Source organism: Streptomyces mayteni, assembly GCF_054783955.1.
Genome location: NZ_BAAGPR010000012.1, coordinates 55,931 through 110,459 on the forward strand (window position 1 = coordinate 55,931; position 54,529 = coordinate 110,459).

Annotated in this window: 58 protein-coding genes and 1 pseudogene (2 of these 59 cut by a window edge); 24 read left to right on the plus strand and 35 right to left on the minus strand. The window is 73.1% G+C overall.

Annotated features, from left to right (window positions below; all coding sequences use genetic code 11):
* On the minus strand, positions 1–207 hold the beginning of the coding sequence (locus ACYVPE_RS08335; protein WP_461032852.1) for a hypothetical protein. 219 nt of this gene lie to the left of the window's left edge; only the first 207 of its 426 coding nucleotides appear in the window; the start codon lies at positions 205–207; its stop codon lies off the left edge, out of view.
* 110 nt (positions 208–317) lie between these two features.
* Here ACYVPE_RS08335 and ACYVPE_RS08340 point away from each other — a divergent pair, with 110 nt between their 5' ends.
* The 5 genes from ACYVPE_RS08340 to ACYVPE_RS08360 all read left to right on the plus strand — a co-directional run bounded on the left by ACYVPE_RS08340 (position 318) and on the right by ACYVPE_RS08360 (position 6,497).
* Positions 318–1,706 (plus strand): hypothetical protein, encoded by a 1,389-nt coding sequence (locus tag ACYVPE_RS08340; protein WP_461032789.1) that lies wholly within the window; start codon positions 318–320, stop codon positions 1,704–1,706.
* Positions 1,706–2,932, plus strand: a complete 1,227-nt coding sequence (locus ACYVPE_RS08345; RefSeq protein WP_461032790.1) for a hypothetical protein — start codon at positions 1,706–1,708, stop codon at positions 2,930–2,932. Before ACYVPE_RS08340 ends, ACYVPE_RS08345 begins: the two co-directional genes overlap by 1 nt.
* A 555-nt stretch (positions 2,933–3,487) precedes the next feature.
* Positions 3,488–4,726: a sensor histidine kinase gene (locus ACYVPE_RS08350; RefSeq protein ID WP_461032791.1), complete on the plus strand. Its 1,239-nt coding sequence runs from the start codon at positions 3,488–3,490 to the stop codon at positions 4,724–4,726.
* Entirely contained in the window at positions 4,723–5,877 is a 1,155-nt protein-coding gene (locus ACYVPE_RS08355) for a hypothetical protein (protein ID WP_461032792.1), read from the plus strand. The genes ACYVPE_RS08350 and ACYVPE_RS08355 overlap by 4 nt, the downstream gene beginning before the upstream one ends.
* A complete protein-coding gene (locus ACYVPE_RS08360; RefSeq protein WP_461032793.1) occupies positions 5,820–6,497 on the plus strand; it encodes a response regulator transcription factor in 678 nt (225 codons plus the stop codon). Before ACYVPE_RS08355 ends, ACYVPE_RS08360 begins: the two co-directional genes overlap by 58 nt.
* A 24-nt stretch (positions 6,498–6,521) precedes the next feature.
* Here the strand turns inward: ACYVPE_RS08360 and ACYVPE_RS08365 are convergent, their stop codons facing one another.
* The 7 genes from ACYVPE_RS08365 to ACYVPE_RS08395 form a co-directional block, all read right to left on the minus strand.
* Entirely contained in the window at positions 6,522–7,373 is an 852-nt protein-coding gene (locus tag ACYVPE_RS08365) for an ABC transporter permease (RefSeq protein WP_461032794.1), read from the minus strand.
* A gap of 23 nt (positions 7,374–7,396) precedes the next feature.
* The gene (locus ACYVPE_RS08370; RefSeq protein WP_461032795.1) at positions 7,397–8,335 is read right to left on the minus strand and encodes an ATP-binding cassette domain-containing protein; all 939 of its coding nucleotides are present in this window, start codon (positions 8,333–8,335) and stop codon (positions 7,397–7,399) included.
* Entirely contained in the window at positions 8,332–8,754 is a 423-nt protein-coding gene (locus tag ACYVPE_RS08375) for a lasso peptide biosynthesis B2 protein (protein ID WP_461032796.1), read from the minus strand. The genes ACYVPE_RS08370 and ACYVPE_RS08375 overlap by 4 nt, the downstream gene beginning before the upstream one ends.
* Positions 8,751–9,008 (minus strand): lasso peptide biosynthesis PqqD family chaperone, encoded by a 258-nt coding sequence (locus tag ACYVPE_RS08380; protein WP_461032797.1) that lies wholly within the window; start codon positions 9,006–9,008, stop codon positions 8,751–8,753. The genes ACYVPE_RS08375 and ACYVPE_RS08380 overlap by 4 nt, the downstream gene beginning before the upstream one ends.
* A gap of 9 nt (positions 9,009–9,017) precedes the next feature.
* Complete coding sequence (locus ACYVPE_RS08385) at positions 9,018–10,850, minus strand: asparagine synthase-related protein (protein WP_461032798.1); 1,833 nt, start codon at positions 10,848–10,850, stop codon at positions 9,018–9,020.
* 163 nt (positions 10,851–11,013) lie between these two features.
* Complete coding sequence (locus ACYVPE_RS08390) at positions 11,014–11,136, minus strand: lasso RiPP family leader peptide-containing protein (protein ID WP_243744578.1); 123 nt, start codon at positions 11,134–11,136, stop codon at positions 11,014–11,016.
* A 394-nt stretch (positions 11,137–11,530) separates the two neighbouring features.
* Positions 11,531–11,815, minus strand: coding sequence for a hypothetical protein (locus tag ACYVPE_RS08395; RefSeq protein ID WP_461032799.1), 285 nt, complete (start codon positions 11,813–11,815; stop codon positions 11,531–11,533).
* A 75-nt stretch (positions 11,816–11,890) separates the two neighbouring features.
* On the opposite strand from ACYVPE_RS08395, the gene ACYVPE_RS08400 reads away from it, so the two are divergent.
* Positions 11,891–13,573, plus strand: coding sequence for a hypothetical protein (locus tag ACYVPE_RS08400; RefSeq protein ID WP_461032800.1), 1,683 nt, complete (start codon positions 11,891–11,893; stop codon positions 13,571–13,573).
* A 50-nt stretch (positions 13,574–13,623) separates the two neighbouring features.
* Positions 13,624–14,829 carry a CHAT domain-containing protein gene (locus tag ACYVPE_RS08405; protein WP_461032801.1) on the plus strand — a complete coding sequence of 402 codons (1,206 nt, stop codon included), beginning with the start codon at positions 13,624–13,626 and terminating at the stop codon, positions 14,827–14,829.
* 18 nt (positions 14,830–14,847) lie between these two features.
* On the opposite strand, the gene ACYVPE_RS08410 is transcribed toward ACYVPE_RS08405, so the two are convergent.
* From ACYVPE_RS08410 to ACYVPE_RS08425, 4 genes are all read right to left on the minus strand, one after another.
* Complete coding sequence (locus ACYVPE_RS08410) at positions 14,848–15,717, minus strand: 5-oxoprolinase subunit C family protein (protein WP_461032802.1); 870 nt, start codon at positions 15,715–15,717, stop codon at positions 14,848–14,850.
* A complete protein-coding gene (locus ACYVPE_RS08415; RefSeq protein WP_461032803.1) occupies positions 15,714–16,382 on the minus strand; it encodes a 5-oxoprolinase subunit B family protein in 669 nt (222 codons plus the stop codon). The genes ACYVPE_RS08410 and ACYVPE_RS08415 overlap by 4 nt, the downstream gene beginning before the upstream one ends.
* On the minus strand, positions 16,379–17,143 hold the full coding sequence (locus ACYVPE_RS08420; protein ID WP_461032804.1) for a LamB/YcsF family protein: 765 nt from the start codon (positions 17,141–17,143) through the stop codon (positions 16,379–16,381). Before ACYVPE_RS08420 ends, ACYVPE_RS08415 begins: the two co-directional genes overlap by 4 nt.
* Before the next feature lie 131 nt (positions 17,144–17,274).
* Positions 17,275–18,306 carry a sugar phosphate isomerase/epimerase family protein gene (locus ACYVPE_RS08425; RefSeq protein ID WP_461032805.1) on the minus strand — a complete coding sequence of 344 codons (1,032 nt, stop codon included), beginning with the start codon at positions 18,304–18,306 and terminating at the stop codon, positions 17,275–17,277.
* A 200-nt stretch (positions 18,307–18,506) separates the two neighbouring features.
* Between ACYVPE_RS08425 and ACYVPE_RS08430 the strand changes: the two genes are divergently transcribed.
* Positions 18,507–18,878 carry a ClpX C4-type zinc finger protein gene (locus tag ACYVPE_RS08430; RefSeq protein WP_461032806.1) on the plus strand — a complete coding sequence of 124 codons (372 nt, stop codon included), beginning with the start codon at positions 18,507–18,509 and terminating at the stop codon, positions 18,876–18,878.
* Position 18,879: 1 nt separating this feature from the next.
* On the opposite strand, the gene ACYVPE_RS08435 is transcribed toward ACYVPE_RS08430, so the two are convergent.
* The 4 genes from ACYVPE_RS08435 to ACYVPE_RS08450 are packed head-to-tail and all read right to left on the minus strand — an operon-like array spanning position 18,880 to position 22,721.
* The gene (locus tag ACYVPE_RS08435; RefSeq protein ID WP_461032807.1) at positions 18,880–19,638 is read right to left on the minus strand and encodes a triose-phosphate isomerase; all 759 of its coding nucleotides are present in this window, start codon (positions 19,636–19,638) and stop codon (positions 18,880–18,882) included.
* On the minus strand, positions 19,628–20,080 hold the full coding sequence (locus tag ACYVPE_RS08440) for a ribose-5-phosphate isomerase (protein WP_461032808.1): 453 nt from the start codon (positions 20,078–20,080) through the stop codon (positions 19,628–19,630). The genes ACYVPE_RS08435 and ACYVPE_RS08440 overlap by 11 nt, the downstream gene beginning before the upstream one ends.
* Positions 20,077–21,795 (minus strand): dihydroxyacetone kinase family protein, encoded by a 1,719-nt coding sequence (locus ACYVPE_RS08445; protein WP_461032809.1) that lies wholly within the window; start codon positions 21,793–21,795, stop codon positions 20,077–20,079. The genes ACYVPE_RS08440 and ACYVPE_RS08445 overlap by 4 nt, the downstream gene beginning before the upstream one ends.
* The gene (locus ACYVPE_RS08450) at positions 21,792–22,721 is read right to left on the minus strand and encodes a sugar phosphate isomerase/epimerase family protein (RefSeq protein WP_461032810.1); all 930 of its coding nucleotides are present in this window, start codon (positions 22,719–22,721) and stop codon (positions 21,792–21,794) included. Before ACYVPE_RS08450 ends, ACYVPE_RS08445 begins: the two co-directional genes overlap by 4 nt.
* Positions 22,722–22,836: 115 nt before the next feature.
* On the opposite strand from ACYVPE_RS08450, the gene ACYVPE_RS08455 reads away from it, so the two are divergent.
* The gene (locus tag ACYVPE_RS08455) at positions 22,837–23,568 is read left to right on the plus strand and encodes a GntR family transcriptional regulator (protein ID WP_461032811.1); all 732 of its coding nucleotides are present in this window, start codon (positions 22,837–22,839) and stop codon (positions 23,566–23,568) included.
* A gap of 69 nt (positions 23,569–23,637) precedes the next feature.
* Here the strand turns inward: ACYVPE_RS08455 and ACYVPE_RS08460 are convergent, their stop codons facing one another.
* Entirely contained in the window at positions 23,638–24,267 is a 630-nt protein-coding gene (locus ACYVPE_RS08460; protein WP_461032812.1) for an LUD domain-containing protein, read from the minus strand.
* 156 nt (positions 24,268–24,423) lie between these two features.
* Between ACYVPE_RS08460 and sigJ the strand changes: the two genes are divergently transcribed.
* Positions 24,424–25,362 carry an RNA polymerase sigma factor SigJ gene (gene sigJ / locus ACYVPE_RS08465; RefSeq protein ID WP_461032813.1) on the plus strand — a complete coding sequence of 313 codons (939 nt, stop codon included), beginning with the start codon at positions 24,424–24,426 and terminating at the stop codon, positions 25,360–25,362.
* A gap of 7 nt (positions 25,363–25,369) precedes the next feature.
* Here the strand turns inward: sigJ and ACYVPE_RS08470 are convergent, their stop codons facing one another.
* Positions 25,370–25,834 (minus strand): GNAT family N-acetyltransferase, encoded by a 465-nt coding sequence (locus ACYVPE_RS08470; RefSeq protein WP_461032814.1) that lies wholly within the window; start codon positions 25,832–25,834, stop codon positions 25,370–25,372.
* A 26-nt stretch (positions 25,835–25,860) separates the two neighbouring features.
* Positions 25,861–26,427, minus strand: coding sequence for a TetR/AcrR family transcriptional regulator (locus tag ACYVPE_RS08475; protein WP_461032815.1), 567 nt, complete (start codon positions 26,425–26,427; stop codon positions 25,861–25,863).
* Positions 26,428–26,507: 80 nt separating this feature from the next.
* Between ACYVPE_RS08475 and ACYVPE_RS08480 the strand changes: the two genes are divergently transcribed.
* Together ACYVPE_RS08480 and ACYVPE_RS08485 are read left to right on the plus strand one after the other, a co-directional pair.
* A complete protein-coding gene (locus tag ACYVPE_RS08480) occupies positions 26,508–27,749 on the plus strand; it encodes an MFS transporter (protein ID WP_461032816.1) in 1,242 nt (413 codons plus the stop codon).
* Between the two features lie 88 nt (positions 27,750–27,837).
* Complete coding sequence (locus tag ACYVPE_RS08485) at positions 27,838–28,329, plus strand: GNAT family N-acetyltransferase (RefSeq protein WP_461032817.1); 492 nt, start codon at positions 27,838–27,840, stop codon at positions 28,327–28,329.
* Between the two features lie 24 nt (positions 28,330–28,353).
* Here ACYVPE_RS08485 and ACYVPE_RS08490 read toward each other — a convergent pair whose 3' ends face one another.
* Genes ACYVPE_RS08490 through ACYVPE_RS08500 form a run of 3 tightly spaced genes read right to left on the minus strand, consistent with a single transcriptional unit; the run spans position 28,354 to position 29,661 of the window.
* Positions 28,354–28,593 (minus strand): hypothetical protein, encoded by a 240-nt coding sequence (locus ACYVPE_RS08490; protein WP_461032818.1) that lies wholly within the window; start codon positions 28,591–28,593, stop codon positions 28,354–28,356.
* A 42-nt stretch (positions 28,594–28,635) separates the two neighbouring features.
* On the minus strand, positions 28,636–29,076 hold the full coding sequence (locus tag ACYVPE_RS08495) for an SRPBCC family protein (protein ID WP_461032819.1): 441 nt from the start codon (positions 29,074–29,076) through the stop codon (positions 28,636–28,638).
* A 48-nt stretch (positions 29,077–29,124) separates the two neighbouring features.
* Complete coding sequence (locus ACYVPE_RS08500) at positions 29,125–29,661, minus strand: GNAT family N-acetyltransferase (protein ID WP_461032820.1); 537 nt, start codon at positions 29,659–29,661, stop codon at positions 29,125–29,127.
* Between the two features lie 143 nt (positions 29,662–29,804).
* Here ACYVPE_RS08500 and ACYVPE_RS08505 point away from each other — a divergent pair, with 143 nt between their 5' ends.
* From ACYVPE_RS08505 to ACYVPE_RS08520, 4 genes are read left to right on the plus strand one after another with little or no spacing between them, the layout of a single operon-like run.
* Positions 29,805–30,776, plus strand: coding sequence for a tripartite tricarboxylate transporter substrate binding protein (locus ACYVPE_RS08505; RefSeq protein WP_461032821.1), 972 nt, complete (start codon positions 29,805–29,807; stop codon positions 30,774–30,776).
* Positions 30,773–31,294: a tripartite tricarboxylate transporter TctB family protein gene (locus ACYVPE_RS08510; RefSeq protein WP_461032822.1), complete on the plus strand. Its 522-nt coding sequence runs from the start codon at positions 30,773–30,775 to the stop codon at positions 31,292–31,294. Before ACYVPE_RS08505 ends, ACYVPE_RS08510 begins: the two co-directional genes overlap by 4 nt.
* Positions 31,291–32,784: a tripartite tricarboxylate transporter permease gene (locus tag ACYVPE_RS08515; protein ID WP_461032823.1), complete on the plus strand. Its 1,494-nt coding sequence runs from the start codon at positions 31,291–31,293 to the stop codon at positions 32,782–32,784. Before ACYVPE_RS08510 ends, ACYVPE_RS08515 begins: the two co-directional genes overlap by 4 nt.
* 25 nt (positions 32,785–32,809) lie before the next feature.
* On the plus strand, positions 32,810–33,811 hold the full coding sequence (locus tag ACYVPE_RS08520) for a 4-hydroxythreonine-4-phosphate dehydrogenase PdxA (RefSeq protein WP_461032824.1): 1,002 nt from the start codon (positions 32,810–32,812) through the stop codon (positions 33,809–33,811).
* Here the strand turns inward: ACYVPE_RS08520 and ACYVPE_RS08525 are convergent.
* The 8 genes and pseudogenes from ACYVPE_RS08525 to ACYVPE_RS08560 all read right to left on the minus strand — a co-directional run bounded on the left by ACYVPE_RS08525 (position 33,808) and on the right by ACYVPE_RS08560 (position 38,898).
* Positions 33,808–34,731, minus strand: coding sequence for a MerR family transcriptional regulator (locus tag ACYVPE_RS08525; RefSeq protein ID WP_461032825.1), 924 nt, complete (start codon positions 34,729–34,731; stop codon positions 33,808–33,810). The two genes, ACYVPE_RS08520 and ACYVPE_RS08525, sit on opposite strands and share 4 nt — an antisense overlap.
* A 382-nt stretch (positions 34,732–35,113) precedes the next feature.
* A pseudogene (locus tag ACYVPE_RS08530) lies at positions 35,114–35,296 on the minus strand (transposase); the annotation flags it as partial.
* 49 nt (positions 35,297–35,345) lie between these two features.
* Positions 35,346–35,708 carry a YybH family protein gene (locus tag ACYVPE_RS08535; protein WP_461032826.1) on the minus strand — a complete coding sequence of 121 codons (363 nt, stop codon included), beginning with the start codon at positions 35,706–35,708 and terminating at the stop codon, positions 35,346–35,348.
* A 116-nt stretch (positions 35,709–35,824) separates the two neighbouring features.
* Positions 35,825–36,169 (minus strand): thioredoxin, encoded by a 345-nt coding sequence (trxA, locus tag ACYVPE_RS08540; protein WP_461032827.1) that lies wholly within the window; start codon positions 36,167–36,169, stop codon positions 35,825–35,827.
* The gene (locus ACYVPE_RS08545) at positions 36,166–36,609 is read right to left on the minus strand and encodes a MerR family transcriptional regulator (RefSeq protein ID WP_461032828.1); all 444 of its coding nucleotides are present in this window, start codon (positions 36,607–36,609) and stop codon (positions 36,166–36,168) included. The genes trxA and ACYVPE_RS08545 overlap by 4 nt, the downstream gene beginning before the upstream one ends.
* Positions 36,610–36,749: 140 nt before the next feature.
* The gene (locus ACYVPE_RS08550; RefSeq protein ID WP_461032829.1) at positions 36,750–37,499 is read right to left on the minus strand and encodes a hypothetical protein; all 750 of its coding nucleotides are present in this window, start codon (positions 37,497–37,499) and stop codon (positions 36,750–36,752) included.
* Between the two features lie 65 nt (positions 37,500–37,564).
* Positions 37,565–38,476: a radical SAM protein gene (locus ACYVPE_RS08555; RefSeq protein WP_461032830.1), complete on the minus strand. Its 912-nt coding sequence runs from the start codon at positions 38,474–38,476 to the stop codon at positions 37,565–37,567.
* Positions 38,476–38,898 (minus strand): ATP-binding protein, encoded by a 423-nt coding sequence (locus ACYVPE_RS08560; protein WP_461032831.1) that lies wholly within the window; start codon positions 38,896–38,898, stop codon positions 38,476–38,478. The genes ACYVPE_RS08555 and ACYVPE_RS08560 overlap by 1 nt, the downstream gene beginning before the upstream one ends.
* A 161-nt stretch (positions 38,899–39,059) precedes the next feature.
* Between ACYVPE_RS08560 and ACYVPE_RS08565 the strand changes: the two genes are divergently transcribed.
* The 4 genes from ACYVPE_RS08565 (at position 39,060) to ACYVPE_RS08580 (ending at position 43,358) form a co-directional block, all read left to right on the plus strand.
* Positions 39,060–40,313: an XRE family transcriptional regulator gene (locus ACYVPE_RS08565; protein ID WP_461032832.1), complete on the plus strand. Its 1,254-nt coding sequence runs from the start codon at positions 39,060–39,062 to the stop codon at positions 40,311–40,313.
* 5 nt (positions 40,314–40,318) lie between these two features.
* Positions 40,319–40,873, plus strand: coding sequence for a GNAT family N-acetyltransferase (locus tag ACYVPE_RS08570; protein ID WP_461032833.1), 555 nt, complete (start codon positions 40,319–40,321; stop codon positions 40,871–40,873).
* A 221-nt stretch (positions 40,874–41,094) separates the two neighbouring features.
* Positions 41,095–42,342, plus strand: a complete 1,248-nt coding sequence (locus ACYVPE_RS08575) for a DUF4032 domain-containing protein (protein WP_461032834.1) — start codon at positions 41,095–41,097, stop codon at positions 42,340–42,342.
* A gap of 92 nt (positions 42,343–42,434) precedes the next feature.
* Positions 42,435–43,358 (plus strand): lysylphosphatidylglycerol synthase transmembrane domain-containing protein, encoded by a 924-nt coding sequence (locus ACYVPE_RS08580; protein ID WP_461032835.1) that lies wholly within the window; start codon positions 42,435–42,437, stop codon positions 43,356–43,358.
* Between the two features lie 94 nt (positions 43,359–43,452).
* Here the strand turns inward: ACYVPE_RS08580 and ACYVPE_RS08585 are convergent, their stop codons facing one another.
* The 3 genes from ACYVPE_RS08585 to ACYVPE_RS08595 all read right to left on the minus strand — a co-directional run bounded on the left by ACYVPE_RS08585 (position 43,453) and on the right by ACYVPE_RS08595 (position 47,850).
* Complete coding sequence (locus ACYVPE_RS08585; protein ID WP_461032853.1) at positions 43,453–44,988, minus strand: alkaline phosphatase D family protein; 1,536 nt, start codon at positions 44,986–44,988, stop codon at positions 43,453–43,455.
* Positions 44,989–45,180: 192 nt separating this feature from the next.
* Positions 45,181–46,092, minus strand: coding sequence for an arabinan endo-1,5-alpha-L-arabinosidase (locus tag ACYVPE_RS08590; protein ID WP_461032854.1), 912 nt, complete (start codon positions 46,090–46,092; stop codon positions 45,181–45,183).
* Positions 46,093–46,230: 138 nt separating this feature from the next.
* Positions 46,231–47,850 (minus strand): alkaline phosphatase D family protein, encoded by a 1,620-nt coding sequence (locus tag ACYVPE_RS08595; protein WP_461032836.1) that lies wholly within the window; start codon positions 47,848–47,850, stop codon positions 46,231–46,233.
* A gap of 351 nt (positions 47,851–48,201) precedes the next feature.
* Here ACYVPE_RS08595 and ACYVPE_RS08600 point away from each other — a divergent pair, with 351 nt between their 5' ends.
* Entirely contained in the window at positions 48,202–49,740 is a 1,539-nt protein-coding gene (locus ACYVPE_RS08600; protein WP_461032855.1) for an alkaline phosphatase D family protein, read from the plus strand.
* 66 nt (positions 49,741–49,806) lie between these two features.
* On the opposite strand, the gene ACYVPE_RS08605 is transcribed toward ACYVPE_RS08600, so the two are convergent.
* Together ACYVPE_RS08605 and ACYVPE_RS08610 are read right to left on the minus strand one after the other, a co-directional pair.
* The gene (locus ACYVPE_RS08605; RefSeq protein ID WP_461032837.1) at positions 49,807–50,382 is read right to left on the minus strand and encodes a TerD family protein; all 576 of its coding nucleotides are present in this window, start codon (positions 50,380–50,382) and stop codon (positions 49,807–49,809) included.
* A 100-nt stretch (positions 50,383–50,482) separates the two neighbouring features.
* Positions 50,483–50,938 carry a tellurite resistance TerB family protein gene (locus ACYVPE_RS08610; protein WP_461032838.1) on the minus strand — a complete coding sequence of 152 codons (456 nt, stop codon included), beginning with the start codon at positions 50,936–50,938 and terminating at the stop codon, positions 50,483–50,485.
* A gap of 225 nt (positions 50,939–51,163) precedes the next feature.
* On the opposite strand from ACYVPE_RS08610, the gene ACYVPE_RS08615 reads away from it, so the two are divergent.
* The 3 genes from ACYVPE_RS08615 to ACYVPE_RS08625 all read left to right on the plus strand — a co-directional run.
* Positions 51,164–51,988 carry an endonuclease I family protein gene (locus tag ACYVPE_RS08615; RefSeq protein WP_461032839.1) on the plus strand — a complete coding sequence of 275 codons (825 nt, stop codon included), beginning with the start codon at positions 51,164–51,166 and terminating at the stop codon, positions 51,986–51,988.
* A 199-nt stretch (positions 51,989–52,187) separates the two neighbouring features.
* Positions 52,188–53,465 (plus strand): MFS transporter, encoded by a 1,278-nt coding sequence (locus ACYVPE_RS08620; protein ID WP_461032840.1) that lies wholly within the window; start codon positions 52,188–52,190, stop codon positions 53,463–53,465.
* 269 nt (positions 53,466–53,734) lie between these two features.
* On the plus strand, positions 53,735–54,529 hold the 5' portion of the coding sequence (locus ACYVPE_RS08625) for a phosphoglycerate dehydrogenase (RefSeq protein ID WP_461032841.1). It continues 156 nt past the right edge of the window; only the first 795 of its 951 coding nucleotides appear in the window; the start codon lies at positions 53,735–53,737; its stop codon lies beyond the right edge, outside the window.

A 54,529-nucleotide genomic window follows, 5' to 3' on the forward strand; every position in this document is an offset into this window, starting at 1 on the left:
CGTGGTCGGCGCCCCCGTCGCGAGCAACTGCTGCGCCGCCAGCCCCGACTGGTACGCCCCCATCGACTGCTGGACCCTGGCCAGGTCCTCCCGGCCCATGAACGCGCGGGTGGTCCGGCCGTAGAAGCCACGGCCGTTGACCACCTGGTCCGCGATCTCGGCGCCCCGCTCCTCGCGGCTCTTCCGCCGCCTCCCGAAGATCCCCATCATGCCTCTCCCCTCCGATGTCGTCCTGCTCACGAGACGGACGCTAGGCGCCACCGGCCGCCTACCGATCCCAGGTTCTGCCGCGCCCCGCGACGACGTAACCTGGCGCCATGCCGCCCCCCAGCCCGCCGCCGACCGGTGAACGCCGTCCACGCGCGATGGTCATCGACGGCGCCTGGCGCGGTCTCGGCCCGGGGGTGGAACCGCTGAGCGGCCCGGGTGGCGCGCCGCTGACCCGCACCGTCAAGCTGATCGTGCTGCCGCTGATCGTCAGGCCGGCCCTGCGGCCCGAGCTCGCGGCGGACTTCCTCGAAGCCAGGGAGGCCGCCCGCCTCGACGCGCTGATCCGGGAGTCCCGCCCCCGACTCGCCGCCACGGCGGGCTGGTTCACCCTCCTCAAGCGGACCCGCCGGGCGCTCGGCGTGGTGGCGGGCAACCCCCAGGACCTGTACTTCCAACGCTGCTTCGAGCTGGCCACCGAACACGGGGAACCGGCCGCCGGGGCGGCGGCGGTGGCCAGGGAGGTCGTCGGCGACATCGCGGAAGCCGCCGGCGGACGCACCGTGGCCGCGCTGCGGGACCACCTGGCCGACCCCGGCCGACGCGACCGCCTCGACCGGGAGTTGGCCGCCGCGTGGGACGGCCGCCGGCGGGATCCGACCGACGACACCGCCGCCGCGGTCGCCCTGGCCACCGAGGCCCTGGACGCCTGCGGCACCCCTGGCGGGCCGGGGAACGCCCCGTCCCACCGGACCGCGTCCTACCAGGACCTGGTCGCGCGCGGACACGGCAGCCTGCTCGGCCGCGCGGTGTGGGCGGGGGCGGACGGCGTCTGGGGCCGCCAGGACCTGCCCACCCACCTCGGGCTCACCGTCCGGCCGACGCCGCCGCGCCCCGAGGTCGGCCTCGGCGCCTCCACCGCCACCCTCCCCGCCCCCCTCGACCGCACGCTCTTCGAGCGGCTCTTCGTGGTGCTCCAGGCGGCGCCCAGGCGCGACGAACTGCCCGAGGTACCGGAGCTCGTGCGGCGCGAGGTCGGCCGCAGCTGCGCCCCGCTCGGCCTGGGCGACGAGAGCCTGCGGGTCGCCGCGCTGCTCGGCGGCCGGCTCGCGGCCGGGCTCGACCCGCTGGGCGACGGGCGCGCGGCACCCGGCCAGACGGCCGCGCACCGCGCCGTCAACGGCCGCTGGCAGCGCGAGGCCTCGGCGCTCCGCGCCCGCCGGATGACGGTCTCGCCGCGCCCGGACCCGGCCGGCGGCCCCCTCGACGCCCTCGCCCGCGAACTCCGCACCCCCTGGGCCGCCTACCTGCGGCGGCTCTGGGTGCGGCTGCACGGGCGGGACGTCCACGACGCGCCGCTGGACGACCTGGCGTCGGCCTGGGCGGTGCTCGACGGCGTCGCCCGCTCGGTGATGATGGACCACCGCGCCAGGGTCAGGGCAGCGCTGCGCGCCCTGACGGCGAACGCCGCCCCGGCCGTCGAGCGGCGGAGCGCGTGATGCCGCCGGCCACCTTCGACGTCCTGGTGACCCGGGAGGCGGACGGCGTGATCCGGGTCGCGGCCGGCCCCGCGGGCCCCGCCGTCGCCCGGGCCGTACTCGACGTCGCCGGGGCGGTGTTGAGCTGGCCGGTGCTCGGGGAGTCCGGGCCCCCGGTGGCCGAGATCCACGACCAGGACCGGGCACAGCAGTGGCTGTGGGCCGTCTACGGCGAACGCGTCGCCGCCGTCGTGCACGCCGCCGCGGCGGGGGAGCCGGCCGGCCGCCCGGCGGCGGCCGAACCGACCGAACTCGCCGGCGCCGCCGCTCGGTTGGCCCTCGGGCACTGGGCCGCCCGCTGGTGGCCCGCCTCCCAGCTGGACGGCATACCGGCGCTCGAAGCCGACCTGCTCGGCCTCGAGTTGGCCGCGCTCACCCACCTGTGCCAGCAGCTCTTCGACGACGGCGACGATCAACCCGACGACTGCGCCGCCGAGTTGATCGAGGAGCACCGGGCCGCGATCGACCCGCTGATCCGCTGGTGGCAGGCGGCCCCGGCCCCGGTCGCGGCGCGGCAGGCGGAGCGGGTGCTGCGGCTGCTCGCCGACGCCGGTGACTGCGCCGGCCTCGAAGGCCCCGAGCTGCGCCGGCTGGAGACCGCACTCGACCGGCCGGGGCCCGCGCCCCAACCCGTCGACCTCGGCACCCTGTTCGCCCGGCACGGCGAGCACGCGCTCGCCGCCGGCCGACTCGGCGACGCCCGCGGCCGGGTGATCGCCCGCGGCTCGGGAACCAACGACTGGCGCCGCTACCCGCCGGGACTCGTCGACGCGGCCGAGCACGCGGTGTCCTGGACCGCCCGCGCGCTCGGCGCCCGCCGGCTGATCGAGGTCGAGGCCGTCGCGGCACCCACCGGCGGCGGGTTCCTGGCCGCCGAGGTCCTGGTGGACGGCGGCGAGGCCGCCCGTCTGCCGCTCGCCAGAACGGACGACCTGTGGACCGGCCTGGCGGACCTGGCGCTGCCGGCCGCGGGGACGCCGCCCCGGATCGAGGTCGGCGTCCTGCTGCCGGGCTTCGACCCCGGCCCCGACGCGTCGGGCGACGCCGACGCCCGCGCCGACCGCGACGCGATCCGGGCCCTGGTCAGGCGGCGGCTGGCGGCCGCGGCCCAATCCCCGCCGTACGACGCGTCCTCCTGGCCGTTCCTCGCCGAGATCGCCGCCGCCACCGGCGACGAGGACTTCTAGGCCCTGTCCCGCCGATCTCGCCGGGGCCCGCGACTCTCCCAGGCCTGGCGGCCTGGGTGGGGGTGCCCTCTGCACGGAGTGCTTGGGGGAGTGCCCCCCAACACGGCACCTCGCCGCGGTGTCGTATCGCGCGAACAATCGTGTCGCCGTAGGACCGCCGTCGAAAGACAACCCCATGCCGCTGCTACGCCTCGGCGGTTCCCTGGGGATGTGGTGCGCGTATGCGTGGGACGCGGGTGAAAGGTGAGGGCCCGCGTCTACGGAGCCGGTAGCCGTAGGGCGGTCTACCGCCCAGGACCCGGCCTTGGTCGCGGGGCCGCACGGTCACAGCGGAACGGACCCGGATGCGGGTGCGGGCGATCTCCCGCTTGGACAGGGTGCCCAGCAGGATCGTCAGCTCCTCGTGCCCTGTGATCCTCGGATCCATCACTCCGCCGAGTCTCCCCATTGGCCGTCCGCCCCCTCCGAACCTTCACAATGCCTTCCACTGGCGCACCCGGCCCCGTATCGTCGTGCCGGGGGTGACCAACTCCCCGCTACGGGGGTAGTGGTCTGATGTCCGAGCAACGCGAGCGCGTGATGCGCGCCTCGGCGTCGATGTGGGGGCGCGGCGAGATTCCCGCCGCCGGTCCGGCCACGCTCAGTCTGGAGCGCCGGGCCCTGCTCGTCACCGTGGTCCTACGGCTGTCCAGCGCGGTGGTGGCCGCAGTGGTCGCACTGCTCGGGCTGGCGTCGGCCGCGAACCCCGCGTGGGTGCTGCTCTCCGTCGCCGGAGTGCTGGTCTGGGCGTGCTCGTTCGGCGTCTACTCACTTCGCGGGGGCCCGAACCTCCGGCTCGGCGTGGCGGATGTCGTGCTCTGTGCCGCGCTCTGCCTGCTCCACGGCCGCCTGGTGCCCGAGTCCGTGCTGACGGCGAGCGCCGGCAGCGGGTGGGTCGACCTCGTGGCCAGCGCCACCGTGCTCAACACGCAGTACTTCCTGCGCCCACCCCACGGGCTCCTGGCGACCGCCGTGATCACCGCGACCTACACGATCGGCGCCCCGGGCCTGCGGGAGGCACCCGTCGTGCTCGTGCTCCAAGGCATCCTGAGCGCCGGGATGTTCGTCCTGCTGCGCCGCGCCGCCGGCTCGGCGGACTCCGTACTGGCTGCCGAGGCCGTGGCGCAGGCGAACGAGATGGCCAGGGCGGCGGCCCGCGCGGACGAACGCGACCACCAGCGGCGACTGCACGACACCGTGCTCGCCACGCTCACCATGGTGAGCACCGGCGCGATCGCCGACCGTTCCGATACCCTGCGTCGCCGCGCGGTGGCCGACCTCCGCGTGATCCAGGGTCTGGCGGACGAGGCGAACGAAGCGGACGAAGGGGGCGATGCGTCGGCCGATCCCGCGCCCCTGGTCCCGTTGGACGAGGCCCTGCGCGCCGCGGCCTCCACGCCACGGCCGGGACTGCCCACGCTGACCGTGGAGTTCGGGCTCGCGCCGGTGCGGCTGCCCCACCCGGTCGTGACCGCACTCGCCGACGCCGTCGCGGAGGCCCTGACGAACGTCGCCCGGCACGCCGGCACCTCGGCGGCCCAGGTGCGCGCGGAGGCGGTCGGCGCCGGCGTCGTCGTCGTCGTGCTCGACCGAGGACGCGGCTTCGATCTCGCGGCTGTGCCCGCGCACCGCAGGGGGCTGCGCGAGTCGATCGTGGGCCGGATGGCGGCGGTGGGCGGCGGCGCCCGGATCGAGGCACGGCCGGGCGACGGGGTCCGCGTCATGCTGCGGTGGCCCGCGTCAGGAGCGACGTGAGCGTGCCGCCTGGGGAGTTGATCGCGGTCCGCTACACCCACGTGATCAGCGTCGTGGTGGTGGTCATCGTCGCCATCTGGCACTTCGGCTACGACTCCATGGTCCTGGTCCGCGGCTGGTCGCGGTACGAGCCGGCGTGGGCGGCCCTCGCGGCCTGGCTGGTGCTCTCCGCCGTCCAGTTGATCGGCTCCACGCTGCTGCTGCGGTCCGCGCTGCGCGGCCGCGTGGCCCAGGCGCTGACGTTCGTCGCCCTGCTGGCCGGGGCCGTCGCCGTCGCGACGTATCCGAAGGGCCAGGCGATCAGCGACCTCAGCTGGGCCGCCAACACGGTGGGCTGGTTCGGCGTGCTGCTGCTGTTACAGCGCCCGGTCCACGAGCTGGTCGCCCTGTTGAGCTGCACCGTCGCGATGACGGTGATCGCGCTCGGGGTGAGCGGCGAGTTGGACACCCCGGAGTCCTGGGCCCGGCTGATCACCACCTCCTTCACCACGGCCGGCATCCAGCTCACCTTCGCCCTGCTCACCCGGCAGTTGCACCACGCCGCCCGACTCGCGACCCGCGCGGCACGGGCGCAGGCGGACCGCATGGCCCGCCAGGTGGCCGAGGAGACCAGGCACGCCGAGCGACGGCGGCGTTACCGCTATATGCGCGACCGGATCGCACCGCTGCTCCGTGACCTGGCCGAGGGGCGGGCGCACCCGGGGCACGACGCGGTGCGGCGGTCGAGCGCGATCGAGGCGGCGCGGCTGCGCCGGCTGTTCGCCGAGACAGAGGCCGCGGCCCATCCCCTGCTGCACGAACTCCGGGCCTGCGCCGACGTCGCCGAGCGCCGGGACGTGGACGTCACGTTCGTCTGCTACGGGGAACTGCCCGACGTTCCCGTGGCGGTTCGCCGGTGGCTCACCGAGGGGCCGCTCCTGGCGCTGGCGTCGGCGGAGGTCAGCGCCCGGGTGACCGTCGTCGCGGCAGCCGGCGAGGTCACGGTGAGCGTGGCGGCCGACGCCGCGGCGCCCGGCGCGCTGCGCACGGCCGGTTCGACCGACACATCGGTGATGTTCGACGAGAAGGAGAACCTGCTGTGGCTGGAGTCTCGATGGCGCGTCCCCAGATCGCGTTCGACGTCGGCATCATCGACGATCACCCGGTGGTGATCGACGGCGTCCGGGCCTGGCTGGCCGAGGAGCCGAGAGTGCGCGTCAGACACACCGGCGAGACCATGGCGGACCTGCGCTCCGGCGTGGCGGACGTCCTGATCGTGGACCTCAACCTCAACGGGCGACTGGTGCTCCCGGACATCGGCGCGCTCGCCGCGGCCGGTCAACGGGTCGTCGTCTTCTCGCAGTTCACCGACGAATCGCTGGTGATGGACGTGCTGGACATGGGCGCCAGCGGATTCGTCGCCAAGAGCGAGGGGCAGGCGCACCTGCTCCACGCGGTGTGCGCCGCCGCTGCCGACCGACCCTATGTGCCCCCGACGACGGCCGGTGTTCTGGTGAGCGACCGCAGCCCGGTGCGTCCCGAGCTGTCCCCCCAGGAACGGACGTCGCTTCTGTGGTGGTTCCAATCCATGTCCAAGGCGTCGGTGGCCCGCCGCATGGGCGTGTCCGTGCACACCGTGGACATGTACATCAAACGGGCCAGGGTCAAGTACGCCCAGGTCGGCAGGGCCGCACCGACGAAGGCGGACATGCTGGCCCGCGCGATCGAGGACGGCCTGGTCACCCCCGGCGAGGTCGCGAACTCCATCCGGCGGACGCCGCCGTCGACGTGACCGCCGCCCGCCGCCCGCCGCCGGCTACTCGGCGCGGGAGAAGCGGCGCGCCGCGAGCGCCAGGGCGGCGATGCCGAGGGCGCACATCACCATCAGCTCGACCCCGAGCGGCGGTGCCCAGCCGCCCCAGTCGGGCCCGGGCGGGAGCGCGCCGCCCGGCGCGCCCCAGGCCACGGTCTGCCGCAGCGCGTCCACCGCGTAGGTCAACGGGTTGAGGTGTGTCAGCGCGGCGAGCCACCACGGCAGTCCGGCCACCGAGAACATCGCGCCCGACAGGAAGAACAGCGGCAGCATGGCCACGCCGAGCGCGGACTGGAACGTCTCGATCCGGGTGATGCAGACGGCCGCCAGGGTCACGAACGCGGTCAGGGTGAACGCCACCAGCGCCAGCTCCCCCAGCAACGCGAGCAGCAGCAGTGGGTCGTAGGGCAGGCCGGCGAAGCCGGCGAAGGCGAGCAGCAGTCCGCCCTGTGCGGTCGCCGTCGCCGCGCTGCCCAGGCACTTGCCGACCAGGACGGTGCCCCGCCGAACCGGCGCGACCAGCACGGCGCGCAGCAGCCCCGTCTCGCGGTCGCGGACGAGGGACATCCCGGCGTTCAGCGCGGGCATCTGCACGGCCATCAACAGGATCCCGGGGTAGACGTACGTCAGGTAGTCCCCGGTACCGGACGCGGACCCGACCATGCCGCTCAACCCGGTCCCGAGCACCACGAAGTAGAGCAGCGGATTCAGCAGCGTCAGTCCCGTCTGGACGGGACTCGCGACCAGCCGGGTCATCTCCCGTCGGCACAGCGCCAGCAGCGCCGCCAGCTCGGCGCGCCGGCCGGCCGGCCGGGTCGTGAGCCGGCCGGGGCGCTCCGCGGTGGACTCCAGCACGTCGGCTCCCTCTCCTCTTCCTCTTACGGATTCCGCATGGAACGGCCGGTGTGGTGCAGGAAGACGTCGTCCAGGCTCGGCCTGGTGACCGTCACCGAGGTGACGCCCGAGCTGAGTTGGGCACACAGCCGCGGTACCCAACGCGCCCCGTCCGCCGTCCTGATCCGCACGCCGTCAGGACCGACCTCGGCGTCCAGACCGAACAGCTCGCGGATGGACCGGGCCGCTTCCCGGTCGTCGCCCGTCCGGAGGCGCACGATGTCGGCGCCGATCGCCGACTTGAGCTCGTGCGGCGTCCCCTGCGCGACGAGGCGGCCGTGGTCCATGACGGCGATCCGGTCGCAGTGTTCGGCCTCCTCCAGGTAGTGAGTGGTCAGGAAGACGGTGACCCCGTCCTGCCGACCGAGCTCGTGCAGCTTCTGCCAGACCTGGGCCCGGCTCTGCGGGTCGAGTCCGGTCGTCGGCTCGTCGAGGAACAGCACCCGCGGCCGGTGCATCAGGGCCCGGGCCACCTCCAGCCGGCGCCGCATGCCGCCGGAGTAGGTGCCCACCGGCGCGTCGCGCCGGTCGGCCAGCCCCACCATCTCCAGCAGAACCCGCGCCTGGGCGTGCACATCGCGCCGGGACATCCCGTACAGGCGGGCGTGGAAACTGAGGTTCTGCCACCCCGTCAGCTGCTGGTCGGCGGTCGGATCCTGGAAGACGACGCCGATCCTGCGCCTGACGTCGTCCGGCCGGCGCGCGACATCGATCCCGGCCACGGCCGCCTGTCCCGCGCTCGGGCGCAGCAGGGTGGACAGCATGCCGATGGTGGTGGACTTGCCGGCGCCGTTGGGGCCGAGGAAGCCGAAGCTCTCCCCCTCGGCGACCGTCAGGTCCAGGCCGTGCACCGCCACGGCGTCGCCGTAGACGCGCCGCAGGCCGCGCGTGTGGATCGCCGCGTCGGGCCGGTCGACGTTCATCCGCGGGGCGGCACGGACATGATGACGTGGAAGGCACGAACGTGGCCGGCGTCCTCGCCGACGGGCTCGCCGTCCACGGCCACCCAGGCGTGTGCCGCGAAGGGCTCGGTGGCCACACCGGTGCACCACTGGGGCCAGGTGCCGCCCAGGCGGCACAACAGCGCGGTGGCGATGGACCGTTGCAGGCAGCGCGGGCCCGCGCAGGCCAGGCTCACGTACACCACCGCGTTGCGCGCCCGCAGCGCCTGCGGCGCACTCGCGGGGCGCGCGCCCCGGCTCGCGAACGCCAGTACCCGGCGCAGCCTGGCCGGCGGCAGCCGGGTCAGCAGGCGCGCCATGCCCGCGGCGAGCCGGGCCGGCGGGCGTAGGCGCCACGGTGGTGCGCTGGCCGACTCGAGGCGCAGGGTCGCGCCGCTCACGGGTGGATCACCTTGGCCGTGCGCAGGGCCTCGAGCAGGCCGTCCACGTGGTCGGTGGCCTGCTGGGGGGTGTCGGGGAAGCGCCGCAGCAGCGTCCGGGCCGCCTCCTCGGGCGACTCACCGTCCAGCAGGCAGCGCAGCACCACGGCCCCGGTGCGATTCAGCATCCAGTAACGGCCGTTGCGTTCGTCGAGCAGCACCGTGCCGTTCTCGGTGTCGGCGACGGACACCCCGGGCGCCAGGGCGAAGGTCATCGTGCCTCCTTACGTGGTTCGGGACGTGGGGGTCGCGGCGGTCGTGCTCGCGGGGGACACCGCCCGCAGCCACAACTCGCAGGCGAGGGTGGGATCGAAGGGCATCAGCGGCCGGGTGTCGGCATGGGTGCCGATGAGCAGGCGGCGCAGCGCCGCCGCGTCGATCAGGCCCATCCGGGCCAGGCGCGTGTCCTCGGCGAAGTCGAGCAGTTCGCCGCGGCGCCGGCGCAGTCCTGCGTACAGGGTGGGACTGGCGTCGTCCTTACCGGTCCGATGCAGGATCCCGGCCGGCACCACACCGTCGAGCGCCCGCGCGAGCACGGGCTTGAGCCGCTCCGGGGCCACCCGATCGGCCAGGCGCACGGACAGCACGGCCTCCAGCACCCGGTCGTCGGTGTACGGAGCCTGGAAGGTGACACCCGCGTGCGCGCCGATGCGCGAGTTGCGGCGCATGGCCGAGCCGTTGATCCGATTGATCCAGATCATCTCGTGTTGGACCGGGAGCGCGGCCAGCGGTTCGGGGCCGGCGGCGACGGCCTCGCGAAGCAGACGACGGACGGTCGCCGCGGCGTCCGCGGTGATCCAGGGCGGGAGCTTAGGCGAGATCTCCCAGTACGCGCCCGAGCCCCAGTCCCGTTCCGCGTCGAGCGCGTCCACCTGGCCGGCCAGCCAACGCGGATAGGACGGCGCGGACGCCAGCGTGCGCACCGTCGTGGCCAGCGACCAGCGGCGCCTGGACCGCAGCGCGCGCACCTGCGGCAGCGCCGCCGACGGCGCGCGCCGGATCAGCCCGTGCAGGCACATCACACCAGGGAGGAACAACTCGTCGCCTCCGACGCCCTGGAGATGACGGCGCGCGCCCCGGGAGGAGACGAGGGCGGCCTGGTGCTCGACGGTGGCCCGGGACCGGACGAACATCAGCGGGCCCTCCCGGTCGTGCGGGGTGTGCGCGAACGGCGCGTACCAGTCCGGTGTCTCCGCCGGTGGCACCACCACGTGGTCGGCCCGCGGCAGTTCGGCCGCCGCCCGGCGCGCCCAGGCCAGATCCTCACCGCGTCCGCCGTGCGCCTCGTAGTGCAGGGTCACCAGGGGTGTGCCGCCTGACGCGTCGGCGACGAAGCAGAGACTCGTCGAGTCGAGACCGCCGGACAGGTCGGCGCTGACCACGGGCTGGCCCGCGGTGCGCGCCCCCACGGCGTCGAACAGCGCCTCGCGGACGAAGGTGCCGTCGCCCAACGGGCGTTCGGGCGCGGGCGGCGTCCACCAACGTCGGGTGCGCCCGGCGCCGTTCCGATCGATCTCCAGGCAGTGTCCGATGCGTGGGCTGCGCACCCCGCGCCACACCGAACGCTCGCTGAGCGGCCAGGGAGGCCCGAACGGAGACAGGAGTTCGAGTGCCACCCGCTCCTCGTCGACGCCCGCGCCGACGCGGTCGGCCAGCGTCTCGGGGCGGTCGGCCGCCATCGTCACGCCGGCGACCGTGGCGTGGAAGACCTGGCATGCGGTGGACAGCGTGCCCTGGACGCGGACGTCGCCGTCGAGCGACGCGACGAGGTGGAAGCTGCCGGCGGCCAGGCGGGCGAGGTCGTCCAGGTCCGCCAGGGTGCGGACCCGGCCCAACCGGGCGGCCAGGACGTCCGGTCGCACGGATGCGTAGCCGAGCAGGACGACGCGCCGCGGGCCGGCGGAGACGGACACGATCTCGTCGTCCCGCCAGTCGCCCACGAGCCAGGGCCGACCGGAATGGTGCTCGATCACCCTGGGGCGCGGCAACCCGGGGGTCGGCGCCAGCGCGAGAGCCTCGGCGCCGGCCGGATGGTCGGGAAGTACCACGAACTCCATGCGTATCCTCCACCGAAGTGCCAGAGTGGAGCGGCCCGACCGGCATGTGGCGTCGGTCGGGCCACTCTCATGCTGGAGCGAAGGGTGCGGTACGGCTGGGGTGTCGGACTGCCGCCCCGACGGTACCGCCCGTTTCACTCAGCCCCGTGGGCCTACGGGTGGCTCAGAGCCACCAGGCGCCCCACGGGCTGTCGAGCCAGTAGCCCCGCGACGTGAGCTGGGTGAGTTCGGCGAAGTCGCCGACCTCGATCAGGGTGGGAACCTCGTACGCGTTTTCGTTGGCCACGAAAGCCACCTCCTTGGGTGAGTGCGCCCGGGCATCCCGGGCGCCGGATGACGCTCAGGCGGGATGGCCCCGGTTCGTTCACCCGGGCCTTCCGCCAGGGACAACGCTATGGACGGGGCCGTCCGCGCGCACGACCCCTGTTCGGGGAACACGCCCTGGGGCGGGGGTGGTTGTCCGCCCAGCCGGTCGGCGGCGTGCTCGCCGTCGACGGCGTGGTGTCGGCCGAGTTCGACCGCGGCGACGTGTTCGGTGGTGGCTGGCAGCGGGGCGCGGTGGTTCTCCGGGCCTCGTCACGCGGCGAGGTGGTTCGCGTCGTGGACGCGCTGTCGCGGGCGTTCACCGCCGTGCCAGACGTCGGCGAGGTCCGCCACAGCCGCGCGTCCCGTCGACCGCCTCAGGTGCCCGGCCGCTCGGAGAGGCTCCGCGCCAGCAGGTCGGCCAGGGCACGCAGACCGTCGAGCCGGTGCGGGTCGTAGGAGAAGGTGTGGCGGTAGTCGTGCCCCGTGACGATCGACATCCGGGGGCGACGGCCGGAGTCGAACTCCAGCCGTGGCCTCTGCCATATGTGGTAGCGGTGGGTGTCGTTGAAGCCGAACACCTCCAACACCCGGCCGTCGAAGCAGAGCAGGGTGGTGTCGGTGGCGAACACCTCGAACGGTGGTGCGACGGGAACGCTCATGAGTGCTCCTCCCTTCTTCCTCCGGTGGACGATAGACGGTCGCCCGCCGGTTTCCGGACGACGTACCCTCCTCACATGCCGCCCCCGAGCCCGCCGACCGGTGAGGACGCCAAGGACCACGAGGGCGTCGGGCCCGGCCGAGCGGTGAACCCCCTCTACGGAGAGCCCTTCGACAGCGGTCTCGCCCTGGCCGAGGAGCACCAGCTGGCGGCCGATCCCGCCGCCGCGTCCGCCGTCTACGACGAACTGCTCACCCTCGCCGAGTCCCTGGAGGACTCGCCCGACGTGCGGTTCCTGCGGGCGCACCTGCTGTCCGACATCGCCAGCGTCCGCCTCGCCGCCACGGACCTGCCCGGCGCGGCCGACGCCGTCGACCTGGCCAGGGGGCTGCTCGACGGCGTCGCGTCGGTGCCGATGGGGCCGCTCGGCCGTCAACTGTGGCTCGAGGTCCTGCTGAAGACGCTGTTCGCCAGGGCCGACCTGCTGCGCAGCACCGGGCGGCTCGACGAGGCGCTGGCCTGCCTCGACGAGGCGGCGCTCAGGCTGCCCGAGTTCGACGATCCCGAGGGACTGCGCGCCGCCGAACTCGGTTTGAACCGGGTACATCTGCTGATCGAGCGGGGCGAGTGGGGAGCGGCCGAGGAACACGCCTCGGCGCTGCTGTCCAGCACGCCGGCGACCGCGTGGCCGGCCCCGGCCCGGCTGCTGATCGCCCTCGGCCTGATCTGTTCCTCGACCGGACGGTTCGACCTGGCCGACGACTACTTCGCCCGCGCGGAGGACGACTTCCGGGCGCGGGGGGACACCGGCGAACAGCACCTGATGCTCGCGCACCGGGCGCACAACGCGATGCAACGGGGGGAACTCGACCTCGCGGAGCGGTTGTTCGCCGAAGCGTCCGCGAGCTTCGAGCGGCAGCGACACTTCGGCTACCTGGCGGTCTGCGAGCAGGCACGCGCCTTCCTCGCCGGCCAGCGAGGCGACGCCGTCGGGGCGAGCGACCTGGTGGCGTCGAGCCTGGCCCGTTTCGAGCGGCTCGGCGCCGAGATCGCCGCCGCGGACACCATGCTGCTCGCCGCCCAACAGGCGTACGACCGGGACGACATCGACGAGATGAAGCGGCTCGCCCAGGCCGCTCGCGACGTCTACCAGGCCCGTGGCGTGTACGAGCGGTGCGCACAGGTCGACCTGATACTCGCGAGAACCCTCGAGGACAACCTGAACCGCACGGACCACGGCGACCACGAGACGACGTCGGTCGAGACCGCGATCTCCGTCGCCCTTCCCGCCGCACTGGCCCTCGATGCGGCGCGCTACGACTTCGTCAGCGCCCACGCGCGCAGTCAGTGGCGGGAGTTGGCGGATGACGCCATGAGCCTGGTCTTCCGCCTCGCCATCCGTCGACAGGACCAGGGACTGCTCTTCGAACTGGTGGAGCACCGCTGCGCGGGCGCCACGTTGGCGCTCGACCGTACGCCGCCGGCGCCGGCCGCCCCGCCCGGAGGGGAGGCCGTGTCGGTCTTCCCGAGCGCCGCCATGAAGGCCCACGGACACCTGGAGGGAACGATGTCGCTCGGGGGCGTGGCGGCGGAGGCCGCGGCTTCCGCCGGGCTGCGCGTCAACCCTCCGCCGCGGGTGCGGATGGCGCCGGAGACCGGCCGCACCGCGCTCCAGGAGTACGTCGCGGCCGCCGAGTTCCGTTACCACCGGCGGATCGTGAGCGACGAGGAGGTGGCGTTCTGGTCACCGAGGAGCTGACCGAGGGCCCCGTCGTCCAGGTCAGGTTGGCCGACGCCGGCGACCTGTTCATGACCTGGACGTGGACCGTCGGCGCCCGCGGCTTCGGCACAGGACACGCCCCCGCCGCCGAGGTCGACGCCGCAGTCGCCGCCCTGTCCGCCGCGCTGCCGGGATCGGGCGAGGGGATGCGGCGGGCGTTCGAGTCGGGCGCGCTGGCCGACCACGAGGCCGAGCCGCGGCTCGCCCGGGTGCTGGCCGAGGCGCTGTGGCCGCCCGGGCTCACCGCCCAGCTCCGCCACGTGTCGGCCGCCGCCGGCCGCCCGCTGATCCGGATCCAGCCGTCGCCCCGGGTCGCCCAGGTGCCCTGGGAGCTCCTCGCCGTCGACGACGACGCGCGGCTCGTCGACCTCGCGGACATCGTGACCACCGCGCCTGCCTCGTTGCGCCGCCCGGGCCCCGGCCCCACCCCCGACGCCCGCCCGGCGCCTGACGGCGACGCCGTGGTGCTCGTCCTCGACCCCCGGGTGCCCGGCTTCCGCGCCGACTCCGCACTCGGCTCGGTCCTCGGACCGCCGGGATCCGACCCCGAGCTGACGGCGCTCGTCCGGCGCGGGATCGACGCGGGCGCCGTCGTGCCGCGCCTCGCCGACCCGGCCGAGGCGTTCCGCCGCACCGACCAGGACCGGGACTGGCTCGGCGACGTGCTCCGCGCCGGGGCACGCCGGCTGCTGTACGTCGGACATGTCAGCGGCGTGCCGGTCGACGGCGGGCAGAGCGAGGACATCACCCTGCACCTGGCCTGCGGCCCTGGCACGACCGGTCTTACCGAGGTGGCGCGCGGCACCCACCGGCCGCTCTCGGTCAAGGACCTGCTGCTCGGCACCCTGCCGCTGCGGGCCGACGGCGTGCCGGGGGCGCTGATCTGGCCCGCGCCGCCGCGCGTCGCGCTGATCGCCTGCGAGAGCGGCGGCGACCTGCGCTTCGCCGAGTCGTTCGGCCTGGCCACGGCGATGCTCCACAACGGCGCCGAACTGGTCACCGCCACCCGCTGGACGCTGCCGACCAGCCACGCCTTCCACCGGCTGGCCGGGCTGCCCTCCTCGGTGCGCCCGCTCTCCGCGGCGGTCGTCGCCGTCGACGCCGCCCACGAACACCCGGACCCGGTGCGGCACCTGTGCCGCTGGCAACGCGAGCGGCTCGACCTGTGGCGCGCCACCGGGGCCGTGGAGCACGCGCCGCTGCTGTGGGCCGCCCTCACCAGCGTCGTCGGGTGAGGACGCGGCCGGCCGCCCTCAGCGCACGGCCAGGAACCGCACCCCGGCGCCCGGCGGGATCTGCCCCGCCAGCGGCAGGTCGGCGCCGTGGACCACGGCGATCACCGGATAGCCGCCGGTCACCGGATGGTCGGCCAGGAACAGCACCGGCTGCCCGTTCGGCGGCACCTGGAGGGCGCCCGACACCATGCCCTCGGCCGGCAGCTCGCCCGCCCTCGCCCGGTCGAGCGCGGGACCCGCGAGCCGGATCCCGATCCGGTTGCTCCGGCTGGTCGCCGTCCAGCGCGCCGACTGGAGCCGCTCCGCCGCCTCGCCGGTGAACCAGTCGTCGCGCGGCCCGGGCAGCACCCGGAGCGTGAACTCCTCGGGCGGCGCCGAACACGGCGCCTGGTCCACGCCGAAGAACGGCGCGGCCGGCGCCCCGACCGGCAGCGTGGCGCCCGGCCGCAGCGGCTCGGGGCCAAGACCGGAGAGCAGGTCCGTGGCCCGCGAGCCCAACACCGGCGGCACGTCGACCCCGCCCCGCACCGCCACATAGCTCCGCAGCCCGGAGGCCGGCGCGCCCACCTCCAACAGCGCCCCGTCCCGCAGCGGCAACGGCGCGCCGAACGGCGCCGGCACCCCGCCGACCGCGACGGGCCCCGGCGCGCCGGTCACCGCCACATACAGCACGCCGGGCCCGCGCGCCCGCAGCCGCAGCCCGCCGAGGGTGGCCTCGACGCCGGCCGCGTCCGCCGGGTTGCCCACCAGTCGGTTGGCCAGCGCGAGCGCCGGCCGGTCGACCGCGCCCGAGCGCGGCACGCCCAACTCGGCGTAGCCGGGCCGGCCCTGGTCCTGCACGGTGGCCAGCGGCCCGGTCGCCACGACCGTCAGCTCCCTGGCGCTCACGCCGCACCGCCTGGCAGCGCCGTGAAGCGCACCGTGCGCCCCGGCACCAGCAGCGCGGGCGGGTCGCGGTCCGGATCCCACAGCGGCACCTCCGTGGTGCCGAGCAGCCGCCAACCGCCGGGCGAGGACCGGGGATACACGCCGGTGAAGCCGCCGGCGACGGCCACCGAGCCGGCCGGCACGGCGGTGCGCGGCTCGGCCCGGCGCGGTAGGTGCAACACCGGGTCGGTGCCGGTCAGATAGCCGAATCCCGGCGCGAAGCCGGCGAACGCCACGGTGTAGAGCGGCGCGGTGTGCCTGGCCACGACCTCGGCCACGTCGAGCCCGGTCGCCTCGGCCACCTCGGGCAGGTCGGGCCCCGTGTAGCGCACCGGGACGGTCAGCGTGTCGTGCGGCGAGGGCGGGTGGTCGACGTCCTCGGCGGTCAGCGCCGCGACCCGCGCGGCCAACGCCCCGGCGAGCTCCCGGTGGCCGGTGACCGCGGGGTCGTAGCCGACCAGCAGGGTGGCGGCCGCCGGCACCAGCTCCGCCACGCCAGGCGGCCGGTCACCGACGAGCGAGGCGCGCAGCGCCAGCACCGTGGGCAGCCCGTCGAGCTCGGCGAGCACCGCCCGCTCGCCGACCCGCCGCACGCCGAGCAGCCGGCCGTCCGGCGACCCGGTCACGCGGCGGGCACCGCGAACGGCTCGGGGGCGTGCCCCGCGCGTTCGAGCTCGGCCCGCAGCCGCCGGGCGATGCCCAGCGCGCCTGGGGTGTCCCCGTGCACGCACAACGACCGCACGTTGACCGGCACTTCGGTGCCGTCGACGGCCGTCACCAGGCCCTCGGTCACCATCCGCAGGCAGCGGGCCACGATCTCGTCCTGGTCGTGCAGCACCGCGCCAGGATCGCGGCGCGACACCAGCGTGCCCTCCGGGGTGTAGGCGCGGTCGGCGAACGCCTCGTGCACCGGGGTCAGTCCGGCCTCGGCCGCGGCCCGCAGCCAGACGCTGCCCGGCAGGCCGAGCACCGGCAGCGTCGGGTCGTAGCGGCGCACCGCCTCGACGACGGCCGCGGCCTGGGCCTCGTGGTGGACGATCGCGTTGTAGAGCGCGCCGTGCGGCTTGACGTAGGCGACGCGGGTGCCGGCCAGCCGGGCGAAGGCGTCGAGCGCGCCGAGCTGGTAGACGACGTCGTTCACCAGCTCGGCCGGGTCGACGTCGATGAACCGGCGGCCGAACCCCGGCAGGTCGCGGTAGCCGACCTGGGCGCCGACGGCCACCCCGTGCTCGGCGGCGCCGGCGCAGACCCGCCGCATCACGGTGGGGTCGCCGGCGTGGAAGCCACAGGCGACGTTGGCGCTGGTGACGACGGTGAGCAACGCGTCGTCGTCCCCGAGCCGCCACTGCCCGAACCCCTCGCCGACATCGCTGTTGAGGTCGATCACCGGTGCTCCTCGACTTCCCTGGTTCCGCCACTCGGGACGGACCCTACCCGCGCGGCACCGGCGCCGGCCGGCAGCCGGCCGGCGCACTCGCCCGTCTGCCGGGCCACGGCGGCGCCGCGCGGGAGGAGCGGTCAGCGGTGGCCGCGCCGCGGTATCTCCAGGTCGCCGAGGTACTTGCGGCCGGTCCAGGCCGTGTTGGCCGAGCCCGCCGGGTTGCGCGGCCTCGGCGACGTCCCGTCCACGGTCTCGTCCATGCCGGCGTCGTCGTGCTCGACCAGGAAGTGGTGGCGGGCGGGGTCGCGGAGCGCCGAGAAGATCCGCGGCCAGTCGAGGTCGCCCTTGCCGAGGTTGGCGAAGGAGTAGCGCCGCCCCGCGTTGGCGGTGCCGGCCGCCGCCACCCGCGGTCCCTCCGGGTCCCAGCGGACGTCCTTGACGTGGAACATCGGGAAGCGGTCCGGGTCGTGGCTGACGTAGTCGTAGGCGCTCTGCCCGGAGATCTCGATCCAGCCGAGGTCCAGTTCGAACTTGACGTAGCGGGGGTCGGTCTCCTCGAGCAGGACGTCGTAGAGCGGCCGGCCGTCGACGATCGTGAACTCGATGTCGTGGTTGTGGAAGTAGAAGTAGTCGAAGCCGTTGCGGACGGCCTCCTCGCCCCAGACGTTGAAGGCCGCGGCCATCTCCTTGTAGCCGTCGACCGTGAGCGGCGCGACGTACGAGTGCCCGGTGCCGACGGCGGGCAGCCCGAGGGTGTGCGCCTCCTCGTAGATCCGGGCGCGCTCCCGGCGGTCGTACCAGATGTTCTGCATCATCTGGCGGGGCCCGAAGTGGTTGCCGGCGACCCGCAGGCCGTACTCGTCCGCCAGCGCGCGGACCTGGGCCGGGGTGCGGCCGTCGTAGTCGCCGCCGATCTCGAACTCGGCGTAGCCGGCGTCGGCGAGGATCTCGAAGGTGCCGGGCATGTCGAGCTCGTTGTCGGCGAACAGGTCGCGGACGGTGAACAGCTGGATCCCGATCCGACCGGCCGGAATATCCCGCCGCCGGCCGTGCCCCAGGCGGCCGTCGGCCGCCGCCTCGCCCGGCAACCCGGCCAGCGTGCCCGCCATCGCGGCGGCACCCGCCGACCCCAACAGTCTCCGCCTCGACGCCATGTGCTTCTCCGTCACGGTGCTCTCCTTCTCCCCGCCCCTGGGAACGGTCGCGCCCGGAAGCGTAGATTCCTGCGACTGCAATATGAAGAGTCGTGACATGCCCAACTTCTTTCATTTTCGGGCAGAAGCCTCCGGACGGTTGTCAAGGCAACCCTGACGGGTCTAGCGTTTCCGTCAGGATCACCCTGACAGTGCCCTGAGGAGGAGGCCGCGACATGACGACGGTGAACCAGGCGGTGGAGAGCTCGTGTTGCTCGTTCTGTGCCCGGGCCAGCGAGGAGGTGCGGAAGCTGGTCGCCGGGCCCGGCGTGCTCATCTGCGACGAGTGCGTGACGCGGGCCGACGCCGTGATCGAGGAGTACCGCGACCGGCCACACACGCCCCGGCTGCCGATGTGGGCGGCGATGACGGACGAGCAGATGCTCGAGCACATTCCCAGGGTCGCCGCGGTGGCCGAGCAGGTGGAGGCGGATCTACGGTCCTGGGTCCGGGAGCTGCGCCACCGCGGGGTCACCTGGGCCAGGATCGGCCTGACCCTGGGCGTCTCCCGGCAGTCCGCCTGGGAGCGATTCTCCGGCGAGGAGTGAGTCAGCGCGCGCCGGTGATCTCCAGGAGGGTCAGGAAGCCCGTCACCCGCCAGGCGGCGCGGCCGACGAAGAGGCCGTCGATGCCGGGGACTTCGAGCAGGCCGGCGGCGTTGGCCGGCGAGACGGAGCCGCCGTAGAGGATGCCGGCGACGCGGTCGCCGAGCGCCGCCCGCAGGGCGGCGACCGGCTCCGCGATCTCCGCAGGGCCGGCCGGGCGGCCGTGTTCGCCGATCGCCCACACCGGCTCGTACGCCAGCAACACGCCGTCCGTGCCCGCGAGTCCGTCGAGCGCGGCGGTCGCCTGGGCCACCACGTGGGCGGCCGACCGGCCGGCGGCGAACGTGGCCGCGTCCTCGCCGACGCACACCAGCGGGACGAGCCCGTGTCGGAGGGCCGCGGCGACCTTGAGGCGGACCGTGGCGTCGGTCTCGGCGAAGTGCGCCCGGCGCTCCGAGTGGCCGATCTCCACGATCCGTGCCCCGGCGTCCGCCACCTGCGGCATCGAGAGCTCGCCGGTCCAGGCGCCCTCGTCGGCCCAGTGCGCGTTCTGCGCGCCCACCAGCACCGGCGAGCCGGGGCCCAGCGTTCGCGCCACCGGCTCGATCGCCGTCGCCGGCGGGATCACGAACGGCCGCACGCCCGGCGGCGGTTCGGCGCCGATCGCGTCCCGCAGCCGTGCCGCGTAGGCCGTCGACTCGGCGATGGTCTTGGTCATCTTGAAGCTGGTGCCGAGCCAGCGGACCCCATCCCTATCTCTCATAGGAGCGGATCGCCTCGACCTTGGCCGCCGAGGCGGAGGCCGGGTCAAACGTGTAGGCGAGCCACTCGCGGGCCAGCCGGCGGGCCAGTTCGAGGCCGATCACCCGCTGGCCGAGGCAGAGCACCTGCGCGTCGTTGGAGAGCACGGAACGCTCCACCGAGAACGAGTCGTGCGCCGTCACGGCCCGGACGCCCGGCACCTTGTTGGCGGCGATCGCCACCCCGAGGCCGGTGCCGCACACCAGCAGTGCCCGGTCCACCCGCCCCTCGGCCACCAACCGGGCCGCGTCCACGGCGACATGGGGGTAGTCGGTGCCCTGCCCCGACACGATCCCGACGTCGACGACCTCCGCCACCCGCTCGTCGGCCGCCAGGTCGGCCTTGAGCGCCTCCTTGTAGTCGTAGCCGGCGCCGTCCGCGCCCACCGCTATCCGCAGCCTCAACAGAACTCCTCGCTCAGGGCCGTCACGATCAGTGCGAACGAGACGGCGCCCGGGTCGGGGGTGCCGATCCCGCGTTCGCCGTGCACCCGCGCCCGGCCGATCCTGGCCGGGACGGCGGCCGTCGCCTCGGCCGCCCGGGTCGCGGCCAGGGCCGCCGACTCCCAGGCGGCGGCCGGCCGTTCGCCCTCGGCGAGGGCCCGGGTCAGCGTCTCGGCGAAGGGCAGGGCCGCGTCCACCAGCGTCTTGTCGCCCGGCGCCGCGCCGCCGAGCGCGGTCACGGCCGCCACCGCGGCCCGCACCCCTTCCACCAGCTGATCCCGGCCCGGCGCCGCGTCGTAGCCGAGCGCCGCGCCGAACGCCGTCAGCATCACGCCCCACAGCGCCCCCGAGGTGCCGCCGGCCCGCTCCGACCACGCTTCGCCGGCCAGGACCAGGGTGGTCATCGCCTCCGCGCCGGCCGCCGCCGCGTCCGCGCCGGCCGTCGCCGCCGCCTCCGCGCCCCGCCGCATCCCGATGCCGTGGTCGCCGTCCCCGGCCACCGCGTCGAGCCGGCCGAGCCGCTCCTCCTCCCCGGCCACCGCGTCCCTGAGCGTCCCAAGCGCCGCCACCAGGCGCCCGGCCGCCGCCCTGGAGGGCCCGGTCCCGGCGGCGATCGGCGGCGGCGCCGCGTACGCCGCCGGATCGTCCGTCCGCTCCTGGCGCGGCGCGACGGCCCCCTTCCGGTAGGCGGGGGAGTCGGCCGGCGCCCGCCACAGCTCGGCCAACTCGTCGTCGAGGAAGGCCAGGGTGAGCGAGAGCCCGGCCATGTCCATGCTGGTCACCAGCTCGCCGACCTCGGGGTCCACGGCCCGCAGGCCGTGTTCGGCGAGCCGGGCCCCCACCCGCCGGTGCACCAGGAAGAGTTCGTCGTACTTGGTCTCGCCGAGACCGTTGACCAGCACCGCCACCCGGTCCTCGGCGTAGCCGGCGTGCCAGCGCGGGCGCTCGGCGAGCAGCCGGTCGACCAGCAGGTCGGCCACCGCGTCCGCGCTCGCCAACTCCCGCTCCTCGATGCCGGGTTCGCCGTGGATGCCGAGGCCGAGCGCCATCCGGCCTGGCTCCACCGTGAACAGCGGCTCGGCCGCGCCCGGCAGCGTGCAGCCGCCGAAGGCGACGCCGAGCGAGCGGGTCGCCGCCACCGCCCGACGACCGAGCCGCTCCACCTCGTCGATGCCGAGACCGCGTTCGGCCGCCGCGCCCATCACCTTGAACGCCACCAGATCGCCGGCTATCCCACGGCGCAGCCCGTGGTTCTCCGGCGGCGCCGAGGCGATGTCGTCCGTCACCGTCAGCACCCGCACGTCGAGCCCCTCGGCCCGCAGCCGGACCGCCGCCTGCCCGAAGTGCAGGACGTCGCCGGCGTAGTTGCCGAAGGAGAGGATCACCCCGCCGCCGGCCTCGCTGGCCCGCGCCACCGAGGCCACCTGGGCCGCGGAGGGCGAGGCGAACAGGTTCCCGCACGCCGCGCCGTGGGCAAGACCAGGACCGACCCAGCCGGCGAACGCCGGATAGTGGCCGCTGCCGCCGCCCACCACCAGCGCCACCTGCCCCCGCGGGGTCGCGGCGGACCGCACCACCCCGCCGCGCACCCGCCGCACCCGGCCGGCGTGCGCGGCCACGAACCCCTCGATCGCCTCGTCGGCGAACACCGCCGGATCGTTGCAGAGCACCGTCACCGCGCACCCCCGCGCAGCTTGGCCGCCAACACCCGCCGCAGATAGTCCCGGTTGCTCGCGGACACGCCCAACCCGTCGCCGCCGTAGTGCTCCACGCAGATCGGCCCCGAGAAGCCGGCCGCCAGCGCGATCTCCACGGCCCGCCGGTAGTCGACGAACCCGGACTCGGCGGGCGCCGGCACGGTGAAGTAGGCGCCGGTGGCCGGGTCGTGGTCCCGGTAGTAGTTCTTGAGGTGCCAGTAGTTGGTGTACGGCGCGGTCTCCACCATGATCCGCTCCCAGTCCTCCACCGGCCGGTGCAGCCGGACCAGGTTCCCGATGTCCGGGTTGAGCCCGACGTTGGCGAGGTCGATCTCCCGCACCAGCCGGACCGCGCTCTGCGCGGTGCCGAGGTAGGTGTCCTCGTACATCTCGAGCGACACCGCGACCCCGAGCCCGGCGGCCCGCTCGCCGACGGCCCGCAGCCGCTCCACCGCCAGCGCCCAGGTCCGTTCGTCGCCGGCCGGATCGCCGGCCCCCGGCTCCGTCCAGAACCACACGGCGGCCCGCTGCCGCTCGGTGAGCTCCCGGTGCAGGCCGACGCTCACCACGCCCACCCCGAGCTCGGCCGCCGCCTCGACCGTCCTGAGCAGGTACGCCAGGTTCTCGCCCGCCCGGTCCTCGTCCGGGTCGGTCACGCTGCGCCGGACGGTGGAGATGGCGGTCACGCCGAGCCCCGCCTCCTTCAGCGCGCCGACCAACTCCCGGCGCCGCTCGGGGGCCAGGTCGCCAGGCCGCGTCCACGTGTCGGTGAGGTCCACGTGCGCGAACCCGGCGTCCGCGACCTCGTGCAGGGTCGCCGCCCAACGCGCCGCGGGCGCGTCCTGGGCGTCGGGGAACTGCAGCAGCGCGGCGCCGATCGGCCAGTCCTGCGCAGAGAAGGGCATGTGCGTCTCCGAACGTCGATGTCAGCGGGGGCGCCCGTATCGTGGATCGTATAGGATCTACGCTCATGGGTATACCCGGTGTGCGGCTCCGGTCGCCCGATACCATCGATCCGCTATGACTCCGCAGAGCCCGACAACCCAGCCGAAGACCTCCGTGGTCCCGCGTCGCGCCCTCCGTGACGGCGTCTACGACGCGATCCTGGAGAAGCTGCTCGACGGTTCGACGCCGCCCGGCAGCTCGCTCAACATCGACTCGCTGTCACGGGAGTTGGGCGTCTCCCAGACGCCGGTGCGCGAGGCCCTGGTGCAGATGGAGCACACCGGCCTGATCTCCAGGACCGCGCTCAAGGGCTACCGCGTCGCGCCCCCGCTCTCCGCCGCCCAGATGACGGAGCTGATGGACGCGCGGGCCGTCGTCGAGATCGCCGCCGTCGAACGCGCCGCCCCCCGCGCCGCCGAGCTGCTCGGCGACCTGCGCGCCGCGCACGCCCGCCACGTGCTGGCCGCCCACCAGGTCGCCCAGGTCCGCGGCGGCCAGGGCCCGCCGACCGGCTACGCCGACCTCCGCGAGTGCTTCACCGCCGACTGGGACTTCCATCTGGTGATCATCCGGGCCGCCGGCAACCACTTCCTGGCCCAGATGGCGGAGTCGCTGAACGCCCACGCCCACCGGCTCCGCCAGTCCGTCGACCACGGCACCTTCGACACGGAGCAGGCCGTCGCCGAACACGCCGCCATCCTGGCCGCGTTCGAGTCCGGCGACCCGGCGGCCCCGGTCGCGGCCATGCGCGCCCACCTGACCGCGATCGACCACCGCTCCCACGCGGAGGAGGACGGCGAGGACTGACCAGGCCGCCGCCCCGCCGTCCCGTCGACCTGGGCCGCCGCGCCGGCTCGGCAGGACGAGCCCGGTGGCTCAGAAGCCGATGGCTTCCCTGAGCAGCAGCACCGTGCCGCGGCCGGGATGGAATTCGGCGTTGAGGATGAGGAGCCGGTTGACGACGCTGGGCCACCCGTAGGCTTCCTGGGTGCGGGCGTTCTCCAACGGGAGGCAGTGGTCCTCGACCCGCCGCAGCGCGGTCGGCAGGTCGGGCACCACCTTCTGCGCCCCGACGATCCAGATCGCGCGGGCGGCGCCACCGGCGTTGCCCGGCAGCTGGCTTCCACTGCCCGAGGCGATCACGAGGGAGCCGGTCTCGGTGACCGCGTGGACACTGCCCACGATCACCTCGGGGCTGGCGGTCAGCCGCCGGATCTCGTCCATCTCGGTGGCGCGGTCCATGGCCAGGACGCGTGGCCTGATGGCGTCGTACCGCCCGCTGTCGTTGATGTCCTCGGCGATGCCTGACAGGCGGAGGGTCTCGCTGGCCCCGGTGAACACACTGGCTCCCGCCGGCAGCAGCTCCCTGACGCGGGTACGCGCGCCGGCGGCGTCGTCGAGGATCTCCACGGCGAAGCCGTGGGTGGTCAGCGCGGTGGCCGCCCGCTCCAGGCGCCGCGCGGGCGCCGGGTCGGTGAACGTCGTTGCCGGCATCGAGGTAGTCATGGGCGGTCTGAGCTCCTGTTCGCTTGGCGATGTGTTCGTCTCACCGGTTCGACAACGCGACCTCGCGGATTGTGAGGCCGGCGCGTCGCTTCACCATCCGGTGGGCTGTCTTGTCGAACCGGTGAGAGCAACCGCGACCCAGGGAGCTTCGGCACCATGACCTCCCCATCCGTGCCAGGACAGGGCCGGCCCGATTCGGGCCCGGACGCGATCATGGGCGAGCGGCGTCAACTGATCAATCTCGCCTACCGGCTGCTGGGTTCCCTGGCCGAGGCCGAGGACGCCGTCCAGGAGGCGTACGCCCGCTGGTACGCCATGTCCAGGGAGCGGCGGGACGCCGTCGAGTCCCCGGGGGCCTGGCTGACGACGGTCACCAGCCGCGTCTGCCTCAATCTGCTCGGCTCGGCACGGGCCAGGCGGGAGACCTACGTGGGCGAATGGATTCCCGAGCCGCTGCCCGAGCACACGGAGTGGATCGGCGGACGGCCGGGCGGTGCCGCCGTCGACCCGGCCGACCGGGTCACGCTGGACGAGTCGGTCACCCTGGCGTTTCTGGTCGTGCTCGAATCGATGACCCCGGCCGAACGGGTCGCGTTCATCCTGCACGACGTCTTCTGCCACCCCTTCGCCGAAGTGGCCGAGATCGTCGGCCGTACCCCGGCGGCATGCCGCCAGCTCGCCTCCTCGGCCCGCCGCCGCATCCGGGCCTCGCGGCCTCGTGCGACTCCGGTGGCCCAAGGCGCCCGCGTCGTCAGGGACTTCAAGCGCGCCTGGGAGGCCAAGGACATCGACGCCCTCGTCGGCCTGCTCGACCCCGACGCCACGGCCGTCGCCGACGGCGGCGGCCTCGCCACGACCTTCCCGCGTCCCATCGAGGGCGGCGAGCGGGTCGCGCACGCCTGGGTCGAGATCGCCCGCCGGAGGCCCGACGACATGACGTTCCTCGAGCGTTCGGTCAACGGTCAGCCCGGCCTGGTGGCCCAGCAGGACGGCGTCATCGTGTCGGTGTTCGCGTTCGAGGTCGCGGGCGACCTGATCACGCACATCTGGGTGGTGCGCAACCCCGAGAAACTCCGTCGCTGGGCAACGTACTGAGGCGCGGCTACCGGGAATCCGGCATGACGGCCGGGGCGGGCTCGCGCACCATGAACACGTCCACCGGGTCCTCGGCCTCCAGCGCGAACCCGTGCCGCTCGTACAGCCGCCTGGCCTGGCTGCCCCTGAGCACGTTCAACCGCACCCGCACGCCGTCCCGGTCGCATCGGGCTAGCAGCGCGCGCAGCACGGCGCCGCCGATGCCCGCGCCCTGCAGGGCAGGGGACAGGTAGAAGTGCTCCAGCCAGTGGGCGTCGGCCGCCGGCCGCAGCGCCACGCAGCCCGCGAACGCGCCGCCCACCTCGATCACCCGGGTGTGCTCGGGGACGAAGCCGTCCCGCAGGCGCTGCCGCACCCGCCGCTCGTCGTACCTGCCGAGCCGCTCCAGGTCCGTCCGCAGCACCACGGCGCGCAGCTCGGCCACCGCCTCGACGTCCGCCGTCGAGGCCGCTCTGGTCCGCCAGTCGCTCATCGGGTGCTCACCGGGGCTCACCGGGGTCACCGGCCGAGGAGGCCGGCGACCAGCGCCCGGGCCCAGTCGGGGCCGGCGGGGCGGTCCATGAAGACGGCGCGGTAGTAGAGCGGGCCGAGCAGCAGGTCGGCGGTGCGCTCGACCTCAGGCGCGGCGCCGCCGCGGCTCCGCTCGCGGTCGAGGATCGCGGCGAGTTGGGCGTGCCGGTCCGCCACGCACGCGTCGCAGCCCAGGGGTCCTGTGCCGACCGCCGCGCGCATCAGCTTGAGCACGTCGGGGTCGGCCAGGTCGGTGGCGACCTGGCCGACCCACCGCTCCAGATCGCCGCGCAGCGAGCCGGTGTCCGGCACCACGACGTCGCCGCTGAACCGGCTGGTGGCGATGTCGCTCAGCAGCTCGGGCACCGATCCCCAGCGCCGGTAGACGGTGGTGGCGTGCACGCCGGCCCGGGCCGCGATCACCGGGATGGTGAGCGACTCCGCCGGGTCCTCGGCCAGGAGCTCGGTCACGGCGCGGTGCACGGCGTACCGCACCCGCGCCGACCGGCCGCCCGGCCTGGGGCGCGCGGTGGTCTCGCTGCTGTTGGTCTCCACACCCCCACTATTGCACTGATCGCTGCTTTTGCTGTTACGCTCCGAACCAAACGCAGCGATCACTGCAATATGGAGCTTGGATGCCCGACATATCCCGGCGCCCCGCGGCCCGGCCCGGTGGCGGCACGGCGGCGTTCGCCGCGGTGGCCGCGATCTTCGTCCTCTTCACCGCGGCGTCCAGCGCGCCCTCGCCGCTCTACGTCGTCTACCAGGAGGCCTGGGGCTTCTCCTCCGCCACGCTCACCGTCGTCTTCGCCGTCTACGTCCTCGGCATGCTGGGGGCGCTCCTGGTGGTCGGCGCGCTCTCGGACCACGTCGGCCGCCGCCCGGTCGTCGCGGGCGCGATCGCGCTGGAGGCCGCGTCGCTCGGCCTCTTCCTCGCCGCCGACCACGTCTCCGTGCTGCTCCTCGCCCGGCTGCTCCAGGGCATCGCCACCGGGGCCGCGATGACCACGCTCGGGGCGGCCCTCGTCGACCTCGACCCACCCCACGCGCCCGGCCGCGCCGGCACGTTGAGCAGCGCGATCCCGCTCAGCGGTCTGGCCGTCGGCGCCCTGGGCACCGGCGCGCTGGTCGAGTACGCGCCCGCGCCCACCCGCCTCGTCTACGCCCTGCTGCTGGCCGGCATGGTGCTCTCGGCCGTCGTGCTGCTCTTCCTCCCCGAGACCTCGGCCCGCCGCCCCGGCGCCCTGCGCTCGCTCGCCCCGCGCCTCGGCGTGCCGCACGCCATCCGCCCCGACCTGTACGCCCTGCTGCCGATCCTGATCGCCAGCTGGGCCCTGGGCGGTCTCTACCTCTCGCTCGGCCCCTCCGTCGCGGCCGGCCTCTTCGGGCTGGAGAGCCACCTGGTCGGCGGCCTCGTCGTCACGCTGCTGTGCGGCACCGGAGCCGCCGCCGCGCTGCTGCTGCGCGGCCGGTCCACCGTCCGGCTGCTCGACGCCTCGGCCGCCCTGCTGGTCGGCGGAACGGCCCTGTCCCTGACCGGACTCGAGACCGACACCGTGGCCCTGGCCGCGGTCGGCACCGTCGTGGCCGGCGTCGGCTTCGGCGGCGGCGGCCTCGCCTGCTTCGGCACCCTGGCCCGGCTCGCCGCGCCGGCCCAGCGCGGCGAACTGTTCGCGGTCGTCTTCGTCATCGCCTACCTCGCCTTCAGCCTCCCCGCCGTCGTCGCCGGCTTCGCCGCCACCTCGGCAGGACTGCGCCCGACGGCCCTGGCCTACGGCCTCACGGTCGTGGCCCTCGGCACCCTCGCCCTGACCGCCCAACGCCTCCGCGCCCGCCAGACCGCCAGGCGCGCCACCTGCCCCCAGCCGGCCGTCTAACCGGCCGTCCAGCCGAGCCGGCCCCGGCGGCAAACCGTTTGCGCCCGCCGCGGCGCCGCGCCCATCCTGGGCGGCCGGAGGTGACGAGGTGGAGAGCGTCGTAGTGGACCTCACGGTGCGCGACCTGACCACGGCCGACCTGGCCGGGTGCGGCTGGTCCGGGTCGGCCCTTCATCTGGAGGCGATCGCGAGGGAGTTGCACCGCGCCGAACGCGGCGAGGCGGACTACCTGGTGGCGTGCCCGCCTGCCGACCTCCCGGTCGGCCTCTGCGGCGTCGACTACCGGGCCCGCGAAGGGGCCGGCGTGCTGTGGCAGTTGACCGTCCTCCCCGCGCTCCGGTCCTGCGGCGTCGGCACCCTGCTCATCCGCTCGGCCGAGGCCCGCGTCCGGGCCCGCGGCCTCGGCCGGGCCGAACTGAGCGTCGAGGAGAACAATCCCCGCGCCCGCGGGCTGTACGAGCGGCTGGGCTACGTCGCCTACGCCACCGAACCCGACGGCTGGAACGAACTGGCCCCGGACGGCTCGGTCCGCCGCTACGAGACGGTGTGCACGGTGATGCGGAAGGAGCTGGCGCGGTGACGATGGCCGGACGGCCAGCCAAGGTCACCACCCCATGTCCTTGGCGACCTCCTCCCGCGCGGCGGCTATCTCCTCTTCGGTCGAACTCATCAGATCGGTGTCGGCGGCGTACTCCAGTCTGTTCAGCAGGTCCGCCAACGCCTGCTTCTCCGCCGGATGGCGAACGGGCACGGCGTCGAGGTCCGTGGTCATCAGCCACTCGAACAGCACGATGGCGTCTGCGCGCCACAACCTCACGTTCACGGTGGGGAGATCGGGGTCCATGGGTACAGCATGCCGCGCCGCGCGTTGGCGGACCGTGGCGCATCAGCTGGTCGCGTTGGGCGGCACGCCCTGACGCCGTTCCAACAGGCTTCGCAGCGTGGCCAGGTCGGCGGTCACGGCCGCCGTGTCGCGGTCGAAGTCGGCCTCGGTCATGTGCGGTCGGCGGCGCAGGGTGAAGAGCACGTCGCAGGCGGCCGGGCCGTCCGGGATCACCCGGACCGGGTTGGGGACGGTCTCGCCCGTCGGGAGCGTGACGTCGTGGTCGAGGACGCCGAACTCGTTGGCGGGGGCGAACACGACCTCGACTCGGCCCAGGAGGGAGGACTCGGCGATCCAGCGGCCGTCGATCTCGGTGATGCCCTCGGCCAACCCGGCCGCCCAGGCGGGCAGGTTGGCGGGGTTCGAGGCGAAGGCGTAGACGTCGGCGGCGGGGCGTGCCACGCGGGTGGCGAGGTGGCGGGTGTCGGTGGTGAGGCTGTCCATGGCCGGGACGTTAGGCCGCCGGGGCCGGCGCCGTCTTGAAGGAAACGGTCACCGCAGCTCGGCGGGGAGCAGCGACCCCACCCAGGCATCAACACGCTCGCCCCGGTGAACCAGGCGGCGGCGGAGCGTGGCCTCGACGCGGAAGCCGACCTTCTCCGCGACCCGCCGGGAGGCGTCGTTGCCCACCTCGGCGCGCCACTCGACGTGGTCGAGGCCGAGTTCGGTGAACGCCCAGCGGCAGACGGCCCGCGCCGCCGTCGGGGCCACGCCGCGGCCGCGGGCCGCCGGGGCGACCCAGAAGCCGATCTCCGCCGTGCCGTCGCCGCGCAGGTGCAGCCCGACCCGGCCGAGGCGGTCGGCCGTGACGGCGTCCTCGGCCAGGAACTCGGCGCGGGTGCCGGACCGCCACCCCTCGACCGCCAGCCGTTCGACGAAGTACGCGGCGTGCTCCCGCAGATAGGGCGACGGCAGGTCGATGAAGCGCGCCAGCGCGGGATCGAGCGAGACCCGGTGCACCCAGTCGATGTCCGCGCCGGTGAAGGGGCGGAGCCGCAGCCGGTCGGCGTCGAGCACGGGTGGAGTCACCGGTAGAGCGTAGGGCCTCGCCGGGCCCCCGCGCCGCCGACCGCCGGTGAACTGATATCCGCACGAGTCTTGTCAGTCCCCCCGGCACGCCCTACCGTCTTCCGATATCCCATAGGATCTCGGATGTTGCAGGAAGGCTGACGATGACGTCACCGCTGCGCAGACGGCTGGGCGTCGCAAGCGCACCACTGGTTCTGTGTCTCACGTCGTGCTCGGTCCTCGACACGACCCCACCCGTCCCCGACGACTGGACGCCACGCGGCTCGGTGCCGATGGTCGTCGCCTTCGCGCCAGGCGGCGGCAGCGACCGCTCGGCCCGCGTCATCGCGCAGGGCCTCAACGAGCTCGAAGCCGGCTTCGACGTCAACGTCGAGAACAAGGAGGGCGGCTCCGGTGCCGTCGGCTGGGCCACCTTCCTCGCCGAACAGGGCAACGGCAACACGCTGCTGGTCGCCGAGACCGCGCTCAACACCCTGCCGCTGGTCTACGACGTGCCCTTCACCTACCGCGACTTCACGCCCCTGGTGATGTTCGCCGAGGACTCCCGCGTCGTCGTGGCGCCCGCCGACTCGGAGTTCACCGACTGCCAGGACGTGATCGAGGCCAGCGAGAGCGGGCGGGTGGTCGTCGGCTCCAGCGGCCGCACCGGCGCCGACTCGCTCGTCGTCTCCGAACTCACCGAGGAGGGCGGCTCGTTCGACACCGTCCCCTACGGCTCCACCGGCGAGGTGATGACCGGGCTGCTCGGCGGCCAGGTCGACTTCGCGCCGGCCAGCGCCGCCTCCGTCAAGCCCTACCTGGAGAGCGGCGACCTGGTGCCGCTCTGCTCCATGACGGCCGAGCGCTACGACGACCCGGTGCTCGGCGAGGTGCCCACCGCCCGCGAGCAGGGCATCGACGCCCAGGTCACCGTCTGGCGCGGGGTGTTCGGCGCCGGCGGCATCGCCGACGTGCAACGCGACTACTGGATAGCCGAGATCGAGCGGGCCATGGAGTCCGACACCTACCGCGACTACCTCGCCGACGACCTGCTGATCCCGGCCGACCGCAGCGGCGACGAGTTCGCCGACTACCTCGAGACCTATGACGACCGGATGCGGGAGGTCTACCGGTGAACCCCGATGTCCGGCGGCCCGTGGTCGTCGCCTACGGCGTGCTGGCCGCCGTCGGCGCGCTGTTCTTCGCCCTCTCCTTCGACTACCACTGGACCAACCCCGAGGACGGCGCCGTCGGCCCCGGCGCCCTGCCCCGCGTCGCCGGGCTCGCGCTGCTGCTGCTCGGCCTCGTGCTGGTCCGCCAGGAGATCCGCGTCGGATCGGCGCTCGAGGGCGACGGGCTGGTCGTCGAGGACGCCGCGCACACCCCTGAGGAGCGCCGCCTGGTCCGCCGCAAGCTGCTGGCCGTCGTCGCCACCATGGTGGTCACCGCCCTCGCCATCCCGCTGCTCGGGCTGCTCCCCGCCCTCACCCTGATGACCCTGTTCCTGGCCGCCGTCGTCGAACGCCAGCCGCCGCTCAGGTCGTTGCTGGTGGCCGGCGCCACCTACGCCGTCGCCCACCTGATCTTCGTCGTCGTGCTGCGCGTCCCGCTGCCGCTCGGCGTCTTCGACCCGGCCGTCTGGAGCGCCCAGTGATCGCCAACCTCGGCACCGGCTTCGAGGCCGCCTTCACCGCCGACAACCTGCTGTGGTGCTTCGTCGGCGTGCTGCTCGGCACCATCATCGGCATCCTGCCCGGGCTCGGCTCGGCGACCGGCGTCGCCATCCTGATCCCGGTCACCCTCACCTTCCCGCCGCTGACCGCCCTGATCATGCTGGCCGGCATCTACCACGGCGCCCAGTTCGGCGCGACCATCACCGCCATCCTGATCGCCACCCCGGGCGAGGCGTCCTCGGTGATCTCCACCCTCGACGGCTACCAGATGGCCCGCAAGGGCCGCGCCGGGCCCGCCCTGGCGATCTCGGCCCTCGGCGCCTTCGTCGCCGCCATGGTCTCGCTCGTCGCACTGATGGCACTGGCCCCGTTCTTCGCCGAGATCGCCCTCGACTTCGGGCCGCGCGAGATGCTGGCCGTGATGATCCTCGGCCTCTGCACCATCGTGGTGTTCTCCGGACGCAACCTCGCGCTCGGCATGGCCATCGGCCTGTTCGGCGTGCTCGTCGGCTGCGTCGGCGTGGACGTCGGCAGCGGCACCGCCCGCTACACCTTCGGCGAGATCGACCTCTACGGCGGCGTGCCCTTCGTCGAGGTCATGATCGGCCTCTTCGCCATCGGCGAGCTCCTCAACCAGCTGCACATCGGCATGGCCCCGCCGATCAGGGCCAGGTTCCGCGAGCTGATGCTCACCCGCGAGGACCTGCGGCGCTCCGCCGCGCCGGTCGCCCGCGGCACCGTCGTCGGCTTCCTGCTCGGCTGCCTGCCGGGCGCCGGCACCACGCTCGCCTCGTTCATGGCCTACGGCGCCGAGAAGAAGTTCTCCCGGCACCGCAAGCAACTCGGCAAGGGCGCCATCGAGGGCGTGGTCGCGCCCGACGCCGCGACCAACGCCGCCTCCAATGCCAACTTCATCCCCACCCTGGTGCTCGGCGTGCCGGGCGGCGCCACCACCGCCGTGCTGCTCGGTGCCTTCCTGGTCTACGGCATCCAGCCGGGGCCACAACTCTTCGACACCCAGCCCGAGTTGGTCTGGGGGCTGCTGGTCTCTTTCTTCCTCGGCAACCTGATGCTGCTGCTCCTCAACCTGCCGCTCGCCCCGGTCTTCGCCCAACTGCTGCGCATCCGGTACGCGTTCCTCTACCCGCTGATCATCGTCACCAGCATCCTCGGCGCCTACTCGGTCAAGAGCAGCATGTTCAGCGTCTGGGTGGTGCTGTTCTTCGGCCTCGTCGGCTACGCCATGAAGCGCCTCAACTTCCCGATGGCGCCTCTGGTGTTGGGGCTCGTCATCGGCCCGCTCTTCGAGAAGGCGCTGGTGCAGACCTCGGCGCTGGGCGGCGACGACGGCCTCTTCCTGCTGCGCAGCCCGATCGCCGTCACCGTCCTCGTCCTCGCCCTGGTGCTGGTCGCGGGCCCGGCCGCCGGCCGAGCCCTCCGCCGCCGGCTCCCGGCCCGCGCGGCCAACTGACCCCCTGACGCACGAAAGGCACCACATGACCCCCGCCACACCCCGCCCCCGGGTCGCCGTCACCCTCGGCGACCCGGCCGGCATCGGCCCCGAACTCGTCGCCCGGCTGCTCGCCCAGCCGGAGACCACGGCCACCGCCGACCTGCTGCTGATCTCCGACCCGGCCGAACTCGCCCTCGCCGAGGCCGATTCGGGCCTCGCTGTCGACTACGTCACCACGCCGACCGAGGGCCGGCCGCTGCTGGTCACGGGCGGCGCCAGGCGGCCCGCCGGGGAGTTCGAGCGCCGGAAGGCCACCGAGGCCGGCGGGCGCTGGGCGATGGACAACCTGCGGGTCGCCCTCGACCTGGCCGCCAAGGGCGAGGTGGACGCCATCCTCTTCGCCCCGCTCAACAAGTCCTCGCTCCACCTGGCCGGCCTCGCCGAGAGCGACGAACTGCGCTGGTTCGAGGTGGTGCTGGGCGTCGAGGGCTTCACCTCCGAGCTCAACGTGCTGCCCGGGCTCTGGACCTCCCGCGTCACCTCGCACGTCTCCATCGCCGAGGTGGACGCCGGCATCACCCGCGACCGGGTGGCCGCGGCCGGCCGGCTGCTCGACTCCGTGCTGCGCGGCGGCGCCGGCATCGCCGCGCCCCGGATCGGGGTCTGCGCGCTCAACCCGCACGCGGGGGAGAGCGGCCGCTTCGGCCGGCACGAGATCGACATCATCGCCCCGGCGATCGAGGACCTGCGCGCCGCCGGGGTCGACGCCACCGGGCCGTTCCCGTCCGACACCATCTTCCTGCGGGCGCGGGCCGGCGACTTCGACGGCGTGCTGACCATGTACCACGACCAGGGCCAGATCGCGATGAAGCTGATGGGCTTCGACGGCGGCGTCACCATCGCCGGCGGCCTGCCGGTGCCGATCTGCACCCCGGCCCACGGCACCGCCTTCGACCTGGTCGGCCGGCGTGCGGCCACCATGGGCTCGATGGACAACGCCTTCGCGCTGGCCACCCGCCTCGGCCTGGCGGCCAGCGCGGGCTAGACCGTGTTCTGGGTAGCGGGTGAGTCCTGGGCGGATAGTTCTTCCGCGAGTTCCATACAGCGCAGGCGGGCTGGGGAGAAGTCGTAGGGCATCTTGCCGATGGCTTCGAACGCGCTCATCGAGTCAGCCGCCCGCCTGCCGGAGCTGAGGTCGACCTCGTCCTCGCCGTCATCGGCGGTGGCGGGGTGCAAGGTGTCCCAGGCATCGAAGAGGGCCTCGTCCTCCTTGTCCAGGCCGGACTCCTCGATGACGGCCTGCAAGGCTGTTTCGAAGGCATGTCGCTCGACGGCCACCTGAGCCACCCGTGGATCATCGACGGCGACGTTGTCATCGAGCGCCTCCTCGGCGTCATCGACGCGGTCGGAATCCTCCCGCAGAGTGGGATGCGTGGCCAGGGCGACGAAGCGGGTGGCTTGGACGGCCGCGCCGAGCGGGCCGAAGATCCGCTCGGTGACCAGCAGAGTGTCCAGGTCCGCCTGACGCAGGGAGCCCTCGGGCAGGCTCTTGAGGCGTTCGGTGACGAAGTCGGAGAGCAGGCCCATCCGGCTGCCTTCCGCGCGCATCCGCTGCACGGCGGTCCGTTGCCGCCGCAGTTCCGCCTCCTGCTCGGCGAGGGTTTCCTCCAGCCGCTCCAGGATGCCCGCGATACCTTCTCGGCTGTCCGCACCGGCGGAAGCCGTGTCAGTGGTGAAGGCGTCACGGATGTCGTCCAGGGCGATCCCGGCGTCGGCCATCCTGCGGATCCACAGCAAGCGGATCATGTCCTCGTACCCGTAGCGGCGGCGGTCATCGCCGCCCCGCTCAGGCTCGGGGAGCAGGCCGATCTCGTGGTAGTGGCGAATCGCCCGTGGCGTACTGCCGGCGAAGGCCGCCGCGTCCCCGATCTTGACCTGGCGGGGTGGCATGAACGACGGATGCATGAGCAGGGACCTTTCCTCAACGGATCGGGACGTGAGTCCACCGGACCACATGCCGCTACGGAAGGTGCAACCCGTACACACCGCTCCGCGGCAATGGCACGACGGCAGACTGAGGGTTCATCGCCACTGATGAATCGCCGCGACCTGAACCGTCGCCTCGAACCGAACCGCAGTTTTGTCGAACCGGGTCGCCACGGCCCGGTGCTGCCTGAGACTCCTCGCACCCGCGGCGGGCGGCTTCTCGGCCGACCGACACCGGGCCGGGGCACCCCCATCGCGTTCAGGACCGGCTCGAACCAGTGACTGTCACCGCGCTGCCCGGCGGTGATCCGCGGCGACAACGGCTTCTGTCCCTGCTCACGCCAGATCTCCGCAACAGTCCATACGCCGTCTGCCACGGTCCGTACCCGACCGGCAGGTCTCGCCACGGAACTCCGGTCCGAACCCGCCACCGCACACCGTCCACCAGTCGCCGACAGCCGGGCCAGCTGCGACCTATGCCGAGCGAAGGCAGCAACGACTCCAGCACCCACCACCGCTCATCAGAAAGATCCCCTCGCCCCACATCTTGGTCATCGTCCCCAGATCCCAAGCTTGGAGGTCGGCGGAGACCGTCAAAGGACTCTGGGCTGGTCCATCACCCACAACCAGGTGCCATCCGGCTGCCGCCGGGCGACCTCGACAGTGGCCCCACCGCCCGCCAGACGCACCGACGTCAGCGCCAAGTCGCCGTGCCGAAGCGTGGGCTGCTGCTCTCCTGGCACGAACGCGGGCCTGTCGGCCACAAGCTGCTCATACGCCTCCCGGATCTCCTGACTGCCGGTGGCAACCCGACCATCGGGCAAGGAAAGCACCGCGTCCGGCTCGTACAGCGCCACCAGCCCGTCCACATCGCCCGCGTTCAGCCGTTCCACGACAAACCGGCTCAGGTCCTCGGGCCGTGCAGCCTGCTCACATGATCCGGAACTGCCTGTCATCCACCACTCCCTGCCGCGACGGTCCAGAAACCCTTCCCGGACCGCTGCGATCGTGACAGACGGCTATGACAATCCAACCCCCTCACAAGCCACACTGATCAACTTCTGAACGGGCCTTAGGCGGGGAGCTCGTCCGCCAGTTCCGCCAGCAGCCGCCGCTTCGGGCGGGCGCCGACCAGCGACCGCACCGGCTCGCCGGCCCGGAACAGCATCAGCGTCGGCATGGACATCACCCCGTAGGCGGCCGCGGTGGCCGGGTTGTGGTCCACGTCGAGCGAGACCACCCGCAGCCGGCCGGCCTCCTCCCGCGCCACCTCGTCGAGCACCGGCGCGATCATCCGGCACGGCGGGCACCAGTCGGCGGTGAAGTCCACCAGCACCGGCACCTCGGACGACGCCGCCAGCACCTCGGCGTCGAACGTCTCGTCCGTGACGGCCGGCACGGCCTCGGTCTGCTTCATGACAGGTGCTCCTCGTCGTGGTCGTGGTCGTGATCGTGGTGGATCAGTTCGCAGCGCGGCGCCGGGCCGCCCGGCACCCGGGCCCCGGCCGCCAGTTCGGCGGCGGCCAGCTGGTTGCCGAGCGTCGCCCGCAGCGCAGTCAGCCGCCCCATGTACTCGTCGAGCTCGGCCAGCTTCCGCCGGTACACCGCGAGCGAGGCCGGGCAGACGTCCCCGGCCGGCTCGCCGGACCGCAGGCAGTCCACGAACGGCCGGGTCTCCTCCAGCTCGAAGCCGAAGTCCCGCAGCGTCTGGATCTGCCGTAGCTGCCGCAGGTCGTCCTCGTCGTAGCTGCGGTAGCCGTTCGCGGCGCGCCGGGCCCGCAGCAGCCCGCGCGACTCGTAGTAGCGCAGGGTCCGCGTCGTGGTCCCCGCGCGTTTCGCCAGCTCACCGATCCGCATACCTCCCGAAGGTAAACCTTTACGTCGAGGTACAGGCAAGCCGCGATGCCTACGGCGCCACGGTGACGCCCCGATGAACAGCCCAGGCCCTCGGCCCAGCGGGCTGCCCAGGACTCCGCCGACGCGGATAGCGCGTCCCCCTACCGGACCGGCGCCACCGTGATGCCTCGGTGTCGGGCCCAGGTCTCAGCGGCCTCGGCGAACGCCCGCCGGCCTTGCCTGTCCGGTCTGCGGTCTGCCATCTCCTGCCACATCCGCACCGTGGCGGCGGCGAAGGCATCGATTCCCTCCGGGTTCGCGTCCCGCCAGGCCGCGCAGTGGGCGCCCCATGACTCCGCCGCCGCAGGGCTGTGCCCGGCCGCCACCAGGTCCACCACGAGCATCGCCGGATCGATGAACGCGGCTCCCCGAGTGGGCCATCCCCAGTCCACCACCCAGGCACGCTGTTCGCCGACGATCAGATTCTCCGGATGGAGGTCTGCGTGCAGCAGCGCGTTCCCCCGGAGGAATTCGGTCTCCGACGGCTGGGTGACAAAGCGGTCCCACCGGGTCTCGGCCCAGTCTCGCGCCGCCTGCGGAGGTGTCACCGATCCGATGCCGTCGACGAGTTCGACGACCGTCGCCAAGTCTGGTGACCCCGGCGAGAAGTCCGCCGGCCTCCCGGCCAGTACCTCGAAGCCGAGAACGATCCATTCCCCGTCCTCCGCGTCCCAGAGGAGCGCGGCGGACAACGGCCGCGCGAGCGGCGTGACCAGCTTCTCGCGCAGGAGGGATTCCCGCCGCCAGCCGTGGTTCGGCTCCGCCTTGATGAAGACCGGCCCTTTCTCGCATTCCAGGGCAGCCGTGAGGCCTGGCTCTTTTTCGTCTCTGATGGGTCGGAACTCGTGCACGCGTCCGGTGTACGGATGAATCAACGCCTCAACCCCGGGGGGCATACCGTCTGTCATGAGATCTCTCACCGGAAAGGGCCGCACGGATCACTGGGATAACCGGGCCTGCATTCCCCCTGATCAGGCGGACAGGGAACGGGGAAATCCCCCTTCGGGGCGCAGGGCGTCTGGGCAGGGTAGCAGGGCGTCTGATCGGGATAGCAGCGCTGATCCGGGGCGCACTTCTCGGGCCGGACCGCCCTGCGGATGGTGGCGGTGGCATCGGTCATGAGTGCGCCGTCGAGGATGGCCGCCAGCGGGGCGGCCCTGACGTTTCCCACCGTCAGCCAGTCGGAGAAGACGCAGGGTGAGACCTCACCGTCCGGGCCGATGGCGGCCCTGCCATCCCCGCATCGACCGCAGAGCCCGCTCGGGTCCGGCGCGCGTTCGGAGGCTCCACGCCCGAAGGGGCGAACGTGATCCACCCCGATCGTCGTCACCCCGACGCCCTGTAGCTCCGACCGCGCCTCGCCCACCCGCTGGGCCTCGTCGGCCGCGACGATGCCAACCCGCAGTGGGATTCCCAGGCGGATCGCCTTCTCGATGTTCGCCCGGGTCCGCGCGTGGCTCGGGCGACGGGTCATGGCGTTGTGCTCGGCTGCCTGGTCCGAGTAGTACGAGGTCGCCAGCGAGACGCCCGGTTGCCGGAGCAGCCGCCACCACGCGTCGGTGATGTGCACCAGGTTGCTGTACACCTCCACCGCCAGGCCGATGGCCAACGCGTGGTCCACCAGTTCCGCGGCGTGCGGGTGCAGGGTGGGCTCGCCGCCGATGAGTTGGACGTGTCGTACGCCGCAGCCGGCGGCCTGGTCCAGCACGTCGATCCAGTCCGAGCGGCTCATGGTGCCGAGGGTGCCGTCCGGCCCCGAGGCGTTGTAGCAGTGCACGCAGCTGAGCTGGCACTTCCGCGTGAGGTCCAGCCAGAGAAAGCGTGTCATCACGACACCTCCCGCAGCCGGCAGGCGAACCAGACGATCTTGCCGACGCGCGGATGGGTGGCCTCCCACCCGAACCGGTCGGCCATCTCGCGCAACAGCCACAGTCCACGACGGGAGTCGGCGTCCCATTCCGGCCTGCCGACGACCGGAAATTCCGACGACCGGTCGAAGACCTGGACCACGGCCTCACCACCGATGCGGACGATCCGCAGATAGCACTGCGGGCACTCCACATGCCGGATGATGTTCGACAGCAGCTCCGAGACCCCGAGCCGCGCCACCTCGACGGCCGCCGGTGAGGCGTCCCATTCGCGGAACACGTCGGCCACTGTCCGCCGCCACAGCTCTATCTCCTGGGCACGGGCGACCAACGACCATCCGTACACGTGTTGTTCCCTGGCGACTCCCGCGGCGGCCTGCATGGCACCTCCGAGGCTCTGGTGTGACGACGGCTTCCTGTGCCAGTGAACGACCGGCCGCTACGGACTGTCAGGAACAATCGACGCTGCGCGCAGGGCGTCGAACCGGAAATTTCCGCTGCGCGCGGTTCGGTCGTCAGGGGCTCTGCGGCTACCTTGAGTGCGTGGCCGGTAACAGCATTCTCAAAGTGCGTATGGCGGAAGCTGGCTTCACGCAGACGGAGTTGGCCGAGGCGGTGAACGCGATCCTGCAGGCGGACGGGCACGCGGGGACGGTCGGTGATCGGACCGTGCGCAATTGGCTGACGGGCAGGACACGGTGGCCGCATCGCAGGCAGAGGGTCGCGTTGGAGGCAGTATTCAATTGCCCAGTCACCGAGTTGGGTTTCGCTCCCACACGCGAGGTCTCGCGCCCGGCACCCCCGGAGGCATCAGTGCTTCGCCGCCGCTTCATCAGCACATCCGCTCACATGGCCATGGCTCATGCCGCAGGTGCAACCCATTCCGCCCGCCCACGCGTGGGCTCGGGTGACGTGCAGCGGCTGTTGTCCAAGTTCGCTGCCATCGTCGCCAGCGATCATCGTTATGGCGGCAAGCTGACCATCGAAGCCCAGGCTGCGGCTCTGGCGGGAGAAGCCCTCACGCTTCAGGAACGCGGCAACGCGAGCCAGCGCGTTCGCGCGGCCCTGTACGCCTGCGCGGCCTCCTTCACGTCGAGTGCCATGTGGGCCGCGATCGACGGGCGGCGTTTCGACGCGGCGCAACGGCATTTCGCTCGTGCCGCGAGTCTCGCGGCCATGTCGGGCGAGCCGACGATCCAGTTCCGGATCTGGTCTCACGCCGGAAGTCTGTACCGTCATCTTGGGCGCCCCGCAGACGCGTTGGCGGCGAACGACGTGGCCCGTCGCGCCACTCTCACGCGGCGAGATCCCATGTTCGCCTCGCTGGGACACGCCCGGCACGCGGCCATTCATGGGCTCAGAGGCGACTCCCGAGCCGTGCGGCAACTCCTGGGCAACGCTCAGGATGCTCTGCAACGGGCTGAATCTGGTGAGTCCCGGCCGGTCTGGATGAACGCCTTCTACGACCAGGCCGAGTTGGAAAGCCTCGCGGTGGCAGCGCATCTGGCGTTGGGAAGCTACGAAGACGCCGAAGCACACGCGCATCGCAGCCTGGCCCTCTTGAAGCCGGCGATGCAGCGTTCGCGGGCCATCACCACAGCACGTCTCGCGCAGGCGCAACTCGGACAAGGCGAGGTCGACCGGGCCGTAGCAACCGCCATGTCCATCCCCAACGAGCCATCGGGCCAGCATCCCCGAATCACCAGCATGCTGGGCGAGTTCGACACGGGTCTGCGCGTCGCCGCTCCCTCAACCCAGGCAGCCCGTACCTGGAATCAGTACTTCCGAGAGACGTGAAGGGAATGATCGTGGCCACCGCTGTTGAACTGCGTCGCACTTCCGACATCGACGCCGCTTGGACCGTCCTCATCGAGGTGTATGCCGAGGTACGAGCTGACAAACTCCATTTGCCGCACTACTCCGTGGAGCGATTCGGTGAACGGCTCGCGCGGCACGCGTCCGAACCGGGGTGGGAAGTGCTGATCGCGTTCGACGGCGACGAACCAGTCGGATACGCCTACGGCAACGCCATCGAGTCAGACGACCGCTGGTGGCGTCGGATGGCGACTCCGGTGCCAAGAGGCTGCGCGGACAAGCCCACGATGGCGCTCAAGGAGATCATGCTGCGGCCTCCCTGGCGTGGCTTGGGCATCGCTCGGCGCATTCATGACGCGCTCCTCGAAGGCAGGCCGGAGGAACAGGTCACGCTCCTGGTCAATCCCCTGGCTGGGAACGGCAAGGTCAAGGCCCTCTACGAGTCGTGGGGGTACACCGAGATCAGTTCCCAGCAGCCCTCGCCGGACGGGCCGGTCCTCACGGCCATGGTGCGGCCGACGCGGGCCGCGGCCCCGCGCTGAACAGACGAGGGCATGCGGGCCGAGGAGACCGCCGATGTGGTCGGCGAGGCGCGTGCGGCCGGCATTCCGGTGGATGTGGTGTGGCCGGCGGGCGCCGCGCGGCGCGGCTGACCGGGGCGGAGGAGGCGGCACGGCCTGCCGTGTAGCGGCCCCGCGGCGGCCAGGAAACTTTGTGTCGACATAGCGGCAAACCGCAGGGGGCCGTGGCGCAGACTGGGGTCATGGACCTGCAGATCACCGCCACCGACCCCGAGCACCCGATCACGCTCCTCGACCTGCCCTGGGACGTGCCGCTGACCGACTGGCCCGAGAAGCACCTCGTCTCGCTGCCGCGCGGCATCTCCCGGCACGTGGTGCGGTTCGCGCGGGCCGGTGGCGAGGTGGTCGCGGTCAAGGAGGTGGGGGAGTGGGCGGCGGTCCGCGAGTACGGGCTGCTGCGCGACCTCGACCGTCTTGCCATCCCGGCCGTCGACCCGGTGGCCGTCGTCACCGGCCGGTACGACGCCGACGGCGAGCCGCTCGAACCGGTGCTGATCACCCGGCAGCTCAAGGGCTCGCTGCCCTACCGGTCCATGTTCGAGACGACCATGCGCCCCACCACCATCAAGCGGCTGCTCGACGCGCTCGCCGTGCTGCTGGTCAGGCTGCACCTCAACGGCTTCGCCTGGGGCGACTGCTCGCTCTCCAACACGCTCTTCCGCCGCGACGCCGGCGCCTACGCCGCCTACCTGGTCGACGCCGAGACCGGCCAGATCCAGCCCACCCTCTCCCGGGGACAGCGCGAGTACGACCTGGAGGTGGCCAGGGTCAACATCGCCGGCGAGCTGATGGACCTGGAGGCCGGCGGCTCCCTGCACCCCTCGGTCGACCCGGTGCCGTTCGGCGACGAGATCTGCGAGCGCTACGGCGAGCTGTGGCACGAGCTGACCCGCACCTCCGTCTACCCCAGGGACAAGCGCCACCACATCGACCGGCGGATAAGGCGCCTCAACGACCTGGGCTTCGACGTCGCCGAGATGCAGATCAAGCGCTCCCCGGACGGCGACGCCGTCACCTTCCTGCCCAAGGTCGTCGACGCCGGCCACCACCAGCGCCAGCTGATCCGCCTCACCGGCCTCGACGCCGAGGAGAACCAGGCGCGCAGCCTGCTGCGGGACCTGGAGACCTGGATGGCCACCCAGGACGACTACGCGCCAGGCGACCCCCTCGGCGCCCGCCCCGAGGTGCTGGCCCACCGCTGGGTGCGCGACGTGTTCCGGCCCGCGGTCCGTGCCATGCCGCGCGAGCTCCGCGAGAGCGTCGACACCGCGCAGATCTACCACGAGCTGCTCGAACACCGGCTGGTGCTCTCCGAGCGGCGCCGGGAGGACGTCACCATGGAGGAGGCGGCCCACGACTTCGCGGCGGGCCGCGGTGGCCGGGGGCCCGATGATCCGGAGGGTGAGGAGGCAGTGGTATTCCCGGTCTGACCCCTCGCCAGAGCGCGGGGTGGTTCGCTCCCGACGCCTCGCCGTCATCGCCCGGATCACCCCGCGACACGTCGCGCCGCCATGCTCGTCGCGTGCTACGCCGGATCCTCATGCTGCTGCCGATCGCCGCCGTGGTGGTCTGGCTGGTGTACCACCACGCGCACCTCGCCTCGGGCGTCAGGCAGGCGCTCGACGGGAACGGCTACTGGATGCTGGCCGCGGTGGTCAGCACCCTGCTCGGCTGGGTCGCCGTCTCCTTCGCCCGACAGGGCACGGTGCTCGAACGCCTGCCCGCCGGGCGGCTGTTGGTCACCCAGTTCGCCGCCGGGGCGGCCAACCACCTGCTGCCCTCCGGCATCGGCGCCGGCGCCGTCAACATCCGCTTCATGGCGCGCTGCGGCCTGCCGCCAGCCCGCTACTCGGCCGCGCTCGCCCTCTACTACCTGGCCGAGGGCGTCGCCAGGGTCGTCCTGCTGCTCGGGCTGCTGCTCGCCTTCCCCAGGGCGCTGCGCCTGGAGACCCTGCTGCCGGAGCGGATCGGCCTGTCGCTCATCGCCACCGTCACGGTCGCCGTGCTCGTCGTGGTCGCCGCCGGGCTGGCCTGCGTGGGCCGGGTGCGGCGCGCCACCCTCACCTTCGTGCGGACCGCGCTCACCGACGTCCGCTCGCTGCACACCAGGCCGTCCCGGGTGCTCGCGCTGTGGGGCGGCTCCTTCGCCTTCCCGCTGCTCCAGGCCGCGGGCCTGGTGACGGTCGCCCTCGCGCTCGGGTTGACGGTGCCGGTCGGCCACGTGGTGCTCGCCTACATGGCGGGCTCCGTGGTGGCGGCCATGGTGCCCTCGCCCGGCGGCATCGGCTCGGTCGACGCGGCGCTCGTGGTGGCGCTGGTGGCCACCGGCGCCGCCGTGGGCGCCGCGACCGCGGCGGTGCTCGTCTACCGGGTGATCACGGTCTGGCTGCCGCTGCTGCCCGGCGCGTTGGTCCTGGCCGGACTGGTGCGGTGGAAGGTCGTCTGACCTGGTCGGCCCCGCATCCGTGCTGGGGCCGCGTCGCGGCCCCAGCACGGAGCGGCGGGCTACCGTCCGCGGGGGCGGTGCCGCCGCCAGGCGGCTACTGGCCGACGCGGCCCGGCTGGAGCACCTTGGTGTAGAGCACGGCGCCGCCCAGCTCGCGCAGCCGCACCGTCAGCTCGCCGCTCTCGCCTTCGATGTCCACCTCGCCGTAGAACTGGTAGCCCTCGGCCGGGGAGACGTTGGCGCGCTCCGGCGCCTTGACGAAGACCCGCTCGGGGCCGAACGTCGCGTCCAGCGCGCTGGCCGGGAAGGCGCCGGCGTTGATCGGGCCCGTGACGAACTCCCAGAAGGGCTCGAAGTCGCCGAACGCGGCCCGGGACGGCTGGTAGTGCTGGGCCGAGGTGTGGTGCACGTCGGCGGTCAGCCACACCGTGCCGGTGATCCTGCGGTGTTTGACGAAGCGCAGCAGCTCGGCGATCTGGAGCTCCCGGCCGAGCGGCGCGCCCGGGTCGGCGTTGGCGATGGCCTCGAAGTCGGTGGCGCCGTCCGGCACCACGAGCCCGATCGGCATGTCGGCCGCGATCACCTTCCACACCGCGCGGGAACGTGACAGCTCGGTCTTTAGCCAGCGCAGCTGCTCGGCGCCGAGGATGCCCTGCTCGTCGCGGGTCTGGTCGTTGGTGGAGTTGCGGTTCCGGTGGGTGCGCATGTCGAGCACGAACACGTCGAGCAGCGGCCCGTACCGCACGACCCGGTGCACCCGGCCGTCGCGGGCGGGGCTCAGCGTGGGGATCGGGAAGTACTCGGCGAACGCCCGCCGGGCCCGGGACGCCAGCACGTCGACGGACTTCTCGGTGTAGCGGTCGTCGACCAGGAGCTCGCCCGGGTACCAGTTGTTGGTGACCTCGTGGTCGTCCCACTGGACGATCGCCGGCACCTGGGCGTTGAAGCGCCGCAGGTTGGCGTCCTCCAGGTTGTAGCGGAAGTTGCCCCGGTACTCGGCCAGCGTCTCGGCGACCTTGGCCTTCTCCGGGCGGGTGACGTTGCGCCACACCCGGCCGTCCGGCAGCGTCACGGACTCGGCGAGCGGCCCGTCGGCGTAGATGGTGTCGCCGCTGAAGAGGAAGAAGTCCGGGTCGAGGCGGCGCATCTCCTCGAAGAGCTGGTAGCCGCCGAGCTCCTGGTTGATGCCCCAGCCCTGGCCCGCCAGGTCGCCCGACCAGACGAAGCTCACCCCGTCCCGGCGGCGGCCAGGCGCGGTGCGGAACGTGCCGGTGACCGGCTCGGCGGCGCGGCGCGGGTCGTCGGGGTCGGTGAGCAGCACCCGGTAGTGCACCTGCTCGCCGGCCGGCAGGCCGCGCAGCGGGGTGGTGCCGGTGAAGTCGCTGCCGGGGCCGAGCAGCGGGCCGCGCCAGCGCTCGACCCGGCGGAACGACTCGGTCGCCGAGGTCTCCACGATCATCCGGGCCGGCCGGTCGGACCGCACCCAGACAAGACCCGAGGAACTGGTGACGTCGCCGACCTGCACGCCCCAGCCGGCGGTCGGGCGGCCGGAGCGCGCCAGCGCCGGCGCGGTGCCGGCCAGGCCCGTGAGGGCTAGGCCGGCCGAGGCGGCGACGCCGCCGCGCAACATCGATCTCCTGGACGGTCGCATCGAGGGCACCGACATGTGTGTTCTCCCGTCGTTCTGCTGTCTCACCAGACCGCAGCATGGTCCGGGGGCGTCCACGGCGGAGACACGCGGGCGGAACTCTCGGCGAACAGCGACCCTCCCCCAGCTAACGCTGGGAGGTGCCCCCAGCCGAACCGCGGGGAGAGCCAGTCGTCAGTAGAGGACGGGCCAGCCGCTGCTCCAGTTGATCAGGTTCACGCCCAGCTTCGGCGCGCCGTTGTCCTGGCCGTCGTAGTAGTGGTAGACGAGCAGGTCGCCGTCGACGTCGTTCATCACCGACTGGCCGCCAGGACCGACGTACCGGCCCTGCGTCTCGCGGACCAAAGTGCCGCCGCCGTTCGTCAGGTTGACGCCGTTGCGGTCCACGAACGGGCCGTTGGGGCTGGTGGAGCGGCCCACCTTGATGTGGTAGGTGCTGCTGGTGCCGGCGCAGCAGGTGCCGTAGGAGTTGAAGAGGTAGTAGTAGCCGTCGCGCTTCACCAGCGACGGGCCCTCGATGCCGCCGCCCTGGGAGGCCAGGTTGTAGACGGTGCGGTTGGTGGCGTGCCGCAGGCCGGTGGCCGGGTTGAGCTGGATCTGCTTGATCCCGGTCCACCAGGAGCCGAACGTCAGCCACCAGGTGCCGTTGTCGTCGACCAGCAGGTTGGGGTCGATGGCGTTGTGGTTGGAGCTGGTGGTGGTCGAGTAGACGATGCCGCGGTCGGTGAAGCTGCCGGGGCGGCCGGTGCTGGAGGTGGCCAGGCCGATCGCGGAGTGGTTGGAACCGAAGCTGGAGACCGCGTAGTACAGCCAGTAAGTGCCGTTGTGGTACGAGATGTCGGGCGCCCAGGGGCTCTGCTCCGGCGAGTAGGTCGACCACCAGGACAGCGGGGAGTTGAAGGCCGAGCCCGCGTTGGCGAACGCGATCCGGTCCGACGAACTGCGGGCGTCCAGGCGGTTGTTGGAGCCGTAGAGCACATAGCCCGAGCTGGTTCTGACCATCGAGGGGTCGTGGATGCCGACCGCCCCCGTGACCAGCCCGGGGTTGGGGTAGGCGACGGCGCTGCCTGGCGTCAGCAGCAGCATGGCGGCGGCCGCGAGGGCCGCCGCCAGGGCGCGGGACAGGAGACGGTGCACAGGGCTCACGGTGGCACTCCTCACCGGTGGGGAAGCTCTCTCCGCTGAAGTGGTCGCGGCCCCGGCGAAGGTTGCCGTCCGGCCGGGCTACGCCAGCTCGACGCCTGGCCGCCCGTTCTCCACCCGGAGCCTGGCCAGGGTGCCGGCCGTGGCCCGCGGCTGCCGGACGGTGTCCACGGTCCGCACCTGGGCGTCGATCCCGTTCCTGTCGATGTCGAACAGGTGGTAGCCGCGGTGCGCGTCGAGCAGCTTCCAGTGCGGGTTGTCGGGCCGCCGCGGATCCCACTCGGCGCGGAACGCCGCCTGGTCCTGGTCGCCGTTGGCGCTGATCGAGGTGGACACGAACTCGGCGCCGACCACCTGGGACGACGGCTCGGCGAAGTCCCGCCGCAGGTCGCTGACCATCGTCAGGTGGCGGTCTCCCGAGAGCACCACCGGGTTGCGGATGGCGGCGAACTCGCCGAGCAGCTCGTCGCGTTCCACCTGGTAGCCGTCCCAGGCGTCGTAGAACCACTGCTTGCCCTCGCCGACGAGCAGGTCGGTCTCGGCCATCATGATCTGCGAACCGATCAGGTTCCAGCGGGCCGGGGAGCGGCGCAGCCCTTCGAGCATCCAGCGCTTCTGCTCGGCGCCCAGCATGGTCAGCAGCGGGTTCCCGGCGCCCTCCTGGCTGGTTGCCTGGTCGCTGCGGTACTGCCGGGTGTCGAGCACCTGGAGCCTGGCGAGCCGCCCGAAGTCGAGGCGGCGGTGCGCCCTGATGTGCGGCCCGGACGGCACGGCGGTGGCCCGCACCGGCATGTGCTCGTAGAACGCCTGGTAGGCGGCGGTCAGCCGGGCGACGAACGCGTCGTGCGGCTGCCGGTCCGGGTCCTGCGGGATCTCGCCGGCGAAGTCGTTGTCCACCTCGTGGTCGTCGAAGGTGACGATCCAGGGCGCCTCGGCGTGCATCCGCAGCAGGTCGGGGTCGGTGCGGTACTGGGCGTAGCGGTTGCGGTACTGGGCCAGCGAGTACGGCTCGCCGCCGCCCTCGTGGCGGCGCACGGCGGTGGCCGAGGGGGCGCTCTCGTAGATGTAGTCGCCGACGAACAGCACCGCGTCGACGTCCTGGTCCGCCATGTCGGCGTACGGGGTGAACCAGCCGTGCTGCCAGTTCTGGCAGGAGGCCAGCGCCAGCCGCAGCCGGCCCTCCGCGTGGGCGGGCGGTGCGGTGCGGGTGCGCCCGACGGGGGAGAGCTGGCGGCCGACCCGGAACCGGTACCAGTGGTCACGGTGCGGGCGCAGGCCCCGGACGTCGACGTGCACGCTGTGCCCGAGCGCCGGCTCGGCCAGGACGGTGCCCCACCCGACGACCCGGCGGAACCTGGCGTCCTCGGCGATCTGCCAGTGCACGGTGAACGCCGCGTCGGGCATGCCGCCGCCGTTGAGGGGGTCCGGGGCGAGCCTGGTCCACAGCACCACGCCGTCGGGCAGGGGATCGCCGGAGGCCACCCCGAGCGAGAACGCCCCGTCGGGGACCGGGGGTTCGGTGGGCGCGGTCGCCGTCCTGTCCGGCGCGGGGGCGGTCCTGGTGGCGTTCCGGACGGGCTCCTCGACAGCGCCGGCGGGCGCGGCGCCGGCCAGCTGTCCCATCGCCGCGCTGCCGAGGGCCGTGGCGCCGGCGGTGAGAAAGCGGCGTCGGCCGGTGCCTGGTCCGGGGATGGTGGGCATGGCGGACATGGCGTCCCTTCCGGAGTGGGGAGAGTCACGCTTCCGGGTGAGACGGTGACAGCCGAGCGATACCGATCCCTTAACGCGGGTGAGCCGCGACCTTACGGCGCCATGTGGCGTACCCCCCGTGGCAGTTGGCCACCCGGCCGCGCGGTGACCGAATCGGGGAGGAATGTTCCGTTCGCCCGGGCTTCGCGGAACGGCGTCGACTGTTCACCCGTCGCTCTCCGGCGCGACGGAACCGGCTGCTTCCATCGCGAGCCGTTGGAAGTGTTCCGGCGCCCGTCGTCGGAACCCGATAGGGGAGTCACCTTGTCCAGCCCCTCACTGGATCGCCGCCGCCTGCTCGTCATGGCGGGCGGCACCGCACTGGCCGCCGCCCTGCCGCTCTCCGGCGCCACGGCCGCGACCGTCAGGGAGTCCCCGCGGCTCACCGGATACCCCTTCGCGCTCGGCGTCGCCTCAGGCGACCCGCTGCCCGACGGCGTGGTGCTGTGGACCAGGCTGGCCCCCGACCCGCTGGCGCCCGACGGGCGCGGCGGCATGCCCGAGGTGGCCGTGCCGGTGGACTGGCAGGTGGCCGCCGACCCCGGCTTCCGCCGCGTCGTGCGCTCCGGCGTCGCCCGCGCCACCCCCGAGCTCGGCCACTCCGTGCATGTGGACGTGCGCGGCCTGCGCCCCGACCGCGAGTACTGGTACCGCTTTCGGGCCGCCAGGCAGCTCAGCGAGACCGGCCGCACCAGGACGGCGCCGGCCGCCGACGCCACGCCGAACTCGCTCACCTTCGGCTACCTCAGCTGCCAGAACTACTTCGAGGGCCACTTCACGGCGCTGCGGCACCTGGCCGAAGAGGACCTGGACGTGGTGCTGCACCTCGGCGACTACATCTACGAGATCAGCGAGCCGAGCGGGATCGGCCGCGACCACCTCCCGGTCGGCGAGCCCTACTCGCTCGCCGACTACCGGGTCAGGCACGGCCAGTACAAGACCGACCCCGACCTGCGGGCCGCGCACGCCGCCGCGCCCTGGATCGTCACCCTTGACGACCACGAGGTCGACAACGACTGGGCCGGCGACATCGGCGGCGAGGGCGAGACCGGCGACGACTTCCTCGCCCAGCGCGCCGCGGCCTTCCAGGCGTACTACGAGCACCTGCCGCTGCGCCGGAGCGCGCTGCCCTCGGGCCCGCACATGTCGCTGTACCGCCGCTTCGACTACGGCGACCTGGCCCGCTTCAACGTGCTCGACGGCCGGCAGTACCGGGACGACCAGGTCTGCTACGGCCCGGGCCGTGACCACGACTGCGCCGAGCGCCGCGCCGCGGACCGGACCATGCTCGGCGCCGAGCAGGAGCACTGGCTGGCCGAGGGGCTGCGGGACTCGGACGCGGTCTGGGACGTGCTGGCCAACCAGGTGCTGATGATGCAGGCGGACGCCGCGGCCGGCCAGGAGCGGGACTTCGGCATGGACACCTGGGACGGCTATGTGGCGGCCAGGGACCGGCTCTTCGGCGACGTGCTGCGGAACGGGGTCGACAACTTCGTGGTGTTGACCGGCGACGCGCACCGGAACCTGGCCGGCGACCTCAGGGCCGACTTCGACGATCCGGACTCCGAAACCGTGGGCGCCGAGTTCATGGCCACCTCGATCACCTCCAGCGGCGACGGCGCGGACCACGACGAGTGGGGCCGCCGCTGGCTCGCCGAGAACCCGCACATGCGCTTCCACAACGGGCAGCGCGGCTACGGCCGTTGCCGGGTGACCCGGGACGAGTGGGTGACCGACTACCGGGTGGTGCCCTACGTCAGCCGGCCAGGCGCCCCGATCTCCACCCGGGCCAGCGTCTACCTGGCGGCCGGCCGGCCGGGGATCGCCCAGGTCGAGGCGTGACGACGCGGGGCGCCGGCGCGGGATCATCCCGCGCCGGCGCCCCGGTCGTCGAAGGCCGCGCTCGGCTCAGACGTTGACGCCGTAGTCGGAGGCGATCCCCGCCAGGCCGGAGGCGTACCCCTGGCCCACGGCGCGGAACTTCCACTCGGCGCCGTGCCGGTAGAGCTCCCCGAAGATCATCGCCGTCTCGGTGGCCGCGTCCTCGCTGAGGTCGTAGCGGGCGATCTCCGCGTTGTCGGCCTGGTTGACCACGCGGATGAAGGCGTTGCGGATCTGGCCGAAGCTCTGCCCGCGCGCCACCGCGTCGTGGATGGAGACGGGGAAGACGACCGAGGTGACGTCCGGCGGCACGGTGGCCAGGTTCACCTTGATCGCCTCGTCGTCGCCCTCGCCCTCACCGGTGAGGTTGTCGCCGGTGTGCTCCACGGAGCCGTCGGGGCTGGTCAGGTTGTTGTAGAAGACGAAGTGCTGGTCGGAGACGACCTTGCCGGCCGCGGTGCACAGCAGCGCGCTGGCGTCCAGGTCGTAGTCGGCGCCCGTCGTCGTACGAACGTCCCAGCCGAGCCCGACCACCACCGCGGTCAGACCGGGCGCCTCCTTGGTCAGCGAGACATTGCCGCCCTTGGAAAGGGATACTCCCACGCTCTCCTCCTCGATGCGTATGGGGTCGTAACACAGGTGCCCGCTCGGGCTCCGATGATGAAATCTACAGCAGTGTCGAAATTGTCCCCGAGCGGGTCGCTCAGAGGTCGAACTCCGCGGGCGGCAACCCGAGCGCGAAGCACGCCTCACGGACCACGCCACGCTCCTGCTCGTCGAAGTTCCCGTCCGCGCCGCCGATCACGATGCCGATCTGGATGACGGCCCGTGCCTCCGCCGGCTTCTTCTTGGCCTTGGCGACCTCCTGCAGGAGGCTGACCTTACCGAAGTCGAAGTCCGCGGTGAGCTTGTCGACGCAATTCTCGAAGCGCTGTTGCAGATCCGCGGCGTCGAAGTTCTGCAGCACCTCGTTGCTCGCGATCAGCTGGGCCACGCGGCGGCGCTCGGCCGGGTCGATCGAGCCGTCCGCCGCGGCCACCAGGGCGCAGATCGCCATGCTCGCGTCGCGGAACGCCCCGCTCTTGAGGTCGTTCTTCTTGGCGTTCAGCTGAGTCTGCATCGTCGACGCGGACTCCTTGATGCGGTCCCACAGGGCCATGGAGGAACTCCGTTGATCGGCTGGAGAGTCACTTTCTACGGAAGTGTAGAACCAATGGTGGGGCCTGTGTGACGAGGGGCGTACGGGTGGGTGACGGGTGACGCGCGTAGTTTCGCGAACCGCATGGCAGGTACATATCAGTATCGAACGGCCGCCCGCCCGGGGGCCGTTCGCGCCGCGCGGCCCGCGTCGCGCGGTGACCCCCACCACCGCGAAAGGCCCCCCATGCACCGGACCCTGCTGACCGGCGCCGTCACCATCGCCCTCATATCCCCGCTGCCGCTCGCCACCGCGACCGCGACCGCGACCGCGACCGCGGCCCAGCCTGCGCCCGCGGCCGCCGCCCTGGACGACGCCTCCTCCGCCTCCTATTACGACGACGCGCTCGGCCTCAGCGGCGACGCGCTGAAGGACGCGCTGCACGAGATCGTCAGCACCGGCGTCACCACCCTCACCTACGCCCAGGTCTGGGACGCGCTCAAGGAGACCGACCAGGACCCGGCCAACCCGGCCAACGTCGTCCTCCTCTACACCGGCCAGTCGCGCTCCGCCGACCGCAACGGCGGCAACGTCGGCGACTGGAACCGGGAGCACGTCTGGGCCCAGTCCCACGGCGACTTCGGCACCGGCCGCGGCCCCGGCACCGACGTCCACCACCTGCGCGCCGCCGACGTGCAGGTCAACAGCTCGCGCGGGAACAAGGACTTCGACGACGGCGGCTCCCCGGTCTCCAACGCCCCCGGCAACTACACGGACTCCGACTCCTGGGAGCCGCGCGACCAGGACAAGGGCGACATCGCCAGGATGCTCTTCTACATGGCGGTGCGCTACGAGGGCGGCGACGGCTTCGCCGACCTCGAACTCAACGACGCCGTGAACAACGGCAGCCGCCCCCTCCACGGCCGGCTCTCCACCCTCCTCGAGTGGAACGAACTCGACCCGCCGTCGGCCTTCGAGGAGCGCCGCAACGAACTGATCTACGACGATTACCAGGGCAACCGGAACCCCTTCGTCGACCACCCGGAGTGGGCCGAGGCCATCTGGGGCTGAGGCAGCCGATGGCACCCCCGCCCACGCCCCGCTCGCCTTCACCCTCGCGCGCCGGTGAGCGCGGGGCGGGGGCGGGACGGCGCGGCCGGCGCTCGGGAGGGGCGGGAAACGCCTGGCCAGGGCGTGCGGGGCGGACATACACTCCGGCGGGGCGTGCCACCGGGCGCGGCCTTCCTCGTCGTGCCCGTCGGAGCGATCGATGTCCCCCCGTACCGCCTCCGGCGGCGGCCGGCCCGTCCGGGCCAGGCTCGCCGTCGCCGCGCTGTTCTTCGTCAACGGATTCGTCTTCTCCAACGTCGTCCCGCGCTACCCGGAGATCAAGGCCGAGCTCGCCCTCTCCAACGCCGCCCTCGGCACCGCCATCGCCGCCATGCCGCTCGGCGCGCTGCTGCTCGGCCTGTCCGCCGGGCCGCTGATCAAACGGTTCGGCTCGGCGCGCACGGCGGTGGTCAGCCAGGTGCTGATGGGCGTCAACATCGTCCTGGTCGGCTCCGCGCCGGGCTTCGCCGTGCTGTGCGTCGCGATCTTCGTCGCCGGTGGCCTCGACGGGACCAACGACGTGGCGATGAACGCCCACGGGATGCGGGTGCAGCGGCGCTACGGCCGGTCGATCCTGAACGCGTTCCACGGACTGTGGAGCGTCGGGGCGGTGGTGGGCGGGGTGACCGGCGCCGCGGCCGCGCAGTTCGAGCTGCCGCTCGTCGTCCACCTCTGCCTGGTCGGCGCGGTCGCCGTGACCTCGGCCCTGGTCTCTTCGCGGTTCCTGCTGCCGGGACACGACGACACGGAGCGCGAACCGGCCGCGGCGCCCGCCGCCGGCACCCCGGGCGCGGGGCGGGTCTGGCTGCGCCGGCCGGTGCTGGTGGCGTTCGCCGTGCTCGGGCTGATGACGGCGGCCACCACCGTCGTGGAGGACGCGCCGAGCTCCTGGGGCGCGGTGTACCTCCAGAACGAGCTGGGGGCGGGACCGTTCGTCGGCGGGCTCGCCTTCATGGCGCTCCAGGGCACCCAGACCGTCGGCCGGCTGCTCGGCGACCGGGTGGTCCAGCGGCTCGGTGACCGGACGACCGCCAGGATCGGTGGCGTTCTGGTGGTCACCGGGATGGGCGCGGCGCTGCTCTGGCCCTCGGTGCCGAGCACGATCGTCGGCTTCGGCCTCGCCGGTCTCGGCATCGCGACGCTGATCCCGGCCGCGATGCACGCGGCCGACGAGGTGCCGGGACTCTCGCCGGGCGTCGGCATCAGCGTGGCGGCCTTCCTGCTGCGCATCGGCCTGCTGGTCTCGCCGCCCGTGGTGGGGCTGATCGCGGACGCCCACTCCATCCGTCTTGGCCTGACCGTGGTGCCGCTGGCCGGCCTGGTGATCCTGCTGACCTCGCGCGCCCTGGACACCGGGCGCCATCCGACGCCGGCGGGCCGGGGCGCGCCGACCGCGGCCGAGGCGTCGCGCCAGCCGGCTCGCCAGCCGGGCGCCTGACGCACGGCCCGCTCCCACCCGCCGGCTCCCACCCGCCGGCTCCCACCCGCCGGCTCCCACCCGCCCGCTTCCTTCCGGCGGTTGACCGCCGGCGTGCGCGGATGGCCGGAACTCGCCGCGATCTTGCGTGATCCGCGCAGCCTTAGGCGCAGAACCCGGTGACCTCGCCGTTATCACGCGCGAAATGCGCGATAACCCTTGCGCGAAACAAACAACCATGTCACGGTTGCCGGCATCACGATCCTGTCGGCCGCACGGGAAGCCGAGGCATGCCCACCACGCTCATCACCACTCCCACCTTCGCGCGCTACTCCCGCGACCCCTGGAACCTGCTGGAGAACGCCGGCGCGGGACCGGTACGCCCCGTCGAGGACGCCGCACTCCCGGGTTCCGAACTCCTCGCCAGGGTGGGCACGGCCGACGCGCTGATCGTCGGCATGGACCCCGTCACCGCCGAGGTCATCGAGGCCGCCGACCGGCTGAAGGTCATCGCCAAGCACGGCGTGGGCGTGGACACCATCGACCTGGCCGCCGCCCGGGCCCGCGGCATCCGCGTCACCTACGCCCCGGGCAGCAACTCCCGCGCCGTCGCCGAGTTCACCTTCGGCCTCCTCCTCGACGCCGCCCGCCGGATCACCGAGGCCGACGCCCGGCTGCGCGCCGGCGGCTGGCCCAAGCTCTTCGGCCCCGAGCTCGCCGGCAAGACCCTCGCGATCGTCGGCTTCGGCCGCATCGGCCGGCTGCTCGCCGGCTACGCCCAGGCGTTCGGCATGACCGTGCTCGCCCACGACCCCTACCTGCCGGACGCCGAGATCACCGCCCGCGGCGCCCGCCCGACCGACCTGGCCGGCTGCCTCGCCGAGGCCCACTTCACCAGCCTCCACCTGCCGGCCGACCCCGGCGCGCCGCCCCTGCTCGACGCCGCGGCGCTGCGCGCCATGCGCCCCGGCTCCTACCTGATCAACGCGGCCCGCGGCGGCCTGGTCGACGAGGACGCCCTGGCCGCGCTGCTGGTCGAGGGCCACCTGGCCGGCGCGGCCGTCGACGCCTTCGCGAGCGAGCCG

Excerpts from the sequence above, each read along its gene's own strand:
- ACYVPE_RS08340 (WP_461032789.1), top strand. The coding sequence starts at position 318 with ATGCCGCCCCCCAGCCCGCCGCCGACCGGTGAACGCCGTCCACGCGCG.
- ACYVPE_RS08345 (WP_461032790.1), top strand. The coding sequence starts at position 1,706 with ATGCCGCCGGCCACCTTCGACGTCCTGGTGACCCGGGAGGCGGACGGC.
- ACYVPE_RS08350 (WP_461032791.1), top strand. The coding sequence starts at position 3,488 with ATGTCCGAGCAACGCGAGCGCGTGATGCGCGCCTCGGCGTCGATGTGG.
- ACYVPE_RS08360 (WP_461032793.1), top strand. The coding sequence starts at position 5,820 with ATGGCGCGTCCCCAGATCGCGTTCGACGTCGGCATCATCGACGATCAC.
- ACYVPE_RS08370 (WP_461032795.1), bottom strand. The coding sequence starts at position 8,335 with ATGAACGTCGACCGGCCCGACGCGGCGATCCACACGCGCGGCCTGCGG.
- ACYVPE_RS08380 (WP_461032797.1), bottom strand. The coding sequence starts at position 9,008 with ATGACCTTCGCCCTGGCGCCCGGGGTGTCCGTCGCCGACACCGAGAAC.
- ACYVPE_RS08385 (WP_461032798.1), bottom strand. The coding sequence starts at position 10,850 with ATGGAGTTCGTGGTACTTCCCGACCATCCGGCCGGCGCCGAGGCTCTC.
- ACYVPE_RS08395 (WP_461032799.1), bottom strand. The coding sequence starts at position 11,815 with ATGAGCGTTCCCGTCGCACCACCGTTCGAGGTGTTCGCCACCGACACC.
- ACYVPE_RS08400 (WP_461032800.1), top strand. The coding sequence starts at position 11,891 with ATGCCGCCCCCGAGCCCGCCGACCGGTGAGGACGCCAAGGACCACGAG.
- ACYVPE_RS08405 (WP_461032801.1), top strand. The coding sequence starts at position 13,624 with ATGACCTGGACGTGGACCGTCGGCGCCCGCGGCTTCGGCACAGGACAC.
- ACYVPE_RS08430 (WP_461032806.1), top strand. The coding sequence starts at position 18,507 with ATGACGACGGTGAACCAGGCGGTGGAGAGCTCGTGTTGCTCGTTCTGT.
- ACYVPE_RS08435 (WP_461032807.1), bottom strand. The coding sequence starts at position 19,638 with ATGAGAGATAGGGATGGGGTCCGCTGGCTCGGCACCAGCTTCAAGATG.
- ACYVPE_RS08450 (WP_461032810.1), bottom strand. The coding sequence starts at position 22,721 with ATGCCCTTCTCTGCGCAGGACTGGCCGATCGGCGCCGCGCTGCTGCAG.
- ACYVPE_RS08455 (WP_461032811.1), top strand. The coding sequence starts at position 22,837 with ATGACTCCGCAGAGCCCGACAACCCAGCCGAAGACCTCCGTGGTCCCG.
- ACYVPE_RS08460 (WP_461032812.1), bottom strand. The coding sequence starts at position 24,267 with ATGACTACCTCGATGCCGGCAACGACGTTCACCGACCCGGCGCCCGCG.
- sigJ (WP_461032813.1), top strand. The coding sequence starts at position 24,424 with ATGACCTCCCCATCCGTGCCAGGACAGGGCCGGCCCGATTCGGGCCCG.
- ACYVPE_RS08470 (WP_461032814.1), bottom strand. The coding sequence starts at position 25,834 with ATGAGCGACTGGCGGACCAGAGCGGCCTCGACGGCGGACGTCGAGGCG.
- ACYVPE_RS08480 (WP_461032816.1), top strand. The coding sequence starts at position 26,508 with ATGCCCGACATATCCCGGCGCCCCGCGGCCCGGCCCGGTGGCGGCACG.
- ACYVPE_RS08490 (WP_461032818.1), bottom strand. The coding sequence starts at position 28,593 with ATGGACCCCGATCTCCCCACCGTGAACGTGAGGTTGTGGCGCGCAGAC.
- ACYVPE_RS08495 (WP_461032819.1), bottom strand. The coding sequence starts at position 29,076 with ATGGACAGCCTCACCACCGACACCCGCCACCTCGCCACCCGCGTGGCA.
- ACYVPE_RS08505 (WP_461032821.1), top strand. The coding sequence starts at position 29,805 with ATGACGTCACCGCTGCGCAGACGGCTGGGCGTCGCAAGCGCACCACTG.
- ACYVPE_RS08520 (WP_461032824.1), top strand. The coding sequence starts at position 32,810 with ATGACCCCCGCCACACCCCGCCCCCGGGTCGCCGTCACCCTCGGCGAC.
- ACYVPE_RS08525 (WP_461032825.1), bottom strand. The coding sequence starts at position 34,731 with ATGCATCCGTCGTTCATGCCACCCCGCCAGGTCAAGATCGGGGACGCG.
- ACYVPE_RS08535 (WP_461032826.1), bottom strand. The coding sequence starts at position 35,708 with ATGACAGGCAGTTCCGGATCATGTGAGCAGGCTGCACGGCCCGAGGAC.
- trxA (WP_461032827.1), bottom strand. The coding sequence starts at position 36,169 with ATGAAGCAGACCGAGGCCGTGCCGGCCGTCACGGACGAGACGTTCGAC.
- ACYVPE_RS08545 (WP_461032828.1), bottom strand. The coding sequence starts at position 36,609 with ATGCGGATCGGTGAGCTGGCGAAACGCGCGGGGACCACGACGCGGACC.
- ACYVPE_RS08555 (WP_461032830.1), bottom strand. The coding sequence starts at position 38,476 with ATGACACGCTTTCTCTGGCTGGACCTCACGCGGAAGTGCCAGCTCAGC.
- ACYVPE_RS08560 (WP_461032831.1), bottom strand. The coding sequence starts at position 38,898 with ATGCAGGCCGCCGCGGGAGTCGCCAGGGAACAACACGTGTACGGATGG.
- ACYVPE_RS08570 (WP_461032833.1), top strand. The coding sequence starts at position 40,319 with ATGATCGTGGCCACCGCTGTTGAACTGCGTCGCACTTCCGACATCGAC.
- ACYVPE_RS08575 (WP_461032834.1), top strand. The coding sequence starts at position 41,095 with ATGGACCTGCAGATCACCGCCACCGACCCCGAGCACCCGATCACGCTC.
- ACYVPE_RS08585 (WP_461032853.1), bottom strand. The coding sequence starts at position 44,988 with ATGTTGCGCGGCGGCGTCGCCGCCTCGGCCGGCCTAGCCCTCACGGGC.
- ACYVPE_RS08590 (WP_461032854.1), bottom strand. The coding sequence starts at position 46,092 with ATGCTGCTGCTGACGCCAGGCAGCGCCGTCGCCTACCCCAACCCCGGG.
- ACYVPE_RS08595 (WP_461032836.1), bottom strand. The coding sequence starts at position 47,850 with ATGCCCACCATCCCCGGACCAGGCACCGGCCGACGCCGCTTTCTCACC.
- ACYVPE_RS08600 (WP_461032855.1), top strand. The coding sequence starts at position 48,202 with ATGGCGGGCGGCACCGCACTGGCCGCCGCCCTGCCGCTCTCCGGCGCC.
- ACYVPE_RS08610 (WP_461032838.1), bottom strand. The coding sequence starts at position 50,938 with ATGGCCCTGTGGGACCGCATCAAGGAGTCCGCGTCGACGATGCAGACT.
- ACYVPE_RS08615 (WP_461032839.1), top strand. The coding sequence starts at position 51,164 with ATGCACCGGACCCTGCTGACCGGCGCCGTCACCATCGCCCTCATATCC.
- ACYVPE_RS08620 (WP_461032840.1), top strand. The coding sequence starts at position 52,188 with ATGTCCCCCCGTACCGCCTCCGGCGGCGGCCGGCCCGTCCGGGCCAGG.